The 55,222-nt window shown below is 64.0% G+C and carries 53 protein-coding genes and 1 riboswitch (1 of these 54 running past the window's edge); of the genes, 22 read left to right on the top strand and 31 right to left on the bottom strand.

Features of this window, described 5'->3' with window-relative positions; translation table 11 throughout:
- Together OKB87_RS16915 and OKB87_RS16910 are read right to left on the bottom strand one after the other, a co-directional pair.
- Positions 1–286, bottom strand: the 5' end (the start) of a protein-coding gene (locus OKB87_RS16915; protein ID WP_270828061.1) for a phosphorylase family protein. It extends 551 nt beyond the left edge of the window; the window shows 286 of its 837 coding nt (coding positions 1–286); it begins with the start codon at positions 284–286; its stop codon lies beyond the left edge, outside the window.
- Between the two features lie 108 nt (positions 287–394).
- Positions 395–1,249, bottom strand: coding sequence for a lytic transglycosylase domain-containing protein (locus tag OKB87_RS16910; RefSeq protein WP_270828060.1), 855 nt, complete (start codon positions 1,247–1,249; stop codon positions 395–397).
- Between the two features lie 181 nt (positions 1,250–1,430).
- Between OKB87_RS16910 and OKB87_RS16905 the strand changes: the two genes are divergently transcribed.
- On the top strand, positions 1,431–1,748 hold the full coding sequence (locus OKB87_RS16905) for a hypothetical protein (RefSeq protein WP_270828059.1): 318 nt from the start codon (positions 1,431–1,433) through the stop codon (positions 1,746–1,748).
- 34 nt (positions 1,749–1,782) lie between these two features.
- On the opposite strand, the gene OKB87_RS16900 is transcribed toward OKB87_RS16905, so the two are convergent.
- Together OKB87_RS16900 and OKB87_RS16895 are read right to left on the bottom strand one after the other, a co-directional pair.
- Positions 1,783–1,971, bottom strand: a complete 189-nt coding sequence (locus OKB87_RS16900) for a hypothetical protein (protein WP_011704892.1) — start codon at positions 1,969–1,971, stop codon at positions 1,783–1,785.
- Between the two features lie 307 nt (positions 1,972–2,278).
- A complete protein-coding gene (locus tag OKB87_RS16895; protein ID WP_270828058.1) occupies positions 2,279–3,217 on the bottom strand; it encodes a LysR family transcriptional regulator in 939 nt (312 codons plus the stop codon).
- 330 nt (positions 3,218–3,547) lie between these two features.
- Here OKB87_RS16895 and xapA point away from each other — a divergent pair, with 330 nt between their 5' ends.
- The 4 genes from xapA (at position 3,548) to OKB87_RS16875 (ending at position 7,494) form a co-directional block, all read left to right on the top strand.
- A complete protein-coding gene (gene xapA, locus OKB87_RS16890) occupies positions 3,548–4,375 on the top strand; it encodes a xanthosine phosphorylase (protein ID WP_270828057.1) in 828 nt (275 codons plus the stop codon).
- Positions 4,376–4,400: 25 nt separating this feature from the next.
- The gene (locus OKB87_RS16885) at positions 4,401–5,660 is read left to right on the top strand and encodes a NupC/NupG family nucleoside CNT transporter (RefSeq protein WP_029301694.1); all 1,260 of its coding nucleotides are present in this window, start codon (positions 4,401–4,403) and stop codon (positions 5,658–5,660) included.
- A 62-nt stretch (positions 5,661–5,722) separates the two neighbouring features.
- Positions 5,723–6,526, top strand: a complete 804-nt coding sequence (gene deoC / locus OKB87_RS16880; RefSeq protein WP_270800608.1) for a deoxyribose-phosphate aldolase — start codon at positions 5,723–5,725, stop codon at positions 6,524–6,526.
- 56 nt (positions 6,527–6,582) lie between these two features.
- Positions 6,583–7,494 carry a DMT family transporter gene (locus OKB87_RS16875; protein WP_270800611.1) on the top strand — a complete coding sequence of 304 codons (912 nt, stop codon included), beginning with the start codon at positions 6,583–6,585 and terminating at the stop codon, positions 7,492–7,494.
- A 5-nt stretch (positions 7,495–7,499) separates the two neighbouring features.
- Here the strand turns inward: OKB87_RS16875 and OKB87_RS16870 are convergent, their stop codons facing one another.
- Positions 7,500–8,513, bottom strand: a complete 1,014-nt coding sequence (locus OKB87_RS16870) for an NAD-dependent epimerase (protein WP_270828056.1) — start codon at positions 8,511–8,513, stop codon at positions 7,500–7,502.
- Between the two features lie 321 nt (positions 8,514–8,834).
- Between OKB87_RS16870 and OKB87_RS16865 the strand changes: the two genes are divergently transcribed.
- The gene (locus OKB87_RS16865; RefSeq protein WP_017410330.1) at positions 8,835–9,461 is read left to right on the top strand and encodes a YitT family protein; all 627 of its coding nucleotides are present in this window, start codon (positions 8,835–8,837) and stop codon (positions 9,459–9,461) included.
- Positions 9,462–9,574: 113 nt separating this feature from the next.
- Here OKB87_RS16865 and OKB87_RS16860 read toward each other — a convergent pair whose 3' ends face one another.
- From OKB87_RS16860 to OKB87_RS16850, 3 genes are read right to left on the bottom strand one after another with little or no spacing between them, the layout of a single operon-like run.
- A complete protein-coding gene (locus OKB87_RS16860; RefSeq protein WP_043124937.1) occupies positions 9,575–10,363 on the bottom strand; it encodes a heme ABC transporter ATP-binding protein in 789 nt (262 codons plus the stop codon).
- A 14-nt stretch (positions 10,364–10,377) separates the two neighbouring features.
- Positions 10,378–11,409 (bottom strand): FecCD family ABC transporter permease, encoded by a 1,032-nt coding sequence (locus OKB87_RS16855; protein WP_017410332.1) that lies wholly within the window; start codon positions 11,407–11,409, stop codon positions 10,378–10,380.
- Entirely contained in the window at positions 11,406–12,245 is an 840-nt protein-coding gene (locus tag OKB87_RS16850; RefSeq protein WP_270828055.1) for a heme/hemin ABC transporter substrate-binding protein, read from the bottom strand. The genes OKB87_RS16855 and OKB87_RS16850 overlap by 4 nt, the downstream gene beginning before the upstream one ends.
- A 168-nt stretch (positions 12,246–12,413) precedes the next feature.
- Here OKB87_RS16850 and hutX point away from each other — a divergent pair, with 168 nt between their 5' ends.
- Both hutX and hutZ read left to right on the top strand, forming a co-directional pair.
- Positions 12,414–12,926: a heme utilization cystosolic carrier protein HutX gene (hutX, locus tag OKB87_RS16845; protein WP_011704903.1), complete on the top strand. Its 513-nt coding sequence runs from the start codon at positions 12,414–12,416 to the stop codon at positions 12,924–12,926.
- Positions 12,923–13,480 carry a heme utilization protein HutZ gene (gene hutZ / locus OKB87_RS16840; protein ID WP_011704904.1) on the top strand — a complete coding sequence of 186 codons (558 nt, stop codon included), beginning with the start codon at positions 12,923–12,925 and terminating at the stop codon, positions 13,478–13,480. Before hutX ends, hutZ begins: the two co-directional genes overlap by 4 nt.
- Before the next feature lie 69 nt (positions 13,481–13,549).
- Here hutZ and OKB87_RS16835 read toward each other — a convergent pair whose 3' ends face one another.
- The 3 genes from OKB87_RS16835 to OKB87_RS16825 are packed head-to-tail and all read right to left on the bottom strand — an operon-like array spanning position 13,550 to position 15,574.
- Positions 13,550–13,954 (bottom strand): lipoprotein, encoded by a 405-nt coding sequence (locus tag OKB87_RS16835; protein ID WP_016349697.1) that lies wholly within the window; start codon positions 13,952–13,954, stop codon positions 13,550–13,552.
- Between the two features lie 39 nt (positions 13,955–13,993).
- Positions 13,994–14,545, bottom strand: coding sequence for a cysteine hydrolase family protein (locus tag OKB87_RS16830; protein WP_270828054.1), 552 nt, complete (start codon positions 14,543–14,545; stop codon positions 13,994–13,996).
- Positions 14,546–14,605: 60 nt separating this feature from the next.
- A complete protein-coding gene (locus OKB87_RS16825) occupies positions 14,606–15,574 on the bottom strand; it encodes a ChaN family lipoprotein (protein WP_270828053.1) in 969 nt (322 codons plus the stop codon).
- Between the two features lie 188 nt (positions 15,575–15,762).
- On the opposite strand from OKB87_RS16825, the gene OKB87_RS16820 reads away from it, so the two are divergent.
- Complete coding sequence (locus tag OKB87_RS16820; RefSeq protein ID WP_270828051.1) at positions 15,763–17,856, top strand: TonB-dependent hemoglobin/transferrin/lactoferrin family receptor; 2,094 nt, start codon at positions 15,763–15,765, stop codon at positions 17,854–17,856.
- Between the two features lie 288 nt (positions 17,857–18,144).
- Complete coding sequence (locus tag OKB87_RS16815) at positions 18,145–19,284, top strand: 3-phenylpropionate MFS transporter (RefSeq protein ID WP_085734561.1); 1,140 nt, start codon at positions 18,145–18,147, stop codon at positions 19,282–19,284.
- Positions 19,285–19,368: 84 nt separating this feature from the next.
- Here OKB87_RS16815 and OKB87_RS16810 read toward each other — a convergent pair whose 3' ends face one another.
- Together OKB87_RS16810 and OKB87_RS16805 are read right to left on the bottom strand one after the other, a co-directional pair.
- Positions 19,369–19,578 carry a helix-turn-helix domain-containing protein gene (locus OKB87_RS16810; protein ID WP_011704909.1) on the bottom strand — a complete coding sequence of 70 codons (210 nt, stop codon included), beginning with the start codon at positions 19,576–19,578 and terminating at the stop codon, positions 19,369–19,371.
- A 7-nt stretch (positions 19,579–19,585) separates the two neighbouring features.
- Positions 19,586–20,197: a DUF2975 domain-containing protein gene (locus tag OKB87_RS16805; protein WP_253626603.1), complete on the bottom strand. Its 612-nt coding sequence runs from the start codon at positions 20,195–20,197 to the stop codon at positions 19,586–19,588.
- Between the two features lie 219 nt (positions 20,198–20,416).
- Here OKB87_RS16805 and OKB87_RS16800 point away from each other — a divergent pair, with 219 nt between their 5' ends.
- The 4 genes from OKB87_RS16800 to OKB87_RS16785 all read left to right on the top strand — a co-directional run bounded on the left by OKB87_RS16800 (position 20,417) and on the right by OKB87_RS16785 (position 31,357).
- A complete protein-coding gene (locus OKB87_RS16800) occupies positions 20,417–23,917 on the top strand; it encodes a hybrid sensor histidine kinase/response regulator (RefSeq protein ID WP_041218468.1) in 3,501 nt (1,166 codons plus the stop codon).
- A gap of 174 nt (positions 23,918–24,091) precedes the next feature.
- Positions 24,092–24,179: riboswitch (cyclic di-GMP riboswitch) on the top strand.
- Positions 24,180–24,289: 110 nt separating this feature from the next.
- Positions 24,290–26,899, top strand: coding sequence for a glycosyl hydrolase family 18 protein (locus tag OKB87_RS16795; RefSeq protein ID WP_103828233.1), 2,610 nt, complete (start codon positions 24,290–24,292; stop codon positions 26,897–26,899).
- A gap of 73 nt (positions 26,900–26,972) precedes the next feature.
- Positions 26,973–29,351 carry a M66 family metalloprotease gene (locus tag OKB87_RS16790; protein WP_270828050.1) on the top strand — a complete coding sequence of 793 codons (2,379 nt, stop codon included), beginning with the start codon at positions 26,973–26,975 and terminating at the stop codon, positions 29,349–29,351.
- 83 nt (positions 29,352–29,434) lie between these two features.
- The gene (locus OKB87_RS16785) at positions 29,435–31,357 is read left to right on the top strand and encodes a glycoside hydrolase family 19 protein (RefSeq protein ID WP_333563329.1); all 1,923 of its coding nucleotides are present in this window, start codon (positions 29,435–29,437) and stop codon (positions 31,355–31,357) included.
- A gap of 59 nt (positions 31,358–31,416) precedes the next feature.
- On the opposite strand, the gene OKB87_RS16780 is transcribed toward OKB87_RS16785, so the two are convergent.
- Positions 31,417–32,217 (bottom strand): putative RNA methyltransferase, encoded by an 801-nt coding sequence (locus tag OKB87_RS16780; protein ID WP_226033030.1) that lies wholly within the window; start codon positions 32,215–32,217, stop codon positions 31,417–31,419.
- 125 nt (positions 32,218–32,342) lie between these two features.
- Entirely contained in the window at positions 32,343–32,981 is a 639-nt protein-coding gene (crp, locus tag OKB87_RS16775; protein WP_011704916.1) for a cAMP-activated global transcriptional regulator CRP, read from the bottom strand.
- Between the two features lie 311 nt (positions 32,982–33,292).
- Here crp and OKB87_RS16770 point away from each other — a divergent pair, with 311 nt between their 5' ends.
- Complete coding sequence (locus tag OKB87_RS16770) at positions 33,293–33,697, top strand: OsmC family protein (RefSeq protein WP_016349708.1); 405 nt, start codon at positions 33,293–33,295, stop codon at positions 33,695–33,697.
- A 49-nt stretch (positions 33,698–33,746) separates the two neighbouring features.
- A complete protein-coding gene (locus tag OKB87_RS16765; protein ID WP_011704918.1) occupies positions 33,747–34,043 on the top strand; it encodes an MliC family protein in 297 nt (98 codons plus the stop codon).
- 57 nt (positions 34,044–34,100) lie between these two features.
- Here the strand turns inward: OKB87_RS16765 and OKB87_RS16760 are convergent, their stop codons facing one another.
- The 9 genes from OKB87_RS16760 to arnB all read right to left on the bottom strand — a co-directional run bounded on the left by OKB87_RS16760 (position 34,101) and on the right by arnB (position 43,195).
- Positions 34,101–34,631, bottom strand: a complete 531-nt coding sequence (locus OKB87_RS16760; RefSeq protein WP_011704919.1) for a DUF4136 domain-containing protein — start codon at positions 34,629–34,631, stop codon at positions 34,101–34,103.
- Between the two features lie 15 nt (positions 34,632–34,646).
- Entirely contained in the window at positions 34,647–35,516 is an 870-nt protein-coding gene (locus OKB87_RS16755; protein ID WP_011704920.1) for a phosphoribulokinase, read from the bottom strand.
- A gap of 175 nt (positions 35,517–35,691) precedes the next feature.
- Positions 35,692–36,138, bottom strand: a complete 447-nt coding sequence (gene arnF / locus OKB87_RS16750; protein WP_130632928.1) for a 4-amino-4-deoxy-L-arabinose-phosphoundecaprenol flippase subunit ArnF — start codon at positions 36,136–36,138, stop codon at positions 35,692–35,694.
- A complete protein-coding gene (locus OKB87_RS16745; RefSeq protein ID WP_017410347.1) occupies positions 36,135–36,479 on the bottom strand; it encodes an EamA family transporter in 345 nt (114 codons plus the stop codon). Before OKB87_RS16745 ends, arnF begins: the two co-directional genes overlap by 4 nt.
- Positions 36,479–38,122, bottom strand: a complete 1,644-nt coding sequence (gene arnT, locus OKB87_RS16740) for a lipid IV(A) 4-amino-4-deoxy-L-arabinosyltransferase (RefSeq protein ID WP_168754524.1) — start codon at positions 38,120–38,122, stop codon at positions 36,479–36,481. Before arnT ends, OKB87_RS16745 begins: the two co-directional genes overlap by 1 nt.
- A 69-nt stretch (positions 38,123–38,191) precedes the next feature.
- Positions 38,192–39,091 (bottom strand): 4-deoxy-4-formamido-L-arabinose-phosphoundecaprenol deformylase, encoded by a 900-nt coding sequence (gene arnD, locus OKB87_RS16735; RefSeq protein ID WP_270828048.1) that lies wholly within the window; start codon positions 39,089–39,091, stop codon positions 38,192–38,194.
- A complete protein-coding gene (gene arnA, locus OKB87_RS16730; RefSeq protein ID WP_270828047.1) occupies positions 39,084–41,075 on the bottom strand; it encodes a bifunctional UDP-4-amino-4-deoxy-L-arabinose formyltransferase/UDP-glucuronic acid oxidase ArnA in 1,992 nt (663 codons plus the stop codon). The genes arnD and arnA overlap by 8 nt, the downstream gene beginning before the upstream one ends.
- Entirely contained in the window at positions 41,072–42,052 is a 981-nt protein-coding gene (gene arnC, locus OKB87_RS16725) for an undecaprenyl-phosphate 4-deoxy-4-formamido-L-arabinose transferase (protein ID WP_270828046.1), read from the bottom strand. The genes arnA and arnC overlap by 4 nt, the downstream gene beginning before the upstream one ends.
- A gap of 6 nt (positions 42,053–42,058) precedes the next feature.
- The gene (gene arnB / locus OKB87_RS16720) at positions 42,059–43,195 is read right to left on the bottom strand and encodes a UDP-4-amino-4-deoxy-L-arabinose aminotransferase (RefSeq protein WP_270828045.1); all 1,137 of its coding nucleotides are present in this window, start codon (positions 43,193–43,195) and stop codon (positions 42,059–42,061) included.
- Between the two features lie 221 nt (positions 43,196–43,416).
- On the opposite strand from arnB, the gene OKB87_RS16715 reads away from it, so the two are divergent.
- A complete protein-coding gene (locus OKB87_RS16715) occupies positions 43,417–44,763 on the top strand; it encodes a UDP-glucose dehydrogenase family protein (protein WP_270828043.1) in 1,347 nt (448 codons plus the stop codon).
- A 429-nt stretch (positions 44,764–45,192) separates the two neighbouring features.
- Here the strand turns inward: OKB87_RS16715 and OKB87_RS16710 are convergent, their stop codons facing one another.
- Positions 45,193–45,435, bottom strand: a complete 243-nt coding sequence (locus OKB87_RS16710) for a YheU family protein (protein WP_011704929.1) — start codon at positions 45,433–45,435, stop codon at positions 45,193–45,195.
- An 83-nt stretch (positions 45,436–45,518) separates the two neighbouring features.
- On the opposite strand from OKB87_RS16710, the gene OKB87_RS16705 reads away from it, so the two are divergent.
- Positions 45,519–46,679, top strand: coding sequence for a sensor domain-containing diguanylate cyclase (locus OKB87_RS16705; RefSeq protein WP_270828042.1), 1,161 nt, complete (start codon positions 45,519–45,521; stop codon positions 46,677–46,679).
- Here OKB87_RS16705 and OKB87_RS16700 read toward each other — a convergent pair.
- From OKB87_RS16700 to OKB87_RS16690, 3 genes are all read right to left on the bottom strand, one after another.
- Positions 46,661–47,644 carry a hydrolase gene (locus OKB87_RS16700; protein ID WP_270828041.1) on the bottom strand — a complete coding sequence of 328 codons (984 nt, stop codon included), beginning with the start codon at positions 47,642–47,644 and terminating at the stop codon, positions 46,661–46,663. The two genes, OKB87_RS16705 and OKB87_RS16700, sit on opposite strands and share 19 nt — an antisense overlap.
- Before the next feature lie 67 nt (positions 47,645–47,711).
- Positions 47,712–48,611, bottom strand: coding sequence for a chemotaxis protein (locus tag OKB87_RS16695; RefSeq protein ID WP_011704932.1), 900 nt, complete (start codon positions 48,609–48,611; stop codon positions 47,712–47,714).
- Between the two features lie 181 nt (positions 48,612–48,792).
- Positions 48,793–49,479, bottom strand: a complete 687-nt coding sequence (locus OKB87_RS16690; RefSeq protein WP_270828040.1) for a hypothetical protein — start codon at positions 49,477–49,479, stop codon at positions 48,793–48,795.
- Positions 49,480–49,518: 39 nt separating this feature from the next.
- Here OKB87_RS16690 and OKB87_RS16685 point away from each other — a divergent pair, with 39 nt between their 5' ends.
- Entirely contained in the window at positions 49,519–49,725 is a 207-nt protein-coding gene (locus tag OKB87_RS16685; RefSeq protein ID WP_011704934.1) for a YheV family putative zinc ribbon protein, read from the top strand.
- 145 nt (positions 49,726–49,870) lie between these two features.
- A complete protein-coding gene (locus tag OKB87_RS16680; RefSeq protein WP_270828038.1) occupies positions 49,871–50,497 on the top strand; it encodes an FKBP-type peptidyl-prolyl cis-trans isomerase in 627 nt (208 codons plus the stop codon).
- A gap of 64 nt (positions 50,498–50,561) precedes the next feature.
- On the opposite strand, the gene OKB87_RS16675 is transcribed toward OKB87_RS16680, so the two are convergent.
- Positions 50,562–50,777, bottom strand: a complete 216-nt coding sequence (locus OKB87_RS16675) for a SlyX family protein (RefSeq protein WP_011704936.1) — start codon at positions 50,775–50,777, stop codon at positions 50,562–50,564.
- A 14-nt stretch (positions 50,778–50,791) separates the two neighbouring features.
- A complete protein-coding gene (locus OKB87_RS16670) occupies positions 50,792–51,760 on the bottom strand; it encodes a WD40 repeat domain-containing protein (protein ID WP_085734575.1) in 969 nt (322 codons plus the stop codon).
- Positions 51,761–51,879: 119 nt separating this feature from the next.
- Here OKB87_RS16670 and fkpA point away from each other — a divergent pair, with 119 nt between their 5' ends.
- Both fkpA and OKB87_RS16660 read left to right on the top strand, forming a co-directional pair.
- Positions 51,880–52,686, top strand: a complete 807-nt coding sequence (gene fkpA / locus OKB87_RS16665; RefSeq protein ID WP_011704938.1) for an FKBP-type peptidyl-prolyl cis-trans isomerase — start codon at positions 51,880–51,882, stop codon at positions 52,684–52,686.
- A 151-nt stretch (positions 52,687–52,837) separates the two neighbouring features.
- A complete protein-coding gene (locus tag OKB87_RS16660) occupies positions 52,838–54,244 on the top strand; it encodes a sigma-54-dependent transcriptional regulator (protein ID WP_029303793.1) in 1,407 nt (468 codons plus the stop codon).
- A 90-nt stretch (positions 54,245–54,334) separates the two neighbouring features.
- Here OKB87_RS16660 and OKB87_RS16655 read toward each other — a convergent pair whose 3' ends face one another.
- The gene (locus OKB87_RS16655; protein WP_270828037.1) at positions 54,335–55,204 is read right to left on the bottom strand and encodes a tetratricopeptide repeat protein; all 870 of its coding nucleotides are present in this window, start codon (positions 55,202–55,204) and stop codon (positions 54,335–54,337) included.
- Positions 55,205–55,222: the final 18 nt, after the last annotated feature.

Raw genomic sequence — 55,222 nt, 5'->3', positions numbered from 1 at the left:
GCTGGAAGCGCTCCATGGCGAGGGTGGTGGCCGCGGCGGCATTGGCCAGTCCCACCTCGGTGCGGGAGACGACCACCGGATAACCCGAGAAGGTGCCCTGCCAGTAGGTCCAGGCGCCCACGGTCAGCTCTTGCTTGTCCTTGAGGGCGGCCACCAGAGTCTCGACTTCGACATCCATCGCCCCCTGGATCAGGATGGGGGCGTGGGCCGGCTTGGCCGCCACGACGGCGGAGGAGAAGAGGGCAAACAGGGTGAGCAGGCGCGAGCAGCGTTTGATGAAATTCATGGATTACCTGTAGAACGTGCGAGAAAGCGCCGGATCCTACCGAAAGGCAAACGATTGCGCAAATGCGGGTGTGATTTTTGTCAATAGCAGGCTGGCAGGGAGCCTAGCTCAGGGCTGCTTGTGGCCGGCAAAGTAGAGCACCCGCCGCACATATTGCTGGGTCTCCTGATAGGGGGGGATGCCGCCATACTGCTCCACCGATTTTTCGCCGGCGTTGTAGGCCGCCGACATCAGGGTCCAGTTGCCGTCGAAATGGGTGTGCAGCCACTTGAGGTAGGCCACGCCGCCCTTGATGTTCTGCTCCGGATCGAAAGGGCGAGTGACTCCGAAGCGCTGCTGGGTCTCTGGAATGAGCTGCATCAGCCCCTGGGCATTCTTGGGGGAGACGGCGCGGCTGTCGAGGTTGGATTCGGCGATGGCGATGGCCAGCACCAGCCGCTCGTCGATGCGGTGGCGTTTGGCGGCGTGGCGCAGCATGGTGGCCAGCTTCTGCTTGGCGGGCGACTGGCGGGCCAGATAGGCCTCCAGATTGAAGGGGGTGGTGGGGATGGCGGCGAAGTAACCGCCGGCTCCGCCGACGCCGCTGCCGCACTGATCCCCCATCACGGCATTGCCGACCCGGCTGTTGTAGTAGCGGGCGGCCTGCTGGTTGCCAAGGCGGATCGCCATGGCCAGGTAGGCGTTGGCCATGCGGGGGTTGCGAACCGAGCCCGGGCCGGTGGCAAGCAGGCGGCCGATGCGAAAGTAACCTTCCGGGTTACCCGTGGTGGCGGCGGTGCAGTAGAAGTGGATGGCCTGGGTCAGGTTGCCCTGACTCTGTGCCTGCTGACCTTTCTTCAGTGCGCTGAGCGCCTTGGGCGCCTGTCTGAAATCCCTGCTTTGCGCCGCTGCCTGCCCGGTTCCGGCCAGCAACAGCGATAAAAAAAGCAGCAAAAACAGCCTGTTTTCGCTGGAACTCGACATGGATTCTCTCCTGTTGGGGTACAGAAGATATAGGGGAACATGGCCTGTTCTGCCATTAATCCAGTGGATCCTGTTGTTATGGATCCGGGTATCCAGAGATCAAAACGGTATGGAACCAATGACGGAGGCTGATGCGGTAGGGGTTGGCGACGGCTCATAAGGGTCGCCGCCAGCAAAGGGGTTGCTAGATAAGCTGCCCCTGGCCACCATCGGCCCCATCGGCCCCATCGGCCCCATCGGCCCCATCGGCCCCATCGGCACCATCGGTACCATCGATACCGTCAGCGGCATCAATACCATCAGCACCCTCCATGCCGTCGGTACTGGCGCTGCCATCACTGCCCGGTTCAGGGAGCCACTGGCCATTGTTCGCCGGCTGACAGTCATCACCGGCCGGGCAGGGAGTGCGGGCCTGCAGTGGGGCGCCGTGCAGGCAGCCAAGCAGCAACAGCAGAGAGCAGAGGGGACGAGTCGGTTTCATGAAGTTGACCAGGCATGAACAAGGAGAGAAGAGAGGGGCCTTGCTGGCCCCCTCAGACGTCGAGGTGATAGGGCTGCTCGTCCGGCTCGGCGGCGGGCAGCTGGCGATACATCAGGCGAATTTCGCTCGCCACCCAGAGCGAGAGCAGGCCGAGCAGGCTCAGCAGTGGCGCCAGGGTGTGGCTCTGTTGCAGTCCGTAGGCAGACAAGGCGGCGCCCAGCAACAGCAGAATACGGATCATGAGGTGACTCCTTCTCATCATGGTGAGGGCGCGGATGCGTGCCCGTGTGGCACCAAGTGTGGCCAGTATACCCCAGCCGGTGCCCGGCAAACCGCCATCTGCTTCACATCCCCATCCTAAGGGCGGAGGTGGAGGCAGTGAAGCGCCATCCGCTTCAGATTTCCATCCTAAGGGCGAGGTGGAGGCAGTGAAGCGCCATCCGCTTCAGATTTCCATCCTAAGGGGGGAGGCGGAGGCAGTGAGGCGCCATCTGCTTCAGATTTCCATCCTAAGGAGGGAGGCGGCGAAGCGCCATCCGATTAACTCATCAATCCGCGGCCGGCCGGTTCATCTGTGCGCTCATGGTGTCGATGAAGTGGCGGATCGCCACTGCGGCCGGCTGGCCGTCGCCGGGCGGGGCGTAAAGCACGCAGAGATCGGCGGGGATCGCCTGCTCGAGGCGGATGAAGCGCACGTGGGGCCACTTCTGGCGGGCGTAGCTGGCCGGCACCAGCGCCACTTGCAGGCTGGTGGCCACCACCGCCATCAGGGTGTTGGGTTCGACCACCTCCTGGTTGAGATGGGGGTAGAAGCCCTCCACCAGACAGGCGTTGATGATGAGATCGGTAGAGGAGGAGTTGGCGCGGCTCATCAGCACGAACGGCTCCCCCGCCAGCTCGGGCAGAGAGACCAGCTTGCGATCCCGCAGCGGATGCTCGTCCGACACCACCAGCACCATGGACTCGCGATAGATGGTTTCGGCCAGCAGCGGATGGATGTTGACGGTGTCGGCGAAGCGGGCGAGGCCGAGGTCTATCTCCTTGCGCGAAAGCGCCTGTTTCTGCCGCTCGGGGGAGAGCTCGGTGAAGGTGATCTCGAACTCGGGGTGGCGCTGGTGACACTGGCGGATCACCTCGCCAAAGCCAGCCCAGAAGATGGAGCTGACCAGCCCGATGCGGATCTGGTTGCGCTCCATGCGCCCCGCTTGCACCACCCGGTTGAGGCCGCTTTCCAGCACGTCGAACAGCAGGGCGCACTCGGCCTGTAGCAGCCGGCCGGTGGCGGTGAGGCTCACCTGGCGGGTGTGGCGTTCGAACAGCGCCAGCCCCAGCAGGGATTCGAGTTCCTTGATCTGGGCGCTGAGCGGCGACTTGGAGACATTGAGCTGCAGGGCGGCCCGGCTGAAATGCCCCTGGCTGGCCACCGCATGGAAGTAGCGCAGCATCTTGAGGGTGACGCGATCGCGCCAGTGACTGTCGAGGGCCAAGCGACCTCCTTCGGTGGCTGATTGAGGGCCGGGTGCGATCCCCGTCAAAGTTTGCGCGACCGGTGCGGGCGGCAGCAGGGCCGCTGCGCGGCGGATGGTCGATCCGGCTCACACCTTTGCCGGCCCGTTTTGACCGTAGCGGGACTGGTTGGCGGCAAAACGGGGCCAATCAGCGCCATTCATGTCGCTTCCTTTGGTTTTCAGTCATTTCCCAGCGGGAAATTGTGCTGAAAATCGGGATAGTCAGGCCGATTTTAACGATTTTTATCGCCCAATACCTCCCCTAGAGTGAGCGCCATGTCCCATTTACAGCCTCAAGAGGTGCAGCTCATGCAACAAGATCCGGTACTCAACGCCGTCGCCACCATTCTCGCCCGCAAGCCGGGTTTCGCCCCCCGTGCCGCCATGATCCTGGGCTCAGGCCTCGGCGTGCTGGCCGATGCGCTGGAGGAGAAGGTCACCATTTCCTACGAGGAGCTGGATGGCTTCCCGGTCAGCACGGTGGCCGGCCACAGCGGCGAGCTGGTGCTCGGCAAGCTGCACGGGGTGGACGTGGTTTGCATGAAGGGGCGCGGCCACTACTACGAACACGAAACCATGAAGGTGATGACCACCCCGGTGCGCACCTTCAAGCGGCTGGGCTGCGAGCTGCTGCTGGTGACCAACGCGGCCGGCTCGCTGCGCCCGGAGCGGATCGGGGTCGGCTCCCTGGTCATCTTCAACGATCACATCAACACCATGCCGGGCACCCCCATGACGGGCGCCAATGACGAGGTTTACGGCCCGCGCTTCTTCAGCCTGGCCAATGCCTATGACAAGGCATTGCGCAGCGAGGCGCTGGCGCTGGCCGAGCAGGAGGGGATCGCCGTCAATCAGGGGGTGTTCGTCTCCTACAGCGGCCCCTGCTTCGAGACCGCGGCCGAGATCCGCATGATGCAGATCATCGGTGGTGACGTGGTGGGGATGTCGGTGGTACCGGAAGTGGTCAGTGCCGCCCACTGCGCACTGCCGGTGCTGGCCATCTGCGCCATCACCAACATGGCGGAGGGGCTTGGCGACGTGCAGCTCTCCCACGAGCAGACCCTCAAGTGCGCCAAGCTGGCGGAAACGGACTTCATCCGCCTCATCAACGCCTTTATCAAGCACCACTTCCAGTAAGCAGGGAACGACCAGGAGGTCAGTTATGTTTGCAGCAGGATTTCTCGGTATGGCGGCGCTGATCCTCATCGCCGTGCTCGCATCGACCAACCGCAGGGCCATTCGCCTGCGCACCGTGGGGCTGGCGCTGGCCTTGCAGGTCGCCATCGGTGCCCTGGTGCTCTATGTACCGCTGGGGCGCCGGGCGCTGGAGGGGATGGCCCACGGGGTCGACGCCGTGCTGGCAAGCGGCAAGGCGGGCATCCACTTCCTGTTTGGCAACCTGGTCAACTTCTCGGTGGACGGCATCGGCTTCGTGTTTGCCCTCAACGTATTGCCGCTGGTGGTGTTCTTCTCGGCGCTGATCGCCGTGCTCTACTACCTCGGCATCATGCAACTGGTGATCCGCTTCATCGGCGGCGCCATGGCGCGCCTGCTCGGTACTTCCCAGACCGAATCCATGTCGGCGGTGGCCAACGTCTTCGTCGGCCAGAGCGAGGCGCCGCTGGTGGTCAAGCCCTACATGCCCAAGATGAGCGATTCGGAGTTCTTCGCCGTCATGTGCGGCGGCATGGCCTCGGTCTCCGGCACCGTGCTGGCGGGCTACGCCATGATGGGGGTCGACATGCAGTACCTGCTGGCCGCCTCCTTCATGGCGGCGCCGGGCGGGATCCTGTTCGCCAAGCTGATCATTCCCGAAACCAGCCAGCCGGACTATGTGTTCGACAACAGCATCCAGTTTGACGGCAAGAAGCCGGAGAACGTGCTGGCGGCGGCAGGCGAGGGGGCCAGCAGCGGCCTCAAGCTGGCGGCGGCCATCGGCGCCATGCTGATCGCCATGATCGGGCTGGTGACCCTGGTCAACACCCTGCTGGGCGGGGTGGGGGAGATGGTGGGCATGCCGCTCTCCCTCGAACTCATCCTGGGCTGGATCTTCTCGCCGCTCGCCTTCCTGCTCGGCGTGCCGCTGGCGGACATCGGCATCGCTGGCGCCATGATCGGCAAGAAGCTGGTGGTGAACGAGTTCGTGGCCTACAGCGACCTCTCCCCCTACCTGAAAGACGCCAGCACTGTGACCGCCGCCGGCCTGCAGGTGCTGGAGGAGAAGTCCAAGGTGATCATCAGCTTCGCCCTGTGCGGCTTTGCCAACCTGGCCTCCATGGGGATCCTGATCGGTGGCCTCGGCACCCTCTGCCCTTCCCGCACCGACTTCATCGCCCGCTACGGCCTGCGTACCGTGCTGGCAGCCACCTGTTCCAACCTGATGAGCGCCGCCATCGCCGGGATCTTCTTCTCCCTGGCCTGAGCGTCCCATCCTTTATCTCGGGGCGCTGCGGCGCCCCTTTCTTATCCCGACAGGAGCCTTCCATGATTCCAGCTACTGCTTTTGCACCTGCCTGCGCCGCCACCGAGGCCGCCAGCCGAGCGATCCGCTTGATGGATCTCACCAGCCTCAACGACGATGACCACGACGCGCGCATCATCGCCCTCTGCCACCAGGCGCAGACCCCGGTCGGCAACACCGCCGCGGTCTGTATCTATCCGCGCTTCGTGGGGCTGGCCAGGCTCACCCTGGCGGCCCAGGGTACCCCCGAAATCAAGGTCGCCACCGTGGTCAACTTCCCCCACGGCGACGATGAGTTGGATGTTGTGCTGGCTGAGACCCGCACAGCCCTGCTCGATGGCGCCGACGAGATCGATCTGGTGATCCCCTGGCGTGCGCTCAAGGCGGGGGACGAGGCCCCCGCCCGGGCGCTGGTGCGCGGCTGCAAGGCGTTGTGCGGGCCGCGGCTGCTCAAGGTGATCATCGAATCCGGCGAGCTGCAGGAGCCCGCGCTTATCCGCGCCGCCTCCCTGCTTGCCATCGAGGAGGGGGCCGACTTCATCAAGACCTCCACCGGCAAGGTGCCGGTCAATGCCACCCCCGAGGCGTGCCGCACCATGCTGGCAGCCATCGCCGAGTGCGATGCGCAGAACCGGGTGGGTTTCAAGGCGGCAGGCGGGGTGAAAAGCGCGCAGGAGGCGGGGGAGTATCTGGCCATGGCGGCCGCACTCTTTGGCGATGAGTGGCTGGTTGCCGAGCACTTTCGCTTCGGCGCATCCAGCCTGCTCGGCCAGTTGCTGGCCACTATCGAGGGCAAGAAGCCGGTTGCTGCCGACGGCAGTTATTGAATCATTCCCATCCAGTGCGGCGCCCGGCAGGGCGCCCCTTTGCACAGGTGCATGCCATGTCCCATCCCCGTTTTCATTTCGTGCAGGCCCACGGCAAGGTGCTGCTGTTCACCCTGCTCATCAGCGTCTCCTTTCCCATCGGCAGCGCCCTCACCGCGGTGCTGGACCCGCTGGTGGTCACCTGGGCGCGCTACCTGCTGGCGGCGCTCACCTTCGTGATTCTGCTGGCTTGCCAGCGCCGTCTGGTGCTGCCTTCGCTGCGGGATCTGGGGCGTTATACCCTCATCTCGCTGCCGGCCCTCTGCTACTTCGTCGCCATGTTCGTGGCGCTGCAGGAGACCAGCGCCCTTGATGCCAGCGCGCTCTACACCACGGTACCCCTCATCAGCGCGCTGGCCAGCATGCTTGTGCTGCAGCGCCGTATCGGCTGGTCGATGGCGTTCGCCCTGCTGGGGGGCATGGTGGCGGCCGCCCTCATCATCTTTCGCGGTGAACTGAGCCAGCTGGCGAGCCTGAGCCTCACCCCCAGCAACCGCATCTATCTGCTGGGCTGCGTTGGGATGGCGCTCAACCCCATACTGGTGAAGCGCTACTACCGGGGCGAGTCGTTTGCCCACCTCACCTGCTGGACCCTGATCTGCGCCACCCTGCTGCTCACCCTGGTGGCGGCGCCGCGGCTGCTGACAACCGACTGGCAGCAGGTGTCGCTGCCGCTCTGGCTCGGCCTTGCCTATCTGGCGCTGTTTGCCACGGCGCTCAGCTTCTTTTTGTTCCAGCAGGGGAGCGTGGTGCTGCAGCCGGAGCAGGTCTCGGCCTACACCTACCTGATCCCGGTGCTGGTGCTGTTGATTGGCATGCTGAGCGGGGAGGAGGTGATCTGGCGGCAGGTGGGCTGGGGTGTGCTCGGCGTGCTGCTGACCATGGCAGTCATGGTGCTGGTGCCCGCTCGGCAGGCACGCCGTGTCTGAATGGGTCAGCGGGCGGGCTGGTAGTAGTCGAGATACCAGCGCACGAACGCGGCGACCCCTTCCTTGATGGAAGTGGCGGGGCGCAGGCCGGTGAGGGTGTGAAGGGGCTCGCTGTCGGCCCAAGTGGCGTGCATGTCGCCCGCCTGCATCGGCAGCATCCGCTTGATGGCGGGCTTGTCCAACGCCTGTTCCAGCGCCTCGATGAAGTCGAGCAGCCGCACCGGCTGGCCATGGCCGATGTTGAGGATGCGGTAAGGCGCGGCGCTCTCGGCCGGGCTCTGCTCGCCGGCATGCCAGTGAGGGTTGGGGCGGGGCGGCAGCTCGGCGACGGCGAGGATCCCCGTGACTATGTCGTCGATGAAGGTGAAGTCGCGGCTGAGATTGCCCTGGTTGTAGACGTCGATGGGCTCGCCCGCCAGGATGGCGCGGGTGAACTTGGCGATGGCCATGTCGGGCCGGCCCCAGGGGCCGTAGACGGTGAAAAAGCGCAGCCCTGTGGTGGGCAGGCCGTAGAGCGCCGAGTAGGCATGGGCCATCAGCTCGCCGCTCTTCTTGGTGGCGGCATAGAGGGAGACCGGGTGGTCTACCTGCTGATCGGCACTGAACGGCAGCTGCTCGTCCATGCCGTAGACCGAGCTGGAGGAGGCGTAGACCAGATGCCGGATGCCGTGCTGGCGGCACCCTTCCAGCACCGTCAGCATGCCGGTGAGGTTGCTCTCGCTGTAGGCAAACGGGTTTTCCAGCGAGTGGCGCACCCCCGCCTGGGCACCCAGGTGGATCACTCGCTCGAACTGCCCCTCGGCAAACAGGGCGGCCATGCCGGCCTGGTCCGCCAGCTCGCCCTGCACGAAGCGAAAACGGGGGAAGGGGGTCAGCATCGCCAGGCGGGCCTCCTTGAGGCTCACCTCGTAGTAGTCGTTGAGGTTGTCGAGCCCCACCACCTGATGACCCGCCTCGCACAGCCGTCTGGCCACGTGAAAACCGATAAAGCCGGCGGCGCCGGTGACCAGATACTTCATGGTTGGGGTCCTGTGCAGATCATGGGGCTCCTGACGGTGATGGGAAAAGGGGCTGCGCGCTTTGTAGCAGAGCCGGCGCGTCTGTGCCATGGCAAACCGCCTGCGTCGGCGCGACGGGGGCGGTTCAGGCGCGGCATGCTGCATCTTGGTGCAGCGGCTGTCAATGGAGAATGACAGGCACCAAAACGGGGCGTGGGCGGCAACTATTGTGATCATGGTCGCAAAAAATAGACTGAACCCCATAACGAAGCCCTGCGGACAGGGCTCGCGCCCGCCAGACGGGCAACAGACACTCTTTCACTTCGCTATTGGATACCGGTTATGGACAACACCCCAGGCTCGGCGCACTCCGTTCGGACTGCGCACCCCCTCTATGAAGACGTCATCGCCCTGCTGACCGCGGCCGGCTTCGTCTCCCTCGGCATCTTTCTGTTTCATCAGGTTGGTCTGCTCACCGGTGGCACCGCCGGGCTGGCGCTGCTGTTGCAGCAGGTGACGGGGCTGAGCTTCGGCCTGCTGTTCTTCGGCATGAACCTGCCCTTCTATGCCCTGGCCTGGCTGAGGATGGGGCCGCGCTTCACCCTCAACACCTTCGTCTCGGTGGCGGCGGTCTCCTTCATGACGGATCACCTCAACGCCGTGCTGCAAATCGGCAAGATTGAGCCGGTCTACGCGGCGCTGATCGGCGGCACCCTGATCGGCATGGGGCTGCTCATCATGTTCCGCCACAAATCGAGCCTGGGCGGCTTCAACATTCTGGCGCTGTTTATCCAGGATCGGTTCGGCATCCGCGCCGGCAAGCTGCAAATGGGGCTGGATTGCACCATCGTCATCGCCTCCTGCTTCGTGGTGCAGCCCTGGATCCTGGCGCTCTCCGTGGTGGCGGCCATCATCTGTAACCTGGTGTTGACACTCAACCACAAGCCGGGCCGCTATCAGATCGCTTGACGAGTAAAGAATCATATGAGGCTGTTTGGCAGGCGATTAGCCTGCTACGCCTTGCAAACAAACAGAGCGCCTGATGGCGCTCTGTTGCTATCTTCCGCACGGCCATCACCGCATCACACCACCATGGGCAGTCCGCTTTCGGGGTGGAGGATCACCTGGGCCGGGTAGTCGTAGAGCCGGTCGATGAGATCAGGAGTCAGCACCTCGCGCGGGGTGCCGTCTGCCATCACTCTGCCCTGTTCCAGCATCACCAGCCGGTCGGCGTAACGGGCCGCCAGATTGAGGTCGTGCAGCACCACCAGCACGGCGGTATGGCGGGCGGCGAGGGCGCGTGCCATGGTGAGCAGCTGGTGCTGGTATTTGAGATCGAGCGCCGAGGTGGGCTCGTCGAGCAGCAGCAGCCGCGCTTGCTGCGGTTCGTCCGGAGCTTGCCAGATCTGGGCCAGCACCCGAGCGAACTGCACCCGCTGGCGCTCCCCGCCGGAGAGGCCGGGATAGAGGCGGCCGGCCAGGTGATCGACCCCGGCATGGGTCATGGCGGCCCCGACTATCTGGTCGCGCCGGCTGGCCGGTTCGCTGTGGGGCAGCCGGCCCATGGCCACCACCTCCTCGCACAGGAAGGGGAAGTTCAGGGACGAGCTCTGCGGCAGCACCCCGACCCGATGGGCCAGCTCGGTGCCGGCCCACTCTTGCCGCTCCCGGCCAAACAGGCGGATTTCTCCCTGATGTTCCAGCTCGCCGGTGAGGCATTTGAGCAGCGAGCTCTTGCCGGCGCCGTTGGGGCCGAGCAGGGCGGTGAGACTGCCCGCCTGCAGGCTGAGATCGAGCCTGTCCAGGATGAGGCGGCCGCCCCGGCTGAGGCTGAGCTGGCGACAGTGCAGCAGGGTCGATGAAGCAGACAAGAGGAGTCCTCCGGTTAAAGCGTCCGGCGGCTCTTGACCAGCAGCCAGATGAAGAAGGGGGCGCCCAGCAGGGCGGTGATGATGCCGACCGGCATCTCGGCCGGCGCCAGCAGGGTGCGGGCCAGCATGTCGGCGCCCAGCAGCAGGGCAGCCCCGAGCAGGGCGGAGAGCGGCAGCAACCGGACGTGGTTGGGGCCGGCCAGCAGCCGCACCAGGTGGGGTACCACCAGGCCGACGAAACCTATCATGCCGGCCACTGCCACCGCTACGCCGACCCCGGCGGCGGTGAGCAGGATCAGCCGCCGCTTGAGGGACTGCACCTGGATGCCGAGGTGGCGGGCCTCCCCTTCACCCAGCAGCAGGGCGTTGAGGGGGTTGGCATCGCGCAAGAACAGAATGAGCAGGGCTACCAAGGTCAGCAGCGCCAGCGCCACGTCCACCGGCTTGCCCGCCGCCAGTGACCCCATCTGCCACAGGCTCAGGTTGCGCAGCATCTGATCGTCGGCGAGATAGGTGAGCAGGCCGATCACGGCGCCGGACAGCGCGGTGACGGCCACCCCGGCCAGCAGCATGACGGTGACCGAGGTGCCCCCCTCCCGGGTGCCGAGCAGATAGACCAGGGTGGTGGTCAGCGCCCCGCCGAGGAAGGCGAGCAGGGGCAGCAGGCCGATGCCGAGCAGGCTCTGCCACTGCTGGCCGAGGGGGGCCAGCAGCACGATGGCCAGCGCCGCGCCGAGCGCCGCGCCGCCGGAGACCCCGATGATGCCGGGGTCGGCCAGGGGGTTGCGAAACAGCCCCTGCATTACGGCGCCGCAGAGGCCGAGAATCCCCCCCACTGCGATGCAAAGCAGGGTACGCGGCAGGCGGATCTCCTGCACGATCAGCAGCTTGTGGGCTTCAATCCCGCTCCCTTGGCCGGCGAACAGGGCGCGCAGGCTCTCGCCAAACGAGAGGGCCATGGGGCCGGTGGCCAAGGATCCGACCAGCAGCAGCGCCAGTGCGCCGCCGGTGAGGCACAGCAGCCAGGGCAGTGGCAGACGCATCATGAACCCAGCTTGATCCACTTGGCGATCTGGCTGGCCTGCTGCAGCGAGGTAAGGCTGAGCCCCCCTTGCAGGGCGTGGCCGTCGATGGCGTGGATGGCCCTGTTCTTGCCGGCCGGGGTGGCGGAAAGGGCGGGCACCTGGCTCAGCACGGTTTCAGGATCCTGATACTGCTGCCAGTCGCGGCCGCTCACCAGCACCAGATCGGGCTGCAGCGCGATCAGGGATTCGGTGGAGACGGGCTTGTAGTCTTGCAGCTGGGCCACCGGGTTGACGCCGCCGGCCAGGGTGAGCAGGGCGCTGGCGGTGGTGTTGCCGCCGGCGATGCTGGTGGGCTGGCCCTTGTGCAGCAGCAGGAAGACCACCTTGAGCGGTTTGTTCTGCTTTGCCTGGGCGGCCAGCTGCTCGCTCTGGGCCTGGATCTCGGCCTTCAGGCGGGAGCCGGCGGCCGGATCCTTGAGCAGGGCGGCCAGGGTATCGATGCGCTGATTGAGGTTGGCGAGGGTGGGGGCGGTGGGCAGCACGTCCACCTCGACACCGGCCCGGCGCAACTGCTCCAGGGCCGGCGGCGGCCCCATCTCGTCGCTGCCGACCAGCCGGGTCGGCGCCAGGCTCAGGATCCCTTCGGCGGCGAGGGCGCGGTGATAGCCGACCCGTGGCAGGTTTTTCGGCTCTGGGCTGCTGATGTCGGTGGCGATGAGGCTCTGCTCACCGCCCAGCGCCAGAATGAGTTCCGTAGTGGCCGGGCCTATGCTGACGATACGCTCCTGCGCCAAAGCGGGCAGGGACAGGGCTGAGCAGCCGAGCAGGCTGAGTGCGAGGGCAAAACGACGGCCCATGCTAACCTCCGAAGGGTGAATGAAGTTGGGTTGCCGCCGAGAATATCAAGCCGTCGAAAAAAATGCACTGAGAATGAAAGCGATTATCAATTGCATTGGTTTGGGGCCTTCATTACAGTATCCGCCATGACAGAACAGGGATGCCGCAGGCACCCCAAGGGAGAACCGATGAGCATTGCACAACGCATTCATGGGCTGCTGGAACAAGATCCCAGCGCTCACCCATCCACCATCGCCGCCGAGCTGGCCGTCAGCGAATGGGAGGTGGTACGCCACCTGCCGGCCGAGCTGGTCACCCTGGTGCCCGCCGAGCAGGCCGAAGCCCTGCTGGCGGATCTGGCCGACTGGGGCCAGGTGACCACCATCGTCGAATCCGACGGCTCTATCTTCGAGGTGAAGGCCCCCTTCCCCCGTGGCAAGAGCGCCCGCGGCTACTACAACCTGATGGGGCGCGACGGCGAGATGCACGGCCACCTCAAGCTCGACAACGTGGTCGGCATCGCCCTGGTCAGCAAGCTGTTCATGGGCAAGGAGGGGCACTCCTTCCAGTTCTTCGGCCACAGTGGTCGCTGCATTTTCAAGGTCTATCTGGGGCGTGACGAGCAGCGTCAGCTGCTGCCGGCCCAGGTGGAACGCTTCATGGCCCTGCGCCACCAGTATCAAGAGGAAGTCAAAGCATGAGTGAACGTCAGGAGCGTCTGCAGAACCGCCTGCAACCGGAGATCCGCGAGTTTCGCGACGGTTGCCGCACCCTGCAGCTGGCGACGGTGGACAGTGAAGGCAACCCCAATGCCAGCTATGCCCCCTTCGTGCTGCAGGAAGATGGCTACTATGTGCTTATCTCCGAGATCGCCCGCCACGCCCGCAACCTGCAACAGGTGCCCAAGGTGTCGCTGATGCTGATCGAGGACGAGAACGGGGCCCGCGAACTGTTTGCCCGCAAGCGCCTGACCTTCGATGCGGTGGCCGAAGTGGTGGCCCGCGACGACGTGCGCTGGGAGCAGGCCATTGCGGCGCTGGAAGGGCGCTTCGGCGAGATAGTCAAGGGGCTCTCCAATCTCAAGGACTTCGTGCTGTTTCGCCTCAAGCCCGAGCAGGGGCTGTTCGTCAAGGGCTTCGGCCAGGCGTTCCGGGTCTCCGGCGACGAGCTGGTGGATTTCGTCCACCTGGTGGAAGGGCACAAGCGCGTCGACAACGGTGCCGAGCTGACCAGCCCGGCCGATGCGCCGGTCTGATCTACTCGATCACCAACATGACAAAACGGGCAGCCCTGGGGCTGCCCGTTTTTTTATGGCCGGCGCTGCTCAGTCCTGCCAGGAGGCCTTGTTGGGGAAGGCGTCGCGGTCGGCCCGGGTGGCGGTCTCGTTGCACTCGCCCCGGATCTTCCAGGAGGTCTGGCTGAGCACTATGTAGCCTTCACGGCAGTATTTGCGTTCGGCCAGCGCCTGGGTGAGCTGGGCATCCTGCAGCGCTTCACGCCGCTCCAGCAGGCTCTTGCTGCGACTCAGGCGGCTGCCGTCATCGTCCTGCAGGCGGGTGGGCAGGGTATCGAGCGGGGCGGCTTCGAAGGTGAAGCGCTTGCTCCCCTCATCGTTGATGTGGGTCCTGAACAGGGGGGCCGGGCCATCCGGCTGGCGCCCCGGCAGGCCTGAGCAGGCGGTGATTGCCGGTAACAGCAGCGTGAAGGCAACGGCAGAGAGTAGACGCACACAAGACTCCAATCGGGTGATCGCTTCAGAGCGGGCAGATTAACATGCCGGCTCGGGTTGGGTGGCGCCGAGCAGCGCATCCGTCGTGAGCAGGGTCACGCTTCTGCCTTTTGGCAGGCTGAGGTGACGCCACATCCAGTGGTGGTGCTCGATGATCTGCTCAGCGCTCAGGTGGGGCCTGTCCGCCGTGGTGTGGGCGTCGCTCAACGCCACAACCTCGAAGCCGCGGGCGGCGGCACTGCGCAAGGTGGTGTCGACGCAAAAGTCGGTGGCACAGCCGCAGATGAGCAGCCTGTCCACCGCCTGTTCCGCCAGCAGGAAACCGAGCTCGGTGTCGAGGAAGCTGTCGCAGGCGGTCTTGCGTACCCGGCTGTCATGCTCCCGCGGGGCGAGATCGGCGTGCAACTGCCAGCCCGGGCTGGCGGGATCCAGCTCGGTGCCAGGTTCGTCGTGCTGCACATAGATGACACGACCCTGTTCTGCCCGCACACGTTCGGCCAATCGATTGATATTGGCGATGACCTGAGTGTCCTGATGGCGAGGCTGGGTGAACAGCCCCTGTTGCATGTCGATGACCAGTAACACATCCATATGAAATCCTTGGGCAAATGTTTGTCAGGGTGGCAGCCACTGGGCTCCTCAGACGCAAGGTCAGGGTTGCAGCCACTGGCTGCAGTCACGACTGCGGGATTGATGCAGTGCGCCCATATCTTGCTTCATTTCATCGGCATTTAGCCAGCGTTCCGGCAGGGGGGCTATGCCGACCCGCACGTCGGCGACCCGGCCAGCCGCAGCTTGACCCTCACCCGCTTGCGGCGCCGTCAGCTCCGGCACGACCAGCGCTACCTTGAGATCCGGGTTGCGGCTGGCGATGCGGCTGGCCAGCCCCAGCCCGCCCTCTACGTGGAAGTTGCCGGCAATGTGCATGATGCGTTGGCCCGGGTGGCTGCGCAGGTAATCCACCATGCTCTCGGCCATGGTGTCGTCCCAGCTGGTCTGGGCGGCAAAGCGGCGGGCGTTGCTGTCGGCATCGCCATGATGGAGCGAGGCCATGAACTTCTGGCGATAGGGATCATCGCCTAGGGTGAGAGTGCGGGCCAGCTGGCTGCGACGGGGGGCGGGCAGCTGATCGAGCCAGGCCGGCCCCTCCTGGCCGACACAACTCACCAGCGGTTTGGGGGCATTGGCGGCGATGACCGGCAGGTGGTGCGCCTTGGCGAACTCCACCAGCGGGCGATAGTCGCTCTGGTAGTTGGGCCAGGCGTTGCCGTCGCGAATGAGCGCCGCCTCGCCGATGCGGCCGGCCAGGTAGGCATCCAGCACCGGCTGATCGGCGCGGCTGAACTGCTCCATGGAGAGCACCAGAGGGTGACCGTCTGCAGCCAGGCCCGCCAGCATTCTGGCCTGCAGCAGGTGCACTGCCGGATGGGTGTGCAGCTCGCCCACCAGCACTATGTCGGCATCTGCCACCCGGGCCAGGGCCTGCTCGAGGGTCAGCGCCTCCCCCTGGGGGGCCTTGAGCTGATAGTGATAGAGAGTGCCGGCATCGTTGACGGGGGGCGTCGTGGCACAGGCGGCCAGCAGCAGGGGCAGGGTGAACAGGGGCAGTAGTCGGGTCATGGATGTCTCGCAGCGATGAGGTGCCTGCACCATACAATGGCAGCATGGCGGGCGGGAAAACAGAGGGGCGTAGTGTAGAATCGAATTATGACAAAAGAAAATGAGAATGATTCCGCTTATTGTTGATCTTTGTTGAGAGGTGGGTAAGATGCCAGCTGTTTGATAACAGTTCTCAATAAGGATTTGCAGTGGCCCATAACAACACCCTATCGCTGGTCGCCCTTGCCGTGGCGGCCGGCCTCGCTTCCCCGGTTTTTGCGGCGGACAAGAAAGCAGATGAAGTCATGGTGGTCAGTGGCTCTCGGATGGAGCAGAAACTGGAGGATGTCTCCGGCCCCATCTCGGTCATCACCGCCGAACAGATTGAAGAGCAGGTGGTGAGCAACGTCGCCGACCTGTTCCGTTACGAGCCGGGTGTCACCGCCCTCGGCGGTGCCGGCGATGCCCAGACCTTCGTCATTCGCGGCATGGGCGAGAACCGGGTCAAGATAGTGCGCGACGGCGTGCGCCAGAACGACGCCTACAAGAACGGCGGCGTGGGCCAGAGCTATTTCGACACCGACATGATCAAGCAGGTCGAGGTGGTCAAGGGACCCGCCTCGGCGGCCTACGGTTCCGATGCGCTGGGTGGCGTCATCGCCATCACCACCAAGGATGCGGCGGATTTCCTCAAGGGCCGCGACAGCTATCTGGATGCCACCTCCGGCTATGCCTCCAGCAGCCACCAGAAGATGGCGGGCTTTACCGGTGCCCTGCGCACCGGCGCGTTCGAGAACCTGCTGCGCTACACCTGGCGTGACGGCGGGGTGACCCAGAACTACGACAGCGACAAGAACGAGTTCGACATCGTCAGCCAGGCCGTGCTGTTCAAGAGCCAGTGGAACCTGAGCGATGCCCAGTTCCTCAAGCTGACCGTCGACTACTTCAACGAGGGGCAGGACCCCGATGCCGTCGACCTCACCAAGGCGGGCTCGGTCTTCAACCAGCCGATCACCGACAAGGAGACCGACAACCTGTCGCTGGTGCTGGATCACGGCATCGCCCTGAACGCGCCCTGGGTCGATCGCATCGACAGCAAGATCTACTACGCCCGCACCAAGCAGACCATGGATCAGTACGCCTCTTCCAAATACCCGGTGCGGCCGACTAACCCCTATGTGACCAAGAACTCGCTGGACAACAACGGTTTCGAGCAGAAGAGCCTGGGCGCCCAGCTGAAGTTCAGCAAGGCGCTGGCGAGCCAGCGGCTGGCCTGGGGTCTGGAGTATGAGCACACCGACAACGAGCGGACCCGCTTCAAGGCGCCGACCGTGCCGGGGGATTTCGTCGGCTACAACGAGCTGAGCTTCCCCTCCACCACCACCGAGCACGGCGCCCTGTGGGCGTTCGACGAGCTGAAATTCGGCGAGCGCTGGGTACTGACGCCGGGTGCCCGCTACGACTACTACCGGATGAACCCGGATCAGGATCCCGCCTACACCGGCGAGAACCTCAAGCGCTTCTCCGAAGGGGAGTTCTCGCCCAAGCTGGGGCTGGTGTTCAAGGCGCACGAGGCGGCCAACCTGTTCGCCCAGTACAGCCACGGCTACAAGACCCCCATGTATGACAACGCCTTCTCGACCCTGAACCACCAGGCATACGGTTATCGCATCGAGCCCAACCCGAACCTCAAGCCCGAGAGCAGCGACGGCATCGATCTGGGGGTGCGCGGTAGCACCGGTGGCTTCAGCTATGAAGTGGCCACCTTCTACAACAAGTTTGAAGACTTCATCGAGTTGGCCGGGGTCGGCACCGAGGGCCGCACCGCGCTGTATCAGTATCAGAACCTGGACAAGGCGACCACCAAGGGGGCCGAGGCCAAGGCGGACTACTGGCTGAACGATCTGGTCAACGTCTGGGGCAACCTCTCCTACATCGAGGGCAAGGATGGCGACGGCAACTACATCAACAGCCTGAGCCCGCTCAAGGGGACCCTGGGTGTTCGACTGGAGCAGCCCAACTGGAACATCAACACCGCCCTGCGCTTTGCCGACGACATGAGCAAGGTGGGCAAGGATGCCAAGGGCAACGACAACATCAAGAGTGCGGGCTGGGGCGTGGTGGACATCTATGCCCAGTTCAAGCCGGTGCAGGATCTGCAGTTCAACGTGGGCGTCTTCAACTTGTTTGACAAGGAGTACGTCAACTACGAGAGCATCACCGGCCAGAGCGCCAGTGCCAGCACCAGTCGCCAGACCGAGCCGGGTCGCAACCTGAGTGCACGGGTCAAGTACGTGTTCTGATGAATGCACACCACGACAAGGGGCCTGCGGGCCCCTTTTTCATGGCTGGAACCGGGCCCCCGATGGCGGACAAAAAGGCGGCCAAAAAGAAACCCGCCGAAGGCGGGTGGAAGGATTGCAACACTAACCAGGAGGAGGTGTTACTCAATAGACACCTGATTTGCGCCAATAGTTCAATTTTATTGATGTTTTTCATTATTGTCTGTGCGGCGTCCCACCCGGGATCGCAGGATCCCTACCGACAAATCGGTTATCATTTGTGCCCCCGTTTCTCTGTGTCGAGGATCTATGCCCGCCTTCTCCTGGTTAGCCCTGTTTTTTGGCGCTTTCTACTTCGTCTACGGTGCCTATCTGCCGTTCTGGTCGCTCTGGCTGGAGGGGATCGGGGTGAGCGCCGAGATGATCGGCCTGCTGCTCGGCGCGGGCATGGCGATCCGCTTTGCCGGCAATCTGATGGTGATGGGGCAGATCAAGGGGGCGGGGCATCTGCTGCCGGTCACCCGCCTGCTCAGCCTGCTCAGCCTGCTGGCCTTCCTCGGTTTTTACCTCAGCCACAACCTCTGGTGGCTGGTGGGGCTGACCCTGGTGGCGAACTTCATCTACCCGACCCTGATGCCGGTGGGGGAGGCGCTGGCCACCCGCATGGTGGTGCAGGCGCACCTCGACTATGGCAAGGTGCGCCTGTGCGGCTCGTTCGCCTTCATCGTCGCTTCGACCCTGGTGGGGGCGCTGGTGGGGAATTTTGGCAGCGACTGGATACTGCACACCATGGTGGCCGGGCTGCTGCTGATGCTGCTGCTGAGCTGGCTGCCGCTGCACCCGGCGCCGCAGGACATCCAGGGCGAGCGGGCCAAGGCCTCCCTGCTCGATACTCTCAAGTCTCCTCAGGTACGCCGCTTCCTGCTGATTTCGGCCCTGCTGCAGGGCAGCCACGCCGCCTACTACGGCTTCAGTGCCATGCACTGGAAGGCGGCGGGTTACAGCGGCACCACCATCGGTTATCTGTGGGCGCTGGGGGTGGTGGCGGAGATCGGCATGTTTGCCGCCGACAAGCGCTTCCTCAACCGCTTCGGCGCCCAGACCCTGTTTCTGGTGGGGGCGCTGGGCTGCGTGGTGCGCTGGATCCTGCTCGGTGCCTCCACCGAGCTGCTGGTGCTGGTGGCGGGGCAGCTGCTGCATGCGGTCACCTTCTGCGTCAGCCACCTCGGCGCCGTGCGCTTCATGACCCGCCAGCTGCCAGCCGAGCAGCTGATCCCGACCCAGGCGCTCTATGCGGCGCTGGGGCTCGGCATGACGGTGGCCGCCCTGATGACCCTGTGCGGCCTGCTGTTCGAACCGCTGGGGGGCGGCATCTTCTTCCTGATGGTGCTGGTGGTGCTGCCGGTGTTCGTGCTGCGCCTGCGGGAGGGCGAGCTGAAGGCCGCCTGAGTGGCCCTATCCGGTCAGCTGCCACATTGATCAGCAACGAAAAAGGGGAGCCTCGGCTCCCCTTGTTGCATGGTGATGGCTGGCTCAGGACTCTTGCTCAAAGGCCAGCAGATCTCCGGGCTGGCAGCCCAGTTCGCGGCAAATAGCCTCCAGGGTGGAGAAGCGCACCGCCTTGGCATGGCCGTTTTTCAGGATGGAGAGGTTGGCCTCGGTGATGTTGACCCGCAGGGCCAGCTCGCGAGCAGTCATTTTGCGTTCGGCCAGCAGGGCATCGAGTCGGATGATGATGGGCATGGGTTCCTCACACCGTCAGTTGTTGTTCATCGGCCAGCCGCTTGGCCTCGCGCATCACCAGCGCCAGCGCCGACACGATAAGCCCGGCCAGCAGCAGCTGGAAGTCCGATGAACCTATTTTTATCTGGCCGTGCAGCTCGGGGCCCGGCAGGGTGAGCACTAGGTCCAGCAGCGGGGTGGTGGTGATTTTGGTGACGAAACTGACACAGAGCAGCAGGCCGATCAACTGGTAGCGGCGGATCTGGCTGAAGGTGAACAGCATGGCCTGCCGATAGCCGCGAAACAGCTGGAGCAGTTGCCACAGCATCAGCATGAACACCAGATCCGGCAGCAGCATCACCAGGGTGCCCAGCAGGCGGGTGCCCAGGCTGAGGGGGTAGTCGGCAATCGAAGGAGCCGTGCTGGCCAGCGCCGGCTGTGCCATGGTCAGGGGAACATGGTTGAGCACCGAACTGTCTTGCACCGCCAGTGCGTCGATCAGCTCCTGCTGCAGGTAGTCGCTGCCGCCGAGCAGTTGGGACCAGACTCCCATGATCGTCATGAGCGGGGTGGCCAGCAGGGCGAACAGCAGGATCCATTCGATCAGATTGCTCATGCGTTCGAGCTTGTTGTGTTTCATCGCTTACCTCTTGGAGTGAAAGGGTGGGCCACGCGCAGCACCGAATTATTGTTTATCAATAAACACAGCCAGATGTTTATCGTTTTTCGATATTTATTCAACCGTTTTTTATTGAAAAACGATAAATTCTTGCTGCAATAAGAAGATGACATTTTTCGGGCGGCTCTCTAGACTGGCTGCTGCTGCGCTTGAATCTTCAACACGGACAAGAGGTTACAGATGCACCAGGGATGGTTGCTGATCGGATTGTCGCTCTCCTATCTGGGGCTGCTGTTTCTGATCGCCTACGTGGCAGACAAGAACAAACGTCGCCGTTTAAAGGGGCAGCCCCTGCTCTACAGCCTGTCGCTGGCGGTCTACTGCACCTCCTGGACCTTCTTTGGCACGGTGGGCCAGGCCAGCGAGTCGCCCTGGTCACCTGTGCCCATCTATCTGGGGCCCATGCTGGTGTTCCTGTTCGGCTGGCGCTTGCTGGCCCGCCTCATCCTGGTGGCCAAGCGCGAGCACATCACCTCCATCGCCGACTTCATCGCCGCCCGTTACGGCAAGTCCCAGCGCCTGGCCATGGTGATCGCGCTGATCGCCATCATGGGCATACTGCCGTACCTGGTGTTGCAGCTGAAAGCCATCGTCACCGGGCTGGATCTGCTGATGGCCAACTCTGTGCCTGCCGGCCCCACCGGCAATACCGCCGGACTGGCCCTCGGCGTGGCCTTGCTGCTGGCGCTGTTCAGCATCCTGTTCGGCACCCGCCATCTGGACGCCACCGAGCACCACCGCGGCATGGTGGTGGCCATCGCCTTCGAATCCGTGGTCAAGCTGCTCGCCTTCATGGCGGTGGGGGGCTTTGCGCTCTGGCTGATCCTCAGCAAGCCGAGCCAGGCTCGCACCCTGGTGGCCAGCGACTTTCTCGATGCGGTAGTGGCGGTGACGCCGGGCAGCCTGCTGGAGCTCGCCATCTACACCCTGGTCGCCATGTGCGCCGTCATCTGCCTGCCGCGCCAGTTTCACGTGACCGTGGTGGAGAACAACCAGGGCCAGGATCTGCACTGGGCGCGCTGGCTGTTTCCGCTCTACCTGTTCGTGATGGGGCTCTTCATCTGGCCGCTGGCGCTGGCGGGCAAGCAGTGGGTGGGGGCCGGCATGGCCTCGGATACCTATGTGATCAGCCTGCCCATGTCGCTCGGTTTTGACGGCATGGCACTGCTGGCGTTTCTTGGCGGCACCTCGGCGGCCACCGGCATGGTGATCGTCTGCACCATCGCGCTGGCCATCATGGTCAGCAACGATCTGGTGCTGCCGGTGCTGCTGCGCCGCTTCTGGCAGCAGGGGCGGGACGAGCGGCTGGTGCGCCTGCTGCTGCAGGTGCGCCGCGGCGCCATCCTGCTGATCCTGCTGGCGGCCTGGGGGCTCTACCTCTGGCTCGGGGATCTCACCAGCTTGTCGCGCATCGGCTACCTGTCGTTCGGCGCGGTGGCCCAGTTTGCGCCGGCGCTGCTGCTCGGCCTCTATTGGCGGCACGGCAACCGCAAGGGGGTCTACCTCGGTCTCGCCCTCGGGGTCAGCCTCTGGTTCGCCACCCTGCTGGCGGAGAGCGGCCTGCTGGCCGGCTCGCCGCTGGCGGCCCTGCTGGCGCCGCCCGACTGGCCCGCGTTTCGCGATCTCAGCCTGGGGGCCTGGTGCATCTTCCTGAGCCTGTTGCTCAATCTCATCGGCTATGTGGCGGGCTCCCTGCTGTCGCAGGCGGCGGTGAGCGAGCGGCTGCAGGCGGCCAACTTCGTCGGCAAGCCGAGCCGCGACACCACGGCGCTCTATCAGGCGCGGGTCTCGGTCAAGGAGCTGGAGATGCTGGCGGCCCGCTTCGTCGGCTCGAGTCGGGTCAAGCGGGCCTTCGGCCGCTTTGCCGGCGAGCGGGGCGGCACCCTGGCGCCCCAGATGCAGGCCTCCGCCGAGCTGATTGCCCACACCGAGCGGCTGCTGGCCGGGGTGTTCGGCACTTCGTCCGCCCGCCTGGTGCTGGCCTCGGCCCTGCAGGGGCGCAACATGCAGCTCGAAGAGATCGCCACCATAGTGGATGAGGCCTCCGACGTGTTTCGCTTCAACCGCGGCCTGCTGCAGGGGGCCATCGAACACATGGGACAGGGGATCTCGGTGGTGGACAGGGAGCTCAAGCTGGTGGCATGGAACCGGCGCTACATCGAGCTGTTCCACTATCCACCCGGCCTCATCCAGGTGGGGCGCCCCATCGAGGAGATCATCCGCTACAACGCCGAGCAGGGGCTGTGCGGCCCCGGCGATGTCGAGGCCCATGTGGCGCGGCGGGTCGCCTTCATGCAGCGCGGCAGCCAGCATATCTCGGCGCGTGAGCGCCCCGATGGCCGGGTGATCGAGATGCAGGGCAACCCCATGCCGGCGGGCGGTTTCGTGATGACCTTTACCGACATCACCCCGTTTCGCGACGCCGAGCGGGTGCTGCGCGAGGCCAACGAACACCTGGAGGCGCGGGTGGCCGAGCGCACCCACGAGCTCTCCGAGCTCAACCGCCAGCTGCTGCTGGTGAACCAGCAGGTGGAGCGGGCCAACCACTCCAAGAGCCGCTTCCTGGCGGCGGTGAGCCACGACCTGACCCAGCCGCTCAACGCGGCCAAGCTGTTTACCTCCTCCCTGCTGGAGATGCTGCCGCCGGCGGACGAGCCGGCCCGCATCGCCCGCCACATCGACGACGCGCTGGGGGCGACCGAGGATCTCATCACCGATCTGCTCGACATCTCGCGCCTCGAAGCGGGCAAGTTCAAGGCCAAGAAACTGGATTTTGCCCTGCGCGACGTGTTCGACAACCTCAAGGCGGAGTTCGGGGTGCTGGCGCAGGCGGGGGGGATCCAGTTCTCGGTGGTGGAGAGCGGTGTGGCGGTTTACAGCGACGTGCGCCTGCTGCGGCGGGTGCTGCAAAACTTCCTCACCAACGCCTTTCGCTACAACCCGGGCGGGCGGGTGCTGCTCGGCTGCCGCCGGCTCGGCGACAAGGTGCGCATCGAGGTGTGGGACAACGGCCCCGGCATTCCGGCCGACAAGCAGGAGGCGATCTTCGACGAGTTCTCCCGCCTCGATCACTCCCGCACCGCGCGGGAGCAGGGGCTGGGGCTCGGCCTTGCCATCGCTCGCGGCATCGCCCTGGTGCTCGGCCACAACCTGACCCTGCGCAGCTGGCCGGGGGCGGGCTCGGTGTTTGCCATCACCCTCAACCTGGCGACCCGTCCTGTCGCAACGACGCAGGTGGCGGCCCCCACCCAGCGCGACAGCCAGCTGGAGGGGATCCGGGTGCTCTGCATCGACAACGAGAGCGACATCCTGATCGCCATGCACTCCCTGCTGGGACGCTGGGGCTGCGAGGTGGTGTGCGCCCAGAGCCTGGCCCAGGCGGAGGATCTCATCGCCGGCGGCTTCCTGCCGCAGCTGGTGCTCTCCGATTACCATCTGGACGACGGCAAGACCGGGCTGCAGGCGCTGCACATGCTGCGCCTGGCCCACGGCAACGACATTGGCGGCATCATCATCAGTGCGGATCGCAAGAGCGAGCTGCAAGCGCAGATCCGCGAACACGGCTACGGCTACATCAGCAAACCGGTCAAACCGCTCAAGCTGCGGGCGCTGATGAACAGCATCTTGCGGCCGGCCAAACTTGATGATGATCACGAAACCGGGAATTCGTCCGAATTTTAATCGACGGCCCCCAGCCAGCAAGATCGGCACTTTCTGACACAAAAAAGTGCCTTTTCTTCTCGTTTGAGGCTCGTTTTCGATAAAAAGTGGTTTATTAATAACCGCTCGGGGGTTTGCCCTCTCTCCTTTGACTCCCTTATAGTCAGGTCGCGATTATTTTTGTCGCAAATCAAGTTGTGCAAAAGGCAAACCGGATGAAAGTCCGGGACGCAAAGCTTCCGGTCTAAGGGTCAGCAGTACCTAAGATAGCGGGGCCACCACAGGTTGTTTCGTCCATGGGCCAAGCCATGGTGCGATGTTGTCTGCGTTACCTGTCAGGTTGCGTTGCCTTTTTCGTTATCTATTCCAAGAACGAAATAAGGATATTCAACTATGTTAAGTCCAAAACCCTCCGTACTGGCGTTGTTGGTCGGGGGTCTGTGCGCCTCCTCCGCCTTCGCTGCCGCCCCCGGCAAACCCACCATCGGCTGGGGCGAAACCAAGTTCGCCATCGTCGAAGTGGATCAAGCCGCCACCTCCTACAACAAGCTGGTCAAGGTGCACGCCGATGGCGCGCCGGTCAGCGTGAGCTGGAACCTCTGGTCCGGTGATGTCGGCCAGACCGCCAAGGTTCTGCTCGACGGCAAGGAGGTGTGGTCCGGCGCCGCGTCCGCCTCCGGTACCGCCAACTTCAAGGTCACCAAGGGGGGCCGCTACCAGATGCAGGTGGCGCTGTGCAACGCCGACGGCTGCACCCTCTCCGACAAGAAAGAGATCCTGGTGGCCGACACCGACGGCAGCCATCTGCTGCCGCTCAAGGCGCCGCTCAAGGAGAACAACAAGCCCTACGTCAACAAGACCGGCAAGGTGATGGGGGCCTACTACGTGGAGTGGGGGGTCTATGGTCGCAAGTTCACCGTGGACAAGATCCCGGCCCAGAACCTGACCCACATCCTCTACGGCTTCACCCCGATCTGCGGTGGCAACGGCATCAACGACAGCCTGAAAGAGATCTCCGGCAGCTTCGAGGCGCTGCAGCGCTCCTGTGCCGGCCGCGAGGACTTCAAGGTCTCCATCCACGATCCCTGGGCTGCCATCCAGATGGGGCAGGGCAATCTCACCGCCTATGACGAACCCTACAAGGGCAACTTCGGCAACCTGATGGCGCTCAAGAAGGCCTATCCGGACCTGAAGATCCTCCCCTCCATCGGTGGCTGGACCCTCTCCGATCCCTTCTTCTTCTTCGGTGACAAGACCAAGCGCGACACCTTCGTCGCCTCGGTGAAGGAGTATCTGCAGACCTGGAAATTCTTCGACGGGGTGGACATCGACTGGGAATTCCCGGGGGGCCTCGGGGCCAATCCCAACCTCGGTAGCCCCTCCGACGGCGAAACCTACGTGCTGCTGATGAAGGAGCTGCGCGCCATGCTCGACGAGCTGAGTGCAGAGACGGGCCGCACCTATGAGCTCACCTCCGCCATCAGCGCCGGCGGTGACAAGATTGCCAAGGTGGACTATCGCGCCGCCCAGCAATACATGAATCACATCTTCCTGATGAGCTACGACTTCAACGGCGCCTGGACCAACACCGGGCTGGGTCACCAGACCGCGCTCTACGAGTCGAGCTGGGATCCCAACACCAAGTACACCACCGACAAGGGGGTCAAGGCGCTGCTGGGTCAGGGCGTCGAGCCGGGCAAGGTGGTGGTGGGTGCCGCCATGTATGGTCGCGGCTGGACCGGCGTCAGCGGGTATCAGGGCAACAACCCCTTCACCGGCACCGCCACCGGCCCGATTGCGGGGACCGAAGCGGAAGGGATCTGGGAGAAGGGGGTCATCGACTACCGCGGCATCGCCAAGGGCAAGATGGCCGGCGACTGGCAGTACAGCTATGACGAAGTGGCTGAGGCACCGTCCGTGTTCAAGGCTGCCACCGGCGAGCTCATCACCTTCGATGACGAGCGCTCGGTCAAGGCCAAGGGGCAGTACGTGCTGGCCAACCAGCTCGGCGGCATGTTCGCCTGGGAAATCGACGCCGACAACGGCGACATTCTCAACGCCATGCACGAGGGGCTGGGCCACGGCGATAGCACACCGCCGGTCAACAAGCCGCCGGTGGCCAACGCCGGCACCGATCTCGCGGTGACCGGGCCGGCCCAGCTGGTGCTGGACGGTTCCTCCTCCCGCGATCCGGAAGGGGCGGTGCTGAGCTACAGCTGGGCCCAGATCTCCGGTCCCAAGGCGACCCTGAGCGATGCCACCCAGGCCAAGGCCAAGGTGAGCGTCGATGCGGTGAGCCAGGACGTCAATCTGGTGTTCGAGCTGACCGTGACCGATGACCACAACCTCAGTGCCAAGGATCAGGTGGTGGTGACCAACAAGGCGCCGCAACCCAACCTGCCGCCGGTCGTCACGGTGCAGGACAAGGTCTCGGTGCAGGCCGGCAAGCAGGTGAGCATCACTGCCAGCGCCACCGACCCCAACGGCGATACCCTGAGCTATCAGTGGAGCGTGCCGGCCGGGCTCACCGCCAGCGGTCAGAACAGCAAGACCCTGGTGGTGACGGGCCCCAGCGTCACCGTGGAGACCGGTTATGACCTCACCGTCACCGTGACCGACGGCGCCCTGGATGCCCAGGGCAAGACCCGCCTCACCGTGACCCCGGTCAGCGGTGGCGGCGACTGCAACGCCACCGATCCGGATGCCGCCAACTGGCCGGCCTGGAAGGCCTCGACCACCTACAACGGTGGCGAGAAGGTGAGCCACAACCAGCTGGTGTGGCAGGCCAAGTACTGGACCCAGGGCAATGAACCGAGCCGCACCGCCGATCAGTGGAAGCTGATAAGCCAGGTGCAGCTGGGCTGGGATGCCAGCGTCGCCTACAACGCCGGTGACGTGACCACCCACAACGGTCGCCAGTGGAAGGCCCAGTACTGGACCCGCGGCAACGAGCCCGGCAAGCACGACGTCTGGCAGGACATCGGCGCCGCCAGCTGCAAATAACCTCACCGTTAAACCCATCGGGGCATGCCAGGCATGCCCCCTTTTTTCCCCCATAACAACAAAGAGCACCACCATGACCACATGCACCACACGTCTTGCCTGCCTGATCGGCGCAGCCCTGGCAAGCGGCCCGCTGCTGGCCGCCGTTCAGCCACCCACCCCGCTGGTCTTTGACGCCACCCGGCCGCAGAACGATCTGCAGGGATCGCTGCTGGCCGGCGTCCAGTTTGCCCAGAGCCAGATCCTGCCCGCCCACCCGCGGGAGGGGGACAACCAGCCCCGCCTCACCGCCCTGCGCAAGAGCCTGCTGCTGGTGCGCCCGCTGCAGGCCGGCAACCAGGCGCCGCTGGCGCTCGAGGCCCGCGACGGCGCCGGCAAGCTGCTCGGCAGTCTCACGCTGGATCCCCCCTCCCGCCTGCCCAAGACCGCCTACTACCTAGAAGGAACGCCGGAGGAGGGGGTCGACTTTACCCCGGGCCCCGGTACCAGTACCGTCATCAACAGCAGCAGCGAGCTGGCCAGGCTGAGCGATCCGAGTGGCGCCTTCCTGCTCGGCAAGTTGCAGCCCCATGCCCTGGTCACCATCCAGACCGCCGACGGCCGCTGGGTGCGCGACATCCACCTGCCGCGCGAGGCGAGCCTCGAGGGCAAGATGGTGCGCCTCGCCTCCAATGCCGGCTACAACTCCACCGTCTACTTCAGTGGCCGCCAGGTAACAATCTCCCGCGGTCAGAGCCAGCAGTTCAAGTTCGTGCGCGGCCAGTGGATCCGCGATGGCGAGCTGGAAAACAACGGCATCACCTATGCGAGCGACGCCTGGAGCGCCGTGCTGCCGGCCGAGTGGATCATGCCCGGCCTCACCCTGCGCCTGAGCCAGGGGGATCTGAGCGGTGAGCTGACCGACCTCAAGGTGGGGGCGCCGGGGGAGCTGCTCATTCACACCATCGACATCGGCATGCTGACCAGCCCGCGCGACCAGTTCGCCTTTGCCAGGGATAAAGAAGCCCAGCGGGAGTATTTCCAGACCATTCCCGCCAGCCGCCTCATCGTCAGCCAGTATGCGCCGCTGTCGTTGCCGGAGGTGATGCTGCCGGATGGCACCCTGCTCACCGACTTTGATCCGAGCGAGGGGGGCTGGCACGGCGGCACCATGCGCCAGCGCATCGGCAAGGAGCTCATCTCCCTTGGCATCGACAATGCCAACTACGGCATCAACAGCACCGCCGGGGAGGGGGAAAGCAGCCACCCCTACGTGGTGGCCCAGCTGGCGGCCCACAACAGTCGCGGCAAATACGCCAACGGGGTGCAGGTGCACGGCGGCTCCGGCGGGGGCGGCATCGTCACCCTGGACGCCTCCCTTGGCAACGAGTTCAGCCATGAGGTGGGCCACAACTACGGTCTCGGCCACTACGTGGGCGGCTTTGCCGGCTCGGTGCACCGCAGCGCCGATCAGATCAATGCCACCTGGGGCTGGGATGGCGACAAGAACCGCTTCATCCCCAACTTCTTTGCGAGCCGCAGCGGCCAGAGCGCCTGCCTCGACGGTCAGTGCCAGGCCCCGTTTGATGGCCGCAAGTTCGGCTTCGACGCCATGGCCGGCGGCGAGCCGCTCTCCGGCTTCAACCGCTTCACCCTCTACACCCCCAACTCGGCCGCCATCATCCAGCGCTTCCTCGAGAGCAAGGCGGTATTCGACGCAGCGTCCCCCACCGGTTTCAGCAAGTGGAACGAAAGCCAGGCCAGGATGGAGCCCTACCGCCACCGGGTCGACCTCGCCGAGCAGATCACCGCGCCGGTGAGCGATCTGGGGGAGGTCAAGCTGGCCGCCCTGCTGGCCGAGTACGATCTGGTCAAGGTGGCCATGTGGGATGGCAACTGGACCCGCAACATCCAGCTGCCGGCCGCCTCGGCGGCCAATCGCGGTCGCATCGTCAGCATCGACCACAACGCCGGCTACAACAGCACCCTCTTCATCAACGGCCAGCAGATCACCGTCTCGCGCGGCTTCAAGAAGAGCTACCGCTCCGACGGCAGCCGCTGGAACGAGGGAGCGCCGACGGATCTGGCGGCTGATCGCAAACCCGCTGCCTTCGGCGTGCCGGTGACCACCCTGGTCGGTTACTACGACCCGCAGGGGCAACTGCCGAGCTACCTCTATCCGGCCCTGCACGGCGCCTACGGCTTTGCCTATGGCGATGACGGCGAGCGGCTCGGCAACAGTGATTGCCAGCTGCAGGTGGAGACCCGCGACGGCCTGCTGCGCTTCAAGCTGGCCAATCACCGGCTGAGCGCCAGCGTGATGAACAAGTTCCACGTCAACGTGCCGACCGCAAGCGAACCGCGCAGCGCCAGCGTGCTGTGCCACAACCAGTCACAGACAGAGGCCCAGCTTGCCCCGGCCCCGGCCGGGCTCGGCTACACGGTCAACGGCATGCCGCTGGCGGCGCGCTGAGTGTTTTTCTCCTTTCTCCTCGCGCAATGCGAGGTGCCACTGGCGGGGGCCAAGCCCCGCCTTTCATCAAGCAAGAGGTAAATATGATGACAAGAAAGTCCTCTGTGGCCACCCTGCTGGCCGGGCTCTGTCTGAGCGGTCAGCTGTGGGCCGCCAGCGCCTATGACATCAATCAGGGCTATGGCGGCGGCAGCCAGGTCAGTTTCAACGGCCAGATCTACGAGGCCAAGTGGTATGCCAATCCGGGCCAGAGCCCGGGCGTGCAGGTCGCCAACGAGTGGGATTCTCCGTGGGCCCTGCTGGGGGCAGGCGAGGCGACGCCACCGGGTGACGGGGAGGGCATAGCCCCGCCCGCGCAGGGAGGCAGCGGTACCGCTGACGGCAGCACCGTCTACCTGAGCCAGAGCGAGCTGGATGCCAAGGAGCATGCGCTCACCGACTTCCCGGCCATGACGGCGGTCAAGGCCGCCATCGCCACCCGCGACAATACCGTGGTCGAGGCGGTGGCCCCCGGTTTGCCGCTCAACCCCGCCAACGTCAAACGGGTAGAAGGGCTGCTCAGCGAGTCGCAGTTCAACTTCCTGTTCCCGCTGCGGGCGCCGGAGTACACCTATCGCGGCTTCCTGCAGGCGGTGGCCAAGTTCCCGGCCTTCTGCGGTGACTACAGCGACGGGCGCAACGCCGAGGCCATCTGCCGCAAGTCGCTGGCCACCATGTTTGCCCACTTCGCCCAGGAGACCGGCGGTCACGAGAGCTGGCGCCCCGAGCCCGAGTGGCGCCAGGGGCTGGTGTGGGTACGGGAGATGGGCTGGACCGAGCAGATGCGCGGCGGCTACAACGCCGAGTGCCGGCCGGATGTGTGGCAGGGTCAGCAGTGGCCGTGCGGCAAGTTCGACAACGGCGAGTTCAAGAGCTACTTCGGTCGTGGCGCCAAGCAGCTGTCATACAACTACAACTATGGCCCCTTCTCCGAGGCCATGTTCGGTACTGTGCGTACCCTGCTGGACAACCCGGAGAAAGTGGCGGACACCTGGCTCAACCTGGCCAGCGCCGTGTTCTTCTTCGTCTATCCACAGCCGCCCAAGCCCTCCATGCTGCACGTGATCGACGGCACCTGGCAGCCCAACGCCCACGACCGGCAAAACGGCCTGGTGCCGGGCTTCGGGGTGACCACCCAGATCATCAACGGCGGGGTGGAGTGCGGTGGTGCGGCCGAGCATGCCCAGTCCCAGAACCGGATCACCTACTACCAGGCCCAGGCCCAGTATCTGGGGGTGCCGGTGCCTGCCGACGAGGTGCTCGGTTGCAAGAACATGAAGGTCTTTGACGAGGCCGGCGCCGGCGCCCTGCCCATCTACTGGGAGAACGACTGGAGTTATGTGCCGGGCAACCCCAACGGTGGCAAGAGCTACGCCTGCAAGCTGGTGGGCTACCAGACCCGTTTCAGCGCGTTCAAGGAGCGTGACTACAGCCGCTGTGTGCAGCACTTCTTCCCCGAGGTGGTGATCGAGGACAACGGCGGTGGCACCAACCTGCCGCCGGTGGCCAGCATCAGCGGCCCGAGCGAGGCGCTGGGCGGCGCCACCGTGCTGCTCTCCGGCCAGGGCTCGAGCGATCCGGAAGGCAAGCCCCTCAGCTACGCCTGGACCCTGCCTGCCGGGGCCAGCGCCTCGGATCTGAGCCAGTCCACCCTGAGCGCCATCCTGCCGCCGACCCCGACCAGCGACACCCGCTACGGCTTCGTGCTCAAGGTGACCGACGACAAGGGGCTGAGCCGCAGCGCCACCCACGAGATCCTGATCAAGGGCAGCGGCGGCACCACGCCGCCGGATGGCAACCCGCCCTACAAGGAGGGCACCGCCTACAAGGCCGGTGACAAGGTGAGCAACCTGGGCGGCAACTACCAGTGCAAGCCCCATCCCTACACCGGCTGGTGTGCCGGCGCGGCCTGGGCCTATGAACCCGGCAAGGGCACGGCCTGGAGCGATGCCTGGATCAAGCTGTAACGACATCTCCGCGCAATAAAAAAGGCCCGTCAGGGCCTTTTTTCATGGGGTGAGCACGTTTACAGCGGCTTTTGCCACAGGCTCAGCAGCAGATCCTGCTCCAGCTCGTCCGGCCCCTGATGGGTAAAGGCGTGGCGCTGTTCACCACTGGCGCGCCAGCCGAGGCGGCTGGTCTCCAGGATGAAGCTGCGCAGCCCCTGGTCCATCTGCATGCTGAACTGGCAGCGCAGCTGACCCATGGGGTTGAGGCCGGCCAGGCTCGGCCAGCTCAGCGGGTGCTCCATGCTGACCGGGTTGAGGCTGACCCTCAGCTGCCACTGGTGGCGGGGGCCGGGTTGCAGGTAGAGCAGGTAGCCGCCCGGTGCCAGCCAGCTGACCAGCTGTTCGGTCTTGACTTTGAGATCGTTGACCAGCAGCAGCTGGGCCGTGCCCGGCAGGATCGGGGCGCGGGCCGGATCGGCGATGACGAACTGAGCGTCCGGCTGCGCCTTGTTGGCGGCAAAGATGGTGTTCTTGGCGATGTCGACGCCGGCAAATTGCCAGCCCGGCAGGCGCTCGGCCAGAGTCCGGCAGTAGTAACCCTCGCCACAGCCCAGGTGGATCAGCTCGCGCGGCTCGAGGGGGGCAAGCAGGCTGGCCATCGCCTCGACCAGCGGTAGCTGGTGGCCCTGCTCGAGGAAGTGGCGTTTGGCGCGCATCAGGGCGCGGCTGTCGCTGTCCTTGGGGTTCTTCTTGCCGGGGATGAGATCCAGATAGCCTTCCGGCGCGGGATCGAAGTGATGCTTGTTGGCGCAGTAGACCCCGCGGGAGGCTTCATGAAGTTGCAGCGGGCTGCGACAGATAGGGCATTGCAGGTGCATAGAATTTCTCTTGGCGAAGGCCATGACGGCAGGGGCGTTCGGGATTATAGGGGAGACGATCAGAAAAGGCTGCCGTGGCAGCCTTTTTTATCCGGCGACCCAGTGCGGGGCCACCAGTAGCGGGATCAGCGAGTGCCGAACACCACTATGGTCTTGCCGTGGGCGGAGATCAGCTCCTGCTCTTCGAGCATCTTGAGGATCCGGCCGACGGTTTCGCGGGAGCAGCCGACGATCTGGCCGATCTCCTGACGGGTGATCTTGATCTGCATGCCATCCGGGTGGGTCATGGCATCCGGCTGCTTGGCCAGGTTCAGCAGGGTCTGGGCGATCCGGCCGGTCACGTCCAGGAAGGCGAGGTTGCCGACTTTCTGGCTGGTGTGCTGCAGGCGGGCCGCCATCTGGCCGGAGAGGCGCATCAGGATTTCCGGGTTGACCTGGATCAGCTGGCGGAACTTCTTGTAGGAGATCTCGGCCACTTCACAGGAACCTTTGGCACGCACCCAGGCGGAACGCTCCGGGTTTTCGCTCTCCTCGAACATCCCCATCTCGCCCAGGAAGTCGCCCTGGTTCAGATAGGAGAGGATCATCTCCTTGCCTTCATCGTCCTTGATCAAGACGGCCACAGTGCCCTTGACGATGTAGTAGAGGGTTTCCGCTTTCTCACCCGCGTGGATCAGGGTGCTCTTGGCGGGATACTTATGAATGTGGCAGTGCGACAAGAACCATTCCAGGGTGGGATCGCTTTGCGGTTTGCCAATGACCATGAGAATTCCTCTGTAGTGTCTTTTTATGGACTCGTGCGTCCGGGCAAGCTGCCAACCTTGCCATTCCTTGTATTAGTCGCAGTAGGATAAGAGCCTTTGTCTGTGCTGACAAGGCTTTGAGGGCTTTTGCCAGCTCCCCTTGCAACCCCTGCTGCGTTCCGTTCGCCATTGTAGGGAAGATGGGGGCATCAGATGTTGATTTTGATCTAGTTAGTCAGGAAGTTCGTGAAAATGGCGGATATGTGCCGCTGTCGCGTCGTCTGCGGTATGCTATGTCAGTCAGATCTGTCGTCATCAAGAGGAAATGTGAAATGAAAGCCAAGGTCAGCTGGGTGGAAGGCATGCAGTTTGTGGGCGAGAGTGAGTCCGGTCACAAGGTGATCCTGGACGGTGCCAACCCCGGCGAAGGTGCCAGCCCGATGGAGATGATCCTGCTGGCGGTGGGCGGTTGCAGCTCGATCGACGTGGTCTCCATCCTGGAGAAGGCGCGTCAATCCGTGACCGCCTGCCATGTGGAGCTGGCCGGAGAGCGGGCTGACTCGGTGCCGCGGGTATTCGAGAAGATCCACCTCCACTTCGTGGTGACCGGCAAGGGGCTGGCCGAAAAGCAGGTAGCCCGCGCGGTGGATCTGTCGATGGAAAAATATTGTTCAGTTTCCCTGATGTTGGAAAAAGCGGTAGAAATTACCCATAGTTATCAAATTCTTGAAGCCTGATAGCAGTGGCTCTTCCGATCGAATAACACCATGACATAAGGAAAGTGCAATGAAAAAGATGATAGCGTTACTCCCCCTGCTGGGGCTGGCAGCCTGCAGCATGCCGCAACCGACCCAGTACCAGTACAGCCAGTATCAGTGCGGTGAGGAGTTGCTGGCCGTGACCTATGATGCCCAGGCCGACATGGTGCAGTTCCCCTATGCCGGGGTCTATCACAAGCTGGGCCGGGTCGAGGCGGAGTCCGGTGCCAAGTATTCCGACGGTGTGACCACCTTCTGGAATCAGGAGAAGCAGGCCATCCTCAGCCAGAAAGGGGTAACCCTGCTGACTTGCCAGCGCAAGTGATCGTCATGGTGTGATGACAACGGCCTGCTCAATGCAGGCCGTTTTGCATATTGGGGGTCAGTGCGGCAGGGCGTTGAGCATCTTGGCGGCCAGTTGCTGGCTCAGCTGCTGACGCTCCCCTTCGGCGATGGCCACGTCGCTGGCCAGGGAGATGGCGCTGCTCCACACCGCCTGCTGGGTGCGCCGGTCGAGCAGCACGATGGCCAGGGTACCCTTGCGGGCATCGGCCTTGGCCTGCAGCCCCGGCGTCATGCCGAGGCGGGCGAAGATCTCGCCATCGCTCAGATCCTTGCTGCCGGCCACCCCGATGGCGACCCAGACATCGGCCTCGTCGAGGGGCACGCTCTGCCACCCCTTGCGCCCCAGCTCCTGATTGACCGCCTGTTGCACCGGCTCCAGCCACCCCTCGGCGCTGTCGCCGGCATACTGGAACTGCTCGGCCAGCGCATAGCGCGGCGTCGCCCCGAATGGCCAGCTGGCCGCCGGGCGCACCACCATGGTGCCCGCTTCCAGGGTCGGCGCGGCCGGGCCGCTGCTGCAGCCACCCAGCAGGGCGGCCAATCCCACAGAGATAAACGCTAACCGCATCATCAGCTCCTTGGCTCAGGTGATCTTGCCGGTTTCAATCAGTTGCTGGATCAACGGGCGCAGGATCAGCTCCATCGCGAAGCCCATCTTGCCGCCCGGCACTACGATGGTGTTCATCCGTGACATGAAGGATCCGTCGATCATCGACAGCAGGTAGGGGAAATCCACCTGCTTGATGCCGCGAAACCGTATCACCAGCATACTCTCGTCCAGACTCGGGATCACCTTGGCGCTGAAGGGGTTGGAGGTATCCACCGTCGGCACCCGCTGGAAGTTGATGTGGGTGCGGGAGAACTGGGGGGTGATGAAGTTGATGTAGTCGTCCATGGAGCGAACGATGGAGTCGGTGACCGCCTCGCGCGAATGGCCGCGCTCCGAGGTATCGCGAATGAGCTTCTGGATCCACTCCAGGTTGACGATGGGCACCACCCCGATGAGGAAGTCCACGTGGCGGGCCACGTTGTGCTCATCGGTGACCACGCCGCCGTGCAGCCCCTCATAGAACAGCAGGTCGGTGTCGCTCGGCAGGTTCTGCCAGGGGGTGAAGGTGCCTGGCATCTGGTTGAAGGGCACCGCCTCGTCGAAGCTATGCAGGTAGCGGCGATACTGGCCGCTGCCGTTCTGGCCGTACTCCTGAAAGAAGCTCTCCAGCAGGCCGAAGTCGTTGGCCTCGGGGCCGAAATAGCTGATGTGGCGCCCCTGTTCGCGCGCCTTGCGGATCGCCACGTCCATTTCCGGGCGGGTGTAGCGATGAAAACTGTCCCCTTCCACCACGGCCGCCTGATAACCGAGCTGATGAAACATGGAGCGAAAGGCGTTGGTGGAGGTGGAGGTGCCGGCCCCGGACGAACCGGTAACCGCAATGATGGGATGCTTTGCCGACATAGAATTCTCTCTTCCTTGGGAGTTCCGTTATAAAGGCATGTTCCGAGTGCGGTCAAGTGTGCGACCTGACAGGACCATCGCGCAACTGCTTCGCAGGCGTGCCAGCGTGCGGGCATCGGTCGCAGACGCAAAAAAGGGCTGCCGTGGCAGCCCTTGTGGCAAACAAAGAGAAAAACTAGCCGGCCTGCTTGGTGCCGGCCGCAGGTTTGATCCCCACCAGTACGGCTCCCAGCAGGATGAACAGCACCCCGAGCGCCTTGCCGGGCTCCAGCGGCTCGGCGAAGAGCGGGATGTTGACCGCCAGCAGGTAGACCAGCGCATAGCTGGTGCTGAGCAGGGGGTAGGCGATGTTGAGCGGGGTGGAGTGCAGCGCCGCCAGCCAGCAGAGCAGCGACAGAGCGTAGCAGCCCACCCCGGCAAGGATCACCAGCAGCGGCAGCGGATGGGCCAGCATCACGGCAAGATCCATCTGCCAGGTCGGCAGCTGGATCACCCCCCACTTCATGCCGAGCTGGGCCGCCGTCACCAGCAAGATGCTGCCGAGCACGTAGAGATACCCCTTCAGCGCCGATCTTGCAGGGCTGGCCGGTCGTTGGCCCGCCTGCGGATGACCATCTTTCATAGCAAGCCTCCCAGCAGCAGGGCGCCCACTATGATGGCTCCCACCCCCAGCCAGTTGTGGTAGCTGATCTGCTCGTGAAAGAACAGTCTGGAACCCACCAGTACCAGCACCAGATTGATGCTGAGCATGGGGTAGGCCATGCTGAGCGGCAGCCGCTGCAGCAGGTAGATCCAGAGCAGCATGCCGCAGCCGAGCGCCGCCACGCTGGCGATGAGCCAGGGTGAGCGCAGCTTCTGCCAGTGGTTGCAGGGCTGGCGCTGCCAGCTGACGACCGCCTGCTTTTGCAGCATCTGGCCGCTGCAGGTCAGCAGGCACACCAGCAACAGCAGCAGGATGTCCATCACTGGGCTCCGTGGTAGATGAGCAGGGTCAGCCGGTGACTGACGATGGTCTCGTCGGCGGGGGGCACGGGTCCGGTGTTGCCGTCGCGATCGGTCTTCATCAGCAGGGCCACCTGCCCATTCTTGCGCGCCTGTTCCAGCCAGGCCGGGAAGTCGGCGCGGGCCACGTAGCGCCCCGCCGCATCCGGGTAGCCGAGGCCGTAATGCACCTCGCCCTTGCTGTCGAACAGGTTGATCTCGCTGCGTTGGGTGCCCCAGGCGAGGGAGGAGGCCAGCCCGACGTCGTTGGCCAGCAAGGTGCCTGACTTCATCAGCACGGCCTGATTGGCCTCGATGAAGCGCTCCGGCAGCTTGGAATCGATCAGCGATTGCGGCAGCGCCCAGGGCAGGCCGATGGCCAGCACCATGGGGCAGAGCGCGCTCAGGGTCCAGCGGCGGCTGACCTCTTTCAACTGGATGAAGCCGAGCAGACTCCAGCCGGCGAAGATGACCATGGCCACCGCCAGCGCACCGTGATCCTCCTCGCCATAGACGGCGTGGCTGGGAGAGAACGCCAACACGGCCAGCACCACCAGGCAGATGAGGCCGAACAGGCCGTTGAGCCAGGCGTTGACCCGCAAGGCTCGCTCTTTCCCCTCCTTGAGCAGGTCGACGGCGCTGGCGGCCATCAGCATGGCCAGCGGGGCGAAGCAGGGCAGGATGTAGGTGAGCAGCTTGCCCTTGGCAATGCTGAAGAACAGCAGGGGCAGGATCACCCAGGCCAGCAGGTAGAGGGTTTCCGGGCTTATCTTGCGCTCCTGCCAGCCCTTGCGCAGGGCGCCTGGCAACAGGCCGAGCCAGGGCAGGGTGCCGAGCAGCCCCATGGGCAGGTAGTACCAGAACGGCGCCTTGTGCTGGGCGTTGTCGGCGGCGAAGCGCTGGATGTGTTCAACCCAGAAGAAGTAGTGCCAGTAGTCCGGTTCGCGCAGGTGCACGGCGATGGCCCAGGGGGCGGCCAGCAGGACCGCGCTCAGGATGGCCAGAGGCCCGAAGCGCACCAGCTCGAGCAGGCGGCGCTGATAGATGACGTAGGGCACGATGACCACCACGGGCACCGCCAGGGCGATGAAGCCCTTGGTGAGAAAACCCATGCCGCAGGCGAGGCCGAACAGCAGATAACCGCCGACCCGGCTGCCAAGGGAGCCCTCCTTGCGGATGATGTAGAAGCTCACCATGGCGGCGTTGAGCCAGAGGGTCACCATGGCGTCCAGCACGCTGTAGGTGCCGATGCCGTAGACGATCAGCAGCGACAGATAGATGAGCCCGGTCAGGAAGGCCTTGCGCCGGCACTGCCACAGCTGCAGGGCAAACCAGCAGATCAGCAGGGCGCTGAGACCGGTAGCGGCGGCCGAGGCGAAGCGCACGGCGAAGTTGGTGTCACCGAACAGCTGCTGGCTGATGCTGTTGAACCAGTAGCCAGCGATGGGTTTCTCGAAGTAGCGCAAGCCCAGGAAGTGGGGCACGACCCAGTCTCCGGTGCTCACCATCTCCCGGCTGATCTCGGCGTAGCGGTTTTCGTCCGGGCTCCAGAGCGGCCGCTGGTCGAGCGGTAGCAGGTAAAAGAAGAGAAAGAACAGGGGCAGGGCCCACTTGGTCAACGTCATGACATCCTCTGTTGCATGGTGTGATTAGCGCGATGGTTAGTCCTGCCACCCGAGGTGGCATCATTCATCTCAGGCCTCGGCCTTGCAGCCGAGCCAGCCCTCCCGTCCGGGCAGGGTGCCGCGGACCAGCCGGCCGGTCGGCAGCGTGGTCGGGTCGGATGGTAACAGATCCCCGAGCGGCACGAAGCGGATGCCGCGCGCCCTGGCTTCGCCGAGCAGGGAATCGAACTGATCCGCCATCACGATCCCTTCCACTTCGGCGTGGATGGTGTAGACGTGGGGGCCCTGCGCCGGCGGGGTCGCCAGCTGCTCCAGCAGGAAACGGTTGAAACCGTCGGCCGTCACCTGATGGCCCACCACCTCGTCGAAGGTGGGCAGGTTGACCGGGATCTGCGGGGTGCCGGGGCGGCCATCTTGCAGCAGGGGCCGAAACAGCCCACTGCCGCGACAGTCGCTGTTGTAGCGAAAGCCGAACTGCTCCTTGGCCTGGGTAGTGAGCGGGTCGGCCCGCCAGCCGGCGGCGGCGGAGCAGTCCACTTCGCGCCCCAGGATCTGATTGAGCGCATCCACCCCGAGCCGGGTCTGACGAGTGAGCTCGGCTTCGTCCCAGCGGCCGGTGTTGGCCTGCCAGCCGTGGTGATCCCAGGCGTGCAGCCCTACCTCATGGCCGGCGCTGTCGGTGTCGCGCATCAGGGAGCCGAGCTGCTTGCCGATGGACTTGCCGGGCCAGGCGGTGCCGGCCAGCAGGATGTCCAGCCCATAGAGGGATGCTGCGTTGGAGCGCAGCATCTTGAACAGAAAGCGGGGTTTTAGCAGGCGCCACAAGTGGCGCCCCATGTTGTCCGGTCCGACCGAGAAGAAGAAGCTCCCCTTGACCTGATGCTTGTCGAGCAGTTGCAGCAGGCGGGGCACCCCGTCACGGGTCCCCCTGAAGGTATCGACGTCGATCCGTAGACCTACCTCAGTCATGCTCGACTCCCGTGGTGACCGCCCCTTGCAGGAAGAAGTCCAGGGTGTTACCGATGGTCTCTTCCATCTCGATGGTCGGTTCCCAGTCCAGCAGGCGGCGGGCATTGGCGATGCTCGGCCGGCGGTGGGAGACGTCCTGATAGCCGTCACCGTAGAAGGATTTGCTCTCCACCAGCTTGAAGCCGGCAAACGGCGGGAACTGGTCGCGCAGCGGGTGAGCCTCGAACTTGGCGAGCAGGATCTCGGCCATCTGCTGGATGCTGGCCTCGTTGTCCGGGTTGCCGATGTTGATGATCTGGCCGTCGCAGCGGTTCTCCTTGTTCTCGATGATGCGGAACAGGGCCTCGATGCCGTCCTCGATGTCGGTGAAGCAGCGCTTCTGGGCGCCGCCGTCTACCAGCTGGATCGGGGTGCCGTCCACCAGGTTGAGGATCAGCTGGGTGATGGCGCGAGAGCTGCCGATGCGGGCGGAGTCCAGGCTGTCCAGACGCGGCCCCATCCAGTTGAAGGGGCGGAACAGTGTGAAGTTGAGCCCCTCTTTCTTGCCGTAGGCCCAGATGACCCGATCCAGCAGCTGCTTGGAGACCGAGTAGATCCAGCGCTGCTTGTTGATGGGGCCGACGATGAGGCGGGAGTTGTCTTCATCGAAGCTGTGATCGTCGCACATCCCGTACACCTCGGAGGTGGAGGGGAAGATGATGCGTTTGTGGTACTTCACGCAGTAGCGGACGATCTTGAGGTTTTCTTCGAAATCGAGCTCGAACACGCGCAGCGGGTTGCGGGTGTACTCGATGGGGGTGGCGATGGCCACCAGCGGCAGGATCACGTCGCACTTCTTGATGTGATACTCGATCCACTCGGTGTGGATGCTGATGTCCCCTTCCACGAAGTGGAAGTTGGGGTGACCGATGAAGCGGTCCACCGCGCTGGAGCCGATGTCGAGGCCATACACCTCGTAGCCGCCATCCTGGAGCAGGCGCTCGGTCAGGTGGTTGCCGATGAAGCCGTTGACGCCGAGGATCAGCACCCGGGTCAGCCGCGCCTTGCGCAGGGCATTGCTCGCCTTGGCGCCAATCTTCATCCCTTCGACCAGCCCCAGTTCGCGGGCCAGCTGGGCGCCGCGCACATAGAGTCCGCCTTCGGCCTGACCGGCCACGATCTCCAGCACCCCTTCACCGCAGGCGATGCGCAGCGGCTCCTGGCTCAGGATGGTGCCCGGCTGCTTGTCGCTCTGCTGGGTCAGCCAGTGGCTCTTCCACACCGTCAGCTTGCGATCGCCGGCGAAGCTGAAGGCGCCCGGGTAGGGCTGGGTGACGGCGCGCACCAGGTTGTGCAGTTCGCGGGCCGGGCGGTGCCAGTGCAATTCGCCATCGGCCGGGGTGCGGCGGCCATAGTAGCTGGCCTTGCTCTCATCCTGCGGGGTGAGGCGGATGTCGCCGGCGCGCAGCCTGGGCAGCTCCTGCTCCAGCAGCGCCCGGGCGGCGAGGCGCACCTTGCCGTGCAGGGTCAGCGCGGTGTCGTCGTCGGCAATGGCCACCGCCTGCTGGGCGACGATGGCGCCTGCGTCGGGCTTGGCGGTCATCTGGTGCAGGGTGATGCCGGTTTCGCTCTCACCGTTGACCAGGCACCAGTTGATGGGGGCGCGACCGCGGTAGGCGGGCAGTAGGGAGCCGTGCAGGTTGAAGGCGCCGACGGTCGGGATGTCGAGGATCGCCTGCTTGAGCATGTTGCGGTAGTAGAAGGAGAAGAGGGCCTGGGGCGCCAGCTCGCAAATGCGCTCAATCCAGAGCGGGTGGTTCACGTCCTCGGGGGAGTAGACCGGCAGGTTGTGCTCGGCGCAGAGCTGGGCGACCGAGCCGAAGAAGCGGTTCTCGCCCGGATCATCGGCGTGGGTGAAGACGGCCTGGATCTCGTAGCCTGCCTCGAGCAGGGCCTCGATGCCGGTGCAACCGATATCGTGATAAGCAAAGACGACGACTTTCATTGTTCAGCTTCCTGTTGCGAAGGGGTGGTGGCGCTGCGCACGATCTGGTGGATGAAGTAGCGGGGACGGGCGCGCACGTCGGTGTACATGCGGCCTATGTATTCTCCCAGCAGCCCCATGCCCAGCAGCTGCACGCCGACAAAGGTGAAGAGAATGGCAAAGAGGGTGAAGACGCCATCGGCGGCCCAGTCGGCGCCCAGAATGAGGCGCATCAGGATCAGCAGGATGGAGAAGGTAAAGCCGAGGCCCGCCACCACGCTGCCGACTATGCTGAGCAGACGCAGCGGGGTGGTGGTCATGCAGGTGACCAGGTCATACATCAGGTTGATGAGGTGCATCAGCCCGTATTTGGACTCGCCGTGGGCTCGCTCGGCGTGGCCCACTTCCAGCTCTATGGTGCGGCGGGCGAAGCTGTTGGCCAGGATGGGGATGAAGGTGCTGCGCTCCTGGCAGCAGAGCATGGCGTCGATGATGTGACGGCGGTAGGCGCGCAGCATGCAGCCGTAGTCGCTCATGTGCACGCCGGTGGCCTTTTGTACCGACTTGTTGATGAGCTTGGAGGCGGTCTTGCGAAACCAGGAGTCCTGGCGGTTGCGACGCATGGTGCCCACCACGTCGTAGCCCTGCGTGGCGGCCTCCATCAGGCGGGGGATCTCCTCCGGCGGGTTCTGCAGATCAGCATCCAGGGTGATCACCAGATCCCCCTTGGCGGTCTCGAAGCCGGCCATGATGGCGGCGTGCTGACCGTAGTTGCGGTTGAGCAGCACCCCGACCAGCTTGCTGCCCTCACCGGCGGCGGCGTCTCTGATGAGCTCGGTGGAGCCGTCGTGGCTGCCGTCGTCGATGAGGATCACCTCGTAATCCTGTGACAGCTGATCGCAGGCGGCGGTGACCCGGCTCAGCAGCGCGGGCAGGCTGGCCTCCTCGTTGTAGACGGGGATGACCACCGAAACCAGCTTGATGTCAGTGTTGTTCACGTTGCATTACTCCAATATGTCGATAAGGGCCGCGACCACGCGGTCGACGTCGGCCAGCGTCATGTCCGGGAAGAGTGGCAGGGTGCACAGGCGTGACGAGTTCCACTCGGTATGAGGCAGGCTGAGGGTCGGGTAGCGTTCGCGGTAGTATTTCTGGGTGTGGGCTGCCCGAAAGTGCAGACCGGTGCCGATGCCGCGCTCCTGCAGTGCCTGCATCAGCTGATCCCGGTCTAGCCCGCAGCGATCCGGGTCGACCCGCACCATGAACAGGTGCCAGGCGTGCAGGTGGGGGTAGCCCGGCACGGCGAGCGGCGCCAGTGGCAGACCGGCCAGTCGCTCCTGGTAGCGGGCCACCAGTTCGGCCCGCTTGGCGTTGAGCTCGGGCAGGCGCGCCAGCTGCACCAGGGCGATGGCGGCGTTGATGTCGGCCAGGTTGTATTTGAAGCCCGGGGTGATCACCTCCGCCTGCGGCTTGCGGCCCAGGCTCATGCGATCAAAGGCATCCACCCCCAGACCGTGGAATTTGAGCATCCGAACCTTGTCCGCCAGCGCCTTGTCATCGGTCACCAGCATGCCCCCTTCGGCGCAGGTCAGATTCTTGATGGCGTGGAAGGAGAAGATGGCGGTGCCGCTGGCGCCAATCCAGCGCTCCCGGTAGCGGGTGCCGACCGCGTGGGCGGCATCCTCGATGACCGCAATGCCGTGCTGGCCGGCCAGCGCCAGGATCGGATCCAGATCGACCGGGGCGCCGGCGTAGTGGACCGGGATGATGGCTTTGGTGTTGGCGGTGATGAGCGGCGCGATCAGCTCGGCGCTGGTCATCAGGGTATCGGGGTCCACGTCGACGAAGACCGGCTCGGCCCCCAGCAGGGTGATGATGTTGATGGTGGAGACCCAGGTCTGAGAGGGGGTGATCACCTCATCTCCCGGGCCTATGCCCAGCGCCAGCAGGGTGACGTGCATGCCGGCGGTGGCGGAGCAGAGCGCGACCGCGTGCTGGCAGCCGAATGTGTCGCAGAATTGCTGTTCCAGTTCATGATTCTTCGGGCCCGTGGTGATCCAGCCCGATTTCAATACGTCACAGACAGCACTTATCTCGGCATCACCGATGGCGGGCCTCGAAAATGGCAGAAAATCTTGCATAAGAGATCCAACGAAGAATATTAATCAGTGCCCGTGAAAGCGGGCAGCCCCAAAAAATTGCACTCAACATAACGTATATAAAAGCGGGCTTGCAATGGTCCAGAAACAGCTGGTAACAATTAACTGGTGCGGTCATCTTAGGTAATGTGATAAATATTTATAACCCCCCCAACTCTTGTTTTTCCAAATTACATTTTCTCTGACATTTTGGTTGTATCAATATGAACATTACTGTATTTGGAAGTGGCTACGTGGGCCTGGTTCAGGCCACCGTACTGGCCGACGTCGGTCATCAGGTGATCTGTGTCGATGTCGATGAACAGAAGGTGGCAGCCCTGATGGATGGCCAGGTGCCCATCTATGAACCCGGTCTCGAATCCCTGCTGCAGCGCAACATCAAGAGCGGTTCCCTGGTGTTCACCACGGACGCCGTGCTGGCCGTCAAGCACGGCGATGTGCAGTTTCTGGCGGTAGGCACGCCACCGGGGGAAGATGGTTCCGCTGATCTGAGCCACGTGCTGACGGTGGCCGAGACCATCGCCCAGTATCGCGATCGGCCCGTCATCATCGTCAACAAGTCGACCGTGCCGGTGGGCACTGCCGACAAGGTGACCGCCAGGGTCAACGCCATCCTGCAGCAGCGGGATCAGTCGTTTTCCTTCGACGTGGTCTCCAACCCCGAATTTCTGAAAGAGGGCTCCGCCATCCAGGATTGCCTGCGGCCGGATCGCATCGTGGTGGGTACCGCCAACGAGGCCTCCCGCCAGCTGATGCGCGAGCTCTACGAGCCGTTCAACCGCAACCACGACCGCATCCTGTTCATGGATGTGCGCAGCGCCGAGCTGACCAAGTACGCCGCCAACTGCATGCTGGCCACCAAGATAAGCTTCATCAACGAGATGGCCGGACTGGCCGAGCGGGTCGGCGCCGACATCGAGATGGTACGCCAGGGGATAGGCTCGGATCAGCGCATCGGCTATCAGTTCATCTACCCGGGGTGCGGCTATGGCGGCTCCTGTTTTCCCAAGGATGTCAAAGCCTTGCTGGCCACGGCCCAGGAGCTGGAGTACGACACGCCGTTGATCCGGGCGGTGGAGCGAGTCAACGAAATGCAAAAATCGCGGCTGTTTCAGCTGCTATCAGCGTTCTTTTGCGCCGAAGGGGAGAGCCTGGCCGGCAAGACCATCGCCCTGTGGGGGCTGGCGTTCAAGCCCAACACCGACGACATGCGCGAGGCGCCGAGCCGGGCCTTGATGGAGGCGTTGTGGCAGGCCGGGGTGACCGTGCAGGCCTACGATCCCGAGGCGATGCAGGAGGCCCAGCAAATCTACGGCAACTGTGACAAGCTGCGGCTGATGGGCACCAAGGAGGCGGCGCTGTTTGGTGCGGATGCGCTGGTGATCTGCACCGAGTGGAACCACTTCAAGGCCCCCAATTTTGCCGCCATCAAGCAGGCGTTGCGTCATCTGCTGATCGTCGATGGCCGCAACCTGTTTGATCCGGGCCGGATGAAAGATCATGGTTTTCATTACTACGCCATTGGGCGGGGCGAATCGGTAATGAAATAAAAAGACCATGCCACGCTGCCGCCATGTTTCAGTGCAATGGCAGTGCGGCATATCTTCACGCTGAACAAGACTATTTTCGTCACTATTGTCGGTGAGCGCCGTTGTCATATTTATTTAATATTGTGAGCTGATTCACTTTATTAATTTTATATTGCCGCTATGGCCAGGTTCTCTGCATGGCTCGCCACTATTAATTAAACCGGTATTGATATAGCCTATTTCCCCGCAGCATATTGCCGCGGGGCACCAATCAATGCATAACATCCGGCAGAGCTCACTCTGCTCACAATAAAAATGGCCCTCCGCCAGTGCGGAGGGCCATTTTTATTTTCTGAAAAGGACGCAGTGGCCCGGCGGGAACTGTCGGGTTGGTGCCGCCAACGTGTCTGCCTGGCTGGCAAGACCCAGATCGGGATGGCAATGGGCCGGCTATTCCGGTATATCGTCCACCTGAGCCCGGTCTAGGGTCGCCTTGGGCACTATGTTCACGCTTTCGTGCAGCTCGCTGTAAACGATCACGGCCAGCCCCTGCTGCAGCTGTGTCCTGACATCGGCGACCTTGTCGGCCAGACTGACATCATGTTCGCCGTACTCGGTGCCCTCTTGCAGCACGAAGTGCTCGAGCAGATTGTTGAGGGTGTCTGCATCCAGCTCTTGCCAGGGGATAATCATGGTTTCATCTTCCGTTACCAGAGAGCGGGTATTGTCTATCTGTCGGCAGCAAGCGCAAGGGATTTATATGGCAGCAAGCAGGTATGAACATGCTCTCTGATGAACAACGTCGTCTCTCCAGCCACCTCGAGCACCATCTGTATGAGTCTCGCCGCCACGCCCTGAGCAAGGGGTTGCGCTGGTTCTGGGCCGTCAACCAGCTGGCGATCCTGTTCCTGCTGGCGCGCTTCTATGTCTATCAGGACGCCCATCTGGTGGTGGCCCGGGTACTGCCCTGGAGCTACGAGGTGCAGCTGGTGCTGATGACGCTGGCCTGCCTGTCGTTTCCGCTGTTCTGGCACTGGCTCTCCCGCCAGCCCCCCGCCATCTGGCAACCCTGCCTGCGTGCCGGCGCCCTGCTGTGGGGGACTGGCTGGGCGCTGCTCGGCTACGCCATTGCCCTGGTGGAGCTGAGAGGCGGTTTCAGCCTGGCATTCGATCTCATCGGCATGCTGCTGATGACGGCGCTGGTGGCGCTCTATTGCGAGGTGCGGCTGTTCTACTGCTTCAGCACCCCGCCGCTGCTGTTTCTGCTGCTGGAGGCGCTGCTGGTCAAGGTGCCGTTTCCGGCGGTGCACTGGATGGCGGTGGGCTGTCTCATCATCATGCTGGAGACGGGCAGGCGCATGCTCAACGGCTGGTTCGAGCTGGCGGTGTCCCGTGAGCACGAGAACCTGACCCTGGCCCGCCAGCTCGATGCCATGGCCAAGCGGGACCCGCTGACCGGGCTGGCCAACCGGCGCCACTTCGACAACGTCAGCGAGCAGATTCTGCAGGAGGCGAGAGAGCAGCACGGCGAGTTTGCCATCCTGCTGCTGGACGTGGACTTCTTCAAACGCTTCAACGATCACTACGGCCATCTGCAGGGGGACAACTGCCTGATCGCGGTGGCCGACTGCCTGCGCGAGGCCATTCGCCAGCCGGCCGACGTGGTGGCCCGCTATGGCGGGGAGGAGTTCGTGCTGTTGCTGCCCGGTGCCGATGCGCTGGCCGCCAGCGCCATCGCCAAACGCATTGCCGCCGCGCTGGCCGGACGAGGCATCCTTCATGCGCAGTCGGAGGTGTCGGATCGGGTCACCGTGAGCCAGGGCATTGCCCTGTGGCACGGGGGACAGGATGGCATCGCCGACATGCTGGTGCGTGCCGACGAGGCGCTCTATCAGGTCAAGGAGGCTGGCCGCAACGGCTATCGGCTCGCCCCCTGAGTCTGCTCTCGTAACCACTGGCTGATCCGCTCCTCCAGCCAGAACCGCGGTCGCCAGGGCGTACCGTGCAGAAAGCCCACGTGGCCGCCCTGGCGGCTCAGCTCGTAGCGCACCATGGGGGAGAGCTGCTCCGCCTGCGGGATCACCGCCTCGGTCATGAAGGGATCGTCGGCGGCGTGGATCACCAGAGTAGGGATCGGGATCTGTGCCAGCATCCCCAGACCCGAGCAGCGCTGATAGTAGTGATCGGCACTGTCAAAACCGTGCAGTGGCGCCGTGACCTGCTCATCGAAGTCGCGCAGGGTGGCGATGGCGCGTACCTGCTGCGGCTGCCAGCGGGCACCGGCCGCCGTCTGCCGCTGGATCTTCTGCTGCAGGTTGTGGCGCATGGTGCGCAGCAGATAGCTCTGATAGACCCGCGAGAAGCCCTGATTGACCCGATCGGCGCAGCTGTCCAGCCGCAGCGGCGCCGAGATCACCACCGCCGCCTTAAGCTCGCTCGGGCAGGCGCGCGCCAGCAGATTGACCAGCATGTTGCCCCCCAGCGAATAGCCGATGGCGATGAGCGGCTTGCCGGGGAAGCGGCGGCCCAGCTCGGCGATCAGCGCCTGGGCATCCTCGATGGCGCCGGAGTGATAAGCTTGCAGCAGCCGGTTCGGCTCGCCGCTGCAGCCGCGAAAGTGCATCAGCACCGCCTCGTTGCCCTGGCGTTGCAGGTGGGCGAACAGTCCCTTGGCATAGTGGGAGTGAATGCTCCCCTCCAGCCCGTGAAACAGCACGATGAGCGGCCGCCCATCCCGGCTGATCTCGCCGCTCCAGGCGAGATCGACAAAATCGCCGTCCGCCAGCTCGAAGCGCTCCGCCACGAAGCGGGCCGGTTGCCGGCGCAGCCACTTGGGCAAAATGGTTTGCAGATGGGGATTGCGCGCCCACCAGGGGGCGTGGAAGTGGCTTTCGATCAGCATGCTAGGTCCGCGGGGTGACAGGGACAGAAAAGGCAACGGCGAGAAGCCGGGCTTCTCGCCGTCGGGATCAGGCCGGCAGGCTGTCGTGGTGCTCGGCACCGCGCAGCATGGCCTGGATCAGTTCGTTGGCTTCAAACTTGGTCAGCGCCTCGTGAGCGCCCACCTGATGGGCCCGCTCTACGCTTATCTCGCTGGAGAGCGAGGTGTGCAGGATGATGTAGGCGCCCGCCAGTTTGGCGTCGCTCTGCACCTCGAAGGCCAGCTCATAGCCGTCGAGCCCCGGCATCTCGATGTCGCTCACCAGGATGTCGATGGGGGTCTTCTGGCTGGCGCGGGTCTGCATCAGGGTCAGCGCATCCTTGCCGTTGGTGCACACCTCATAGGGGATGTTGATGTAATCCAGCGCCGCCATCAGCTGGCGACGGGCGACCGAGGAGTCATCCACCAGCAGGATCCGCATCGGCTTGATCCGCTCCCGCTGCACGTCGGTCAGCACCGGGTAGAGGTGGCTGGGGTCGTCCGGATAGACTCGGGAGAGGATCAGCTCCACATCCAGCAACTGGATCAGCTGGTCATTGACCCGGGTCACGCCGGTGACGAACACGTTGTGGCCGAGGGTGGCGGGAGGCGGCTCGATGTCGCGCCAGTTGCACTCGGTGATCTTGTCGATGCCGCGCACTAGAAAGCCCACCAGGGTGCGGCGGCAGTCGGTGATGATGATGAAGCAGTGCGGCATCTCTTCCTTGCTGATCGGGCGATAACCCACCGCCATGGCCATGTCGATCACCGGGATGGTGGTGCCACGCATGCTGGCGGCGCCGAGCACGGTCGGGTGCGAGTGCGGCATGGCCGTCAGCTGGGTGTAAGGCACTATCTCTTTCACCTTGAGGGTGCCGATGGCGAAGGATTGCTTGGCCGAGAGATGAAACAGCAACATGCCCTGGGATTGGTTGGCCTTGCTTTTCATGGCAGATGTCCTGTGAGTCAAAACGGTATCAGTCAATTCAGGCCCCTAGCATAAAGGATTATAGAAGAAATGGCCTTGTGGTTATTAACGACCATTGGCCGCAAAACTGGACTCATTTCATCCATTTATTGCCGCAATCCGCACCTGTACGCACTGTCTGGGGCCCTCATGGGCGGGGTGTTCAGCGCGCCTGCAACGCCTCCAGCGGGGTGCCGAGCCACTGCTGGCAGGCGTGGGCGAGCGCGGCTTCATCCCCGTAACCCAGCTTGTTCACCACCTGGGCGCGTTGGCTGCCGCTCTTGAGCAGCCGCACCGCCTGCAGCAACTGCCACTGGGCGCGCAGCGCATCGCCCGCCAGCGCCGGGTCACTGAGGCCACGCTGCGCCAGACATTGCTGCCATGCCGCATCGCAGCCCTCCTGACCGTTTGCCAACGCCTGCCAGGCGGCCTGCAGGGCATTGTCTGGCTGTGAGGTAATGGGGCAGGCCGGCAGCTCGTCGAGTATCACCTGCAAGCGGTGGCCATAGGCACCTTGCCAGTCGCGGGGGCGCTGCCACTGGGCCAGGCCGTCGAGCAGCGCCGCCAGCAGCGGGGTGGGCTGCAGCCAGCCAGCCCGCTCTGGCTGCTCCATGCGTACCGAGCAGGTCAGCAGATCATGCTGGCAGCCCGCCAGCGGGGTGAATGCGGCCAGGGCATCGGCACAGAGCCAGAAGTGGCTTCCCGTCGGCATCAGCCACTCATGGGCGCCGAGTCGCAGCAGCGCCGCGCCCCGGGTGATCCGCAGCAGCTGGCCCACCGGCATGCGCTTGCGGGCACCGACTTGCAGATGCGAAGTGGAAAAATGCTGATATTCGATGGCGTGATGCATGTAAAAACCCTGATATGATGCTGCCTGGAGGTAACGAAAATGGAAACCAGACGTAAAAAACGCTTCATTGCCGGTGCAGTCTGCCCGGCGTGCGGCAAAATGGACACCATGATGCTGTATATGGAGCATGGAGTCGAGAAGGTGACCTGTGTCGAGTGCGGGGATACCCAGGTGCAGACCCAGGCCGAGGTGGACAAGGTGACCCGGGAGACGGAACAGGTAATCGGCGTGTTTCGTCCCGAGTGAGTGCCGGCCTCAAGGTGATGGCGCGCCGGTCAGGCTGGTGGCTGTTGATGACTTTTTCATCATGCTGAAGCCGGGCCGACCATATGCTTGTCTGCCTTTTTGAGGTATTCTGGGCCCGTTTTTTTCTATCCGCAGGATCCCTGACATGAAAGTAGCTCCCCTGAGCGTGGTTACGCTGGAATACACGGTCACCGACGAACACGGTGAAGTCATCGACACCACTGTCGGTAAAGAGCCTCTGGTGTATCTGCACGGTACCCGTTATCTGGTCTCCGGCCTCGAAGCCGAGCTGGAAGGTCGCAGCGTGGGCGAGGCGTTCGACGTCACCCTGACGCCGGAGCAGGCCTATGGCCAGTACGACGAGAACCTGGTGCAGGAAGTGCCCGGCGAGCTGTTCGACGGCATGGAAGTGTCTGAAGGGGATACTTTTGTGGCCGAGACCGACGACGGCCACCGCCCGGTGACCGTGATCGAAGTGTCCGAAGAGTTCGTCAAGGTGGATGGCAACCATCCGCTGGCCGGCGTGACCCTGGGCTTCAAGGTCGAGATCAAGGACGTGCGTGCCGCCACTGCCGAAGAGCTGGCCCACGGCCACGTTCACGGTGCCGGTGGTTGCGGTCACGATCATGGCCACGACCATGATCACGACCACGGCCATGAGCACGGCGGTTGCTGCGGTGGTGGCCATCACGGTCATGACCACGGCGACGACCACGGTCACGGCGGCTGCTGCGGTGGCGGCGGTTGCGGTGGCAAGGGCCATCAGCACTGATCACGGCATTGTCGATGATAAAAAAACCCGCGCCTGGCGCGGGTTTTTTTATGGCTGGCACGCATCAGTAGTGCGGCGGCGGGGTCTCTTCGGCCATGCTGGCGATCTGGCTCGGCTGCACGCTCTGCAGCTTGTCCACCAGCAGCTGGATCTGATGCTTGAGCCGATCCAGCTCGCGGCCCTGGGTGGTGACCTCGTCGTTGAGCTGCTCCACCGTGTATTCGGCGAAGGCGAGGCGGCTTTCCAGGGTTTCGAGGCGATCGTTTAATTGCTGACTCATGGGCCTTTTGGTCCTTACTTGATAGTCCAGATTTCGGCCAGGCCGCTGGAGCTGGCGCTGACAAGGTGGCTATTGTCGCGCAAAGCCACGCCGTAGACCACTGCGCTCGGCGGTTTCACCCTGGGATGGGGCGAGACGCGCCAGCTCTGCAGCAGGCTGCCGTCGCTCACCTGCCACAGGGAGAGCTGACGGGAGGGGGCGCCGGTGATGAGCCACTTGCCGTCGTTGGCAAAACGCGCCGCGGTGTAGACCTCGAAGCGGTGATCGAACTGCAACCGGCTCAGCTCCTTGCCGGTTGTCAGATCCCAGATGCTGGCCTGGCGGCTGTCGGCGGTGAAGGCGAGCCGTCCGCTCGGGTCGAGCCGGGCCAGCACCACCCGACCGGCGTGGTTGAAGCGCCACACCACCTGGCCCGTGCGGGTATCCCACAGGTAGGCGCTATAGTCGTTGCCGCCGGTGAGGGCGTAACGGCCGTTGGGGGAGAGATCCACCGTGTTGACCTGCTCGGTGTGGCCGAGAAACTGCAGCCGGCGGCCGGTGCGGGTATCCACCACTTCCGCCTTGCCGTCTTCTCGGCCGATCAGCACCTGGCGACCGTCGGCCGACAGGGTGATGTCCCTCAGCCTGGATTCAGGAAGCGAATAGTAGCCTTGCGACTGGCCATCCTGCAGGCGCCAGATCCCGAAGCTGTCGGGGGTGGCCGTCACGGCGTGGCTGTCGTCCGCCGAGAAACGGGTGATGATGATGAAGTTGTCCGGATTGTCGGACTGGCGCCAGCGCCAGCGCTCCTTGCCCTGTTCCAGGTCCCACACCACAGTGCCCTGGCTCAGGCTGGAGACGATGGCCTGCTTGCCGTTGCTGGCCAGATCGGCGCTCAGCAGCCCCTGGTTGGCGAGGGTCAGTTGTCGGTCCGGCGATGAGCTCTGTTCGCAGCCTGTCAGTATCAGGCAAATCGCGACGAGATAAATGGCACTTTTTATCATTTTTCCTGTCTCATGCTTTCGTTACCTGCGATCACGGCGTTAGTATAAGGCGCTTATCACGATAAACCTCTCATTTCACGAAGGAACCGAGAGCGGTATTTAGAGTTTTGGAGAAACTGATGAACAATTTTCTGAAGGTGTCCCTGTTGGCCGCGGCAGTTGCCGTGAGTCTGACTGCTTGCCAAAAAGACGAGAAGACTGCTGCGAATACCGCAGAGGTCAAGGCAGAAGCCAGCAAGCCGGCAGAGGCCCCCAAGGCTGAAGCCAAGAGCTTTGAAGAGCAATCCGGCTATGCAATTGGCCTCTCCATGGGTCGTTATATCGCCAATACCCTGGAACGTCAGCAGGAACTTGGCATCAAGCTGGACAACAGCGTCATCCTCAAGGGTGTGACCGACGGTCTGGGCAAAGAAGCCAAGATGACCGACGAGGAGATCCAGAAGGTTCTGCAGCAGTACGACGCCAAGATCAACGAGTTGACCAAGGCCAAGGCTGACAAGGATGCCGTGGAAAACCAGAAGAAGGGTGAAGAGTACCTGGCTGCCAACGCCAAGAAAGAGGGCGTGAAGAGCACCGAATCCGGCCTGCAATACCAGGTCGAGAAGATGGGTACCGGCGCCAAGCCGAAGGCCACCGACATCGTCAAGGTCCACTACACCGGTACCCTGACTGATGGCACCAAGTTCGACAGCTCCGTCGATCGCGGCGAGCCGGCCACCTTCCCGCTCAACCAGGTGATCCCGGGCTGGACCGAAGGCGTGCAGCTGATGCCTGTCGGTTCCAAGTTCAAGTTCTTCCTGCCGTCCAAGCTGGCCTATGGCGAACACGGTGCGGGTTCCATCCCGGCCAATGCCGTGCTGGTATTCGACGTTGAGCTGCTGGCTATCGAGAAGCCGGCTGCCGATGGCGACAACGCCAAGAAGTAAGCGGAAAACGTTGAAAAAACGGCTCCTTAGGGAGCCGTTTTTACTTGTAACTCTGCCCGAATGGCGGGATAAAAGAGAGTATCGCCAACTGTGCTAACATGGCGAACGACACCCGAAATAGACAACAAAATCAATTGCAAGGATGGCTCCCGTGGCTGAAAGCAAACCTCGAGTCCTGTTGGTGGAAGATACCCGCAGTCTGGCGGTGGTCTATGAACAGTATCTGGCCCAGGATGGCTACGAGGTGCTGCGGGCCGATTGCGGCCAGCAGGCATTGGCGCAGCTGCTGAGCAGCCCGCCGCCGGTGGTGCTGCTGGATCTCGAGCTGCCCGACATGTCCGGCATGGACATCCTGCAGCAGATCACCGAACAGCAGCTGCCCTGCTCGGTGGTGGTGATCACCGCCCACGGCTCGGTGGACGTGGCGGTGGAGGCGATGCGGCTCGGCGCCTTCGACTTTCTGACCAAACCGTTCGACGGCAAGCGGCTGTGCGCCACTGCGCGCAATGCCCTCAAGCACCAGCAGCTCAGCTCGCTGGTGGCCCAGTACCGGGAGAACTTCGAGCGCAGCTCGTTTGCCGGCTTCATCGGTGCCTCCATGCCGATGCAGGCGGTCTATCGCATCATTGAGAGCGCGGCGCCGAGCAAGGCGACCGTGTTCATCACCGGCGAGAGCGGCACCGGCAAGGAGGTGTGCGCCGAGGCCATCCACCAGTGCAGCCCCCGTCGCGAGCAGCCCTTCATCGCCCTCAACTGCGCCGCCATTCCCCACGACCTGATGGAGAGCGAGATCTTCGGCCACGTGAAGGGGTCGTTCACCGGCGCGCAGGGAGATCGCAAGGGGGCGGCCAGTCTGGCGGATGGCGGCACCCTGTTTCTGGACGAGATCTGCGAGATGGATCTGGACCTGCAGAGCAAGCTGCTGCGTTTCATCCAGACTGGCACCCTGCAGCGGGTCGGCAGCGGCAAGCTGGAGACGGTGGACGTGCGCTTCGTCTGCGCCACCAACCGCGATCCCCTGCTGGAGGTGAAGGCGGGGCGTTTTCGCGAGGATCTCTACTACCGGTTGCACGTCATCCCCCTCAGCCTGCCGCCGCTGCGCGAGCGGGGCGAGGACATACTGCTGCTGGCGCGAACCCTGCTGCAGAGCTATGCCAAGGAAGAGAACAAGCGCTTCAAGGATTTCGATGCCGAGGCGGCGCGGGTGCTGCTCGATTACCCCTGGCCCGGCAACGTGCGCGAGCTGCAGAACGTGGTGCGCAACATAGTGGTGCTCAACGATCGCGAGCTGGTGAGCCCCGACATCTTGCCGCCGCCGCTCAACGGCAGCCGTGCCAGCCTGCTGGCGGCGATCCCCGCGGCGGCAGCGACCGGCAGCGGTGCAGTGGTGGCAACCAATGCCCCGATCCGCCCGCTCTGGCTGGTGGAAAAAGAGACCATAGAGCAGGCCATTGCCAGCTGCGATGGCAACATCCCCAAGGCGGCGGCGCTGCTGGAGATAAGTCCTTCCACCATCTATCGCAAGAAACAGGGCTGGGAAGAGGCGAGTCTGGCGTGAGGCCGGTGTCGGGGAGAGGTTCACCCTCCCGGGGGATAAATGTGCGGGGCGGCCGATTGGCCGCCCCGCTGCGTTTGTGGCGGTCGCTTGCTAAAGCTTGGCGAGAAGCTTGAGGCGGACCAGCCGCTCTGCCTCGTTGGCCTTGAGCCAGCGATCCTGCGAGAGCAGGAACCAGGCGCGGGAGAAGTATTCGGCCGCCGCCGGATCATCCAGTACCAGCGCATTCTCCCCCAGCTCCTCGAACAGATAGCCATCCTCCGCCACCCCGGCGGCCGCCATATCGGCCTTTAGCTGCATCAGGTCGGCCAGTGCCTGTTCGTGCTGCCCCTGGGCTCGCAGCAGACGGGCCAGACTCCAGCGGGCGATGAACGCCTTGGCCTGGTTGTTGTGCTGCTCGTGCCAGGCCAGACATTTTTGCTGGAAGCCCCTGGCCTCATCGAAACGACCCAGCTCGAACAGGGTCCAGCCCTGGTTGTTGTAGAGGGTGGCGAGCCAGCCGCGCACCTTTTGATCGGTACTGCGCTCGGCCAGCTCCATCGCCAGCTGATGCCAGCGGCTCTGCTCTTCCAGCGGTGCGGCGATGGCGATCATGTGGGCGGCGTCGATGGCGAGATAGAGCTCCTTGTGCTTGAGCCCCAGCTGCCAGGCCTGCTCAAACAGCGTTTTGGCGCTGGCCTTGTCGCCGGCGGAGTTGAAGGTGCGGCCACGCTCCAGCAGGGCGCGCAGGCGGGCTCGCGGGGTGGCGTCGGTGAGGCGGGGTTCTATCTCGTCGAGCAGCTGGTGCGCCTGTGCAAACTGGCGTTGCAGTGAATGGGTGCGGGCTATCTGGGTGAGCAGTTCCAGTTCGTACTGCAGATCGGCGGCGGCGCGCGCCTCGGGCAACAGGGCATGAAAACGCAGGGCGCTGGCGGCGGGATCCCGATAATCCCACTGCGCCATGAAATCGGGCGGATTGTCCATTTGGCCTCCTTGCTGGCT

It is taken from the genome of Aeromonas sp. Y318-1, from assembly GCF_027706125.1.
In the GTDB taxonomy this organism is placed as follows: Bacteria; Pseudomonadota; Gammaproteobacteria; order Enterobacterales; family Aeromonadaceae; genus Aeromonas; species Aeromonas hydrophila.
Note: the sequence above shows the minus strand (reverse complement) of the source record. Positions and strands in the feature narration are given on the sequence as shown.

Excerpts from the sequence above, each read along its gene's own strand:
- OKB87_RS16910 (WP_270828060.1), bottom strand. The coding sequence starts at position 1,249 with ATGTCGAGTTCCAGCGAAAACAGGCTGTTTTTGCTGCTTTTTTTATCG.
- OKB87_RS16900 (WP_011704892.1), bottom strand. The coding sequence starts at position 1,971 with ATGATCCGTATTCTGCTGTTGCTGGGCGCCGCCTTGTCTGCCTACGGA.
- xapA (WP_270828057.1), top strand. The coding sequence starts at position 3,548 with ATGCAACAAGATCCGGTACTCAACGCCGTCGCCACCATTCTCGCCCGC.
- OKB87_RS16885 (WP_029301694.1), top strand. The coding sequence starts at position 4,401 with ATGTTTGCAGCAGGATTTCTCGGTATGGCGGCGCTGATCCTCATCGCC.
- deoC (WP_270800608.1), top strand. The coding sequence starts at position 5,723 with ATGATTCCAGCTACTGCTTTTGCACCTGCCTGCGCCGCCACCGAGGCC.
- OKB87_RS16875 (WP_270800611.1), top strand. The coding sequence starts at position 6,583 with ATGTCCCATCCCCGTTTTCATTTCGTGCAGGCCCACGGCAAGGTGCTG.
- OKB87_RS16870 (WP_270828056.1), bottom strand. The coding sequence starts at position 8,513 with ATGAAGTATCTGGTCACCGGCGCCGCCGGCTTTATCGGTTTTCACGTG.
- OKB87_RS16865 (WP_017410330.1), top strand. The coding sequence starts at position 8,835 with ATGGACAACACCCCAGGCTCGGCGCACTCCGTTCGGACTGCGCACCCC.
- OKB87_RS16855 (WP_017410332.1), bottom strand. The coding sequence starts at position 11,409 with ATGATGCGTCTGCCACTGCCCTGGCTGCTGTGCCTCACCGGCGGCGCA.
- OKB87_RS16850 (WP_270828055.1), bottom strand. The coding sequence starts at position 12,245 with ATGGGCCGTCGTTTTGCCCTCGCACTCAGCCTGCTCGGCTGCTCAGCC.
- hutX (WP_011704903.1), top strand. The coding sequence starts at position 12,414 with ATGAGCATTGCACAACGCATTCATGGGCTGCTGGAACAAGATCCCAGC.
- hutZ (WP_011704904.1), top strand. The coding sequence starts at position 12,923 with ATGAGTGAACGTCAGGAGCGTCTGCAGAACCGCCTGCAACCGGAGATC.
- OKB87_RS16830 (WP_270828054.1), bottom strand. The coding sequence starts at position 14,545 with ATGGATGTGTTACTGGTCATCGACATGCAACAGGGGCTGTTCACCCAG.
- OKB87_RS16825 (WP_270828053.1), bottom strand. The coding sequence starts at position 15,574 with ATGACCCGACTACTGCCCCTGTTCACCCTGCCCCTGCTGCTGGCCGCC.
- OKB87_RS16815 (WP_085734561.1), top strand. The coding sequence starts at position 18,145 with ATGCCCGCCTTCTCCTGGTTAGCCCTGTTTTTTGGCGCTTTCTACTTC.
- OKB87_RS16810 (WP_011704909.1), bottom strand. The coding sequence starts at position 19,578 with ATGCCCATCATCATCCGACTCGATGCCCTGCTGGCCGAACGCAAAATG.
- OKB87_RS16805 (WP_253626603.1), bottom strand. The coding sequence starts at position 20,197 with ATGAAACACAACAAGCTCGAACGCATGAGCAATCTGATCGAATGGATC.
- OKB87_RS16800 (WP_041218468.1), top strand. The coding sequence starts at position 20,417 with ATGCACCAGGGATGGTTGCTGATCGGATTGTCGCTCTCCTATCTGGGG.
- OKB87_RS16795 (WP_103828233.1), top strand. The coding sequence starts at position 24,290 with ATGTTAAGTCCAAAACCCTCCGTACTGGCGTTGTTGGTCGGGGGTCTG.
- OKB87_RS16790 (WP_270828050.1), top strand. The coding sequence starts at position 26,973 with ATGACCACATGCACCACACGTCTTGCCTGCCTGATCGGCGCAGCCCTG.
- OKB87_RS16785 (WP_333563329.1), top strand. The coding sequence starts at position 29,435 with ATGATGACAAGAAAGTCCTCTGTGGCCACCCTGCTGGCCGGGCTCTGT.
- OKB87_RS16780 (WP_226033030.1), bottom strand. The coding sequence starts at position 32,217 with ATGCACCTGCAATGCCCTATCTGTCGCAGCCCGCTGCAACTTCATGAA.
- crp (WP_011704916.1), bottom strand. The coding sequence starts at position 32,981 with ATGGTCATTGGCAAACCGCAAAGCGATCCCACCCTGGAATGGTTCTTG.
- OKB87_RS16770 (WP_016349708.1), top strand. The coding sequence starts at position 33,293 with ATGAAAGCCAAGGTCAGCTGGGTGGAAGGCATGCAGTTTGTGGGCGAG.
- OKB87_RS16765 (WP_011704918.1), top strand. The coding sequence starts at position 33,747 with ATGAAAAAGATGATAGCGTTACTCCCCCTGCTGGGGCTGGCAGCCTGC.
- OKB87_RS16760 (WP_011704919.1), bottom strand. The coding sequence starts at position 34,631 with ATGCGGTTAGCGTTTATCTCTGTGGGATTGGCCGCCCTGCTGGGTGGC.
- OKB87_RS16755 (WP_011704920.1), bottom strand. The coding sequence starts at position 35,516 with ATGTCGGCAAAGCATCCCATCATTGCGGTTACCGGTTCGTCCGGGGCC.
- arnF (WP_130632928.1), bottom strand. The coding sequence starts at position 36,138 with ATGAAAGATGGTCATCCGCAGGCGGGCCAACGACCGGCCAGCCCTGCA.
- OKB87_RS16745 (WP_017410347.1), bottom strand. The coding sequence starts at position 36,479 with ATGGACATCCTGCTGCTGTTGCTGGTGTGCCTGCTGACCTGCAGCGGC.
- arnT (WP_168754524.1), bottom strand. The coding sequence starts at position 38,122 with ATGACGTTGACCAAGTGGGCCCTGCCCCTGTTCTTTCTCTTCTTTTAC.
- arnD (WP_270828048.1), bottom strand. The coding sequence starts at position 39,091 with ATGACTGAGGTAGGTCTACGGATCGACGTCGATACCTTCAGGGGGACC.
- arnA (WP_270828047.1), bottom strand. The coding sequence starts at position 41,075 with ATGAAAGTCGTCGTCTTTGCTTATCACGATATCGGTTGCACCGGCATC.
- arnB (WP_270828045.1), bottom strand. The coding sequence starts at position 43,195 with ATGCAAGATTTTCTGCCATTTTCGAGGCCCGCCATCGGTGATGCCGAG.
- OKB87_RS16715 (WP_270828043.1), top strand. The coding sequence starts at position 43,417 with ATGAACATTACTGTATTTGGAAGTGGCTACGTGGGCCTGGTTCAGGCC.
- OKB87_RS16710 (WP_011704929.1), bottom strand. The coding sequence starts at position 45,435 with ATGATTATCCCCTGGCAAGAGCTGGATGCAGACACCCTCAACAATCTG.
- OKB87_RS16705 (WP_270828042.1), top strand. The coding sequence starts at position 45,519 with ATGAACATGCTCTCTGATGAACAACGTCGTCTCTCCAGCCACCTCGAG.
- OKB87_RS16700 (WP_270828041.1), bottom strand. The coding sequence starts at position 47,644 with ATGCTGATCGAAAGCCACTTCCACGCCCCCTGGTGGGCGCGCAATCCC.
- OKB87_RS16695 (WP_011704932.1), bottom strand. The coding sequence starts at position 48,611 with ATGAAAAGCAAGGCCAACCAATCCCAGGGCATGTTGCTGTTTCATCTC.
- OKB87_RS16690 (WP_270828040.1), bottom strand. The coding sequence starts at position 49,479 with ATGCATCACGCCATCGAATATCAGCATTTTTCCACTTCGCATCTGCAA.
- OKB87_RS16685 (WP_011704934.1), top strand. The coding sequence starts at position 49,519 with ATGGAAACCAGACGTAAAAAACGCTTCATTGCCGGTGCAGTCTGCCCG.
- OKB87_RS16680 (WP_270828038.1), top strand. The coding sequence starts at position 49,871 with ATGAAAGTAGCTCCCCTGAGCGTGGTTACGCTGGAATACACGGTCACC.
- OKB87_RS16675 (WP_011704936.1), bottom strand. The coding sequence starts at position 50,777 with ATGAGTCAGCAATTAAACGATCGCCTCGAAACCCTGGAAAGCCGCCTC.
- OKB87_RS16670 (WP_085734575.1), bottom strand. The coding sequence starts at position 51,760 with ATGATAAAAAGTGCCATTTATCTCGTCGCGATTTGCCTGATACTGACA.
- fkpA (WP_011704938.1), top strand. The coding sequence starts at position 51,880 with ATGAACAATTTTCTGAAGGTGTCCCTGTTGGCCGCGGCAGTTGCCGTG.
- OKB87_RS16655 (WP_270828037.1), bottom strand. The coding sequence starts at position 55,204 with ATGGACAATCCGCCCGATTTCATGGCGCAGTGGGATTATCGGGATCCC.